Below are 57,671 nucleotides of genomic sequence, written 5' to 3'. Positions count from 1 at the left end.
ATCCGGAATACTCCATTGAGTGCGGGATCCAGGCACTGCGGGATGTGCTGACAAAAGCCGGATGCACCGGGCCGACGGACCTGGATCGGATCAAGCTGGCCCTCCAGGGATACAATTACGGTTCCGCCTACATCGACTGGGCCATGGAACGGGACGGCGGCTACACAAAGGAAAACGCCATTGCCTACTCCGACATGATGTGCGCCCGGCCCGGCTGGAACTATTCCATCTACGGGGACAAGGAGTACGTGGATCATGTCCTGCGCTATTACCAGGTACTGAATACCGGCGGCACTTACCCGGCGAACGGGATGCAGATCCCCCTCTACATCCAGACGGAATACGGAAACATCCCTTACGGCACCGGCTCCATTGCGGACTGCGGCTGCGGGCCTACCGCCTTTGCCATGGTAGCAAGCTACCTGACTGGCAGCACCATTACTCCGGTGGATGCAGTCGCCTGGTGCGGCAATTCCTATTATAAGGCGGGGGAAGGCACCTACTGGTCCTATTTCCAGGCGGCGGCTTCTCATTTCGGATGCGGAAGCGTCACCCAGACCACGGATGCCAATGCGGTGCTGCAGGCGTTATCAGAAGGCCGTCCGGTCATCTCCTCCCAGAGTCCCGGATTATTCACGTCCGGGGGGCATTTTATTGTCCTGCGGGGGCTGACTGCGGACGGGAAGGTGCTGGTAAACGATCCCAATGATAACGACTCCAAGAACTATGTGAACCGTGCATTTGACATGATGACGGAAATCCATGCGACTTCCTCGCAGTATTGGATTTTCGAGAAGAAATAGAGGAGCACTTATGAGCAGATTAAAACTGATCTTGTCCATCCTCCTGATGCTCTTTCTCCTATTGGTCGCCATCTTTCTTCCCTCCAAGCTCCGGGAACAAAAGGAAACACCGGATCCAGAGGCACAGGAAGAGGCCGCCACCCAGGAAGAGACAACACAGCCAGAGGAGCTGACCGAGATGGACTTTTTATCCTTTGAAGAGCTGAGCCAGTTCTTCTCCTCCGCCCAGACTGCATCCCTAAAGGAGCAGTTTCCGCTATATCTTACTCTTATCGGGCGGACAGACATTACATCGGCAGAATATCTGCCGGATGAAACCGGGTATCCGGATACTACCACAGTTGAACTGCATTTTCTCCTGTCCGATGACAGCACCCTTCCAGTGTTCTATGACACCATGACGGGTGCTTTTTCTTTTGGAGAGGAGCGGACGGTGCTGGGGACATCTGGAAAAACCTATGAAAAACCGGTAGTGGATACCCTCCCTTCTGTCTCCAGCAGTGAAGTGGAGCAGCGCCAGGAAGGCGGCTATGCGGATGTGACCGCACCGGAATCACCTGCACCGGATACCGGGACAGAAGAAACGGGAACTACGCAAAGCGGAACTTCCGCAAATGCTGCGGATCCCGCACAGAACACCCAGGACGGAGAGGAGGTGCTGCCATGAGCAATCCGGATGAGCAGCGGACCTCCTTTATCCCGCCAAACTTCATCGAAAAGGGCAAGATCTTAAACGGCACCTTTGACATCCGCAATGCCATTGAAGCCATTATTTTCGCCCTGCTGATCGGGGTGCCGGTGGTCCACCTGCCGTTTTCCCTGACTACCCGCATCATCATCCTGTGCATGACTGCCCTTCCGGCGGCCATGGTATCCCTCATCGGGATCGGAGGAGAGAGCATCACTGCTTTCCTTATGAACGCCCTTCGCTTTTTGAAGAACCGGCGGGTGGTTTACCGCTCTGACGCAATGCCGGAGCCAAAGAGGAAACGGCAGAAGCAGCCTGGCACGAAAGAAGCAAAAAAGCCTGCCAAACGGGAACGGCGGAAGAAAACGAAAAAGGGCTCTTTGGAGGATTCTCCCCCTTTTGAGGGGGCCGGTCAGCAGGACGATGCACCTCCCACGAAAGAGGCGCCCCAGCAGGATCTGTCCGGCTCCCCTTCCCCCACTCCTTCTGGGAAAACGAAACGGAAAAAGAAACGGGAGCCAAAGGTTCGTGAGCATAAATCCTTCGATACCTCCACCCGGCGGGGCATCCGCAGGCAGGCCAGAGAAGATATCCGGCAGTTAGCCTATGAGCAGAAATGCGCAAAGATAGCAAAGCGCCGGGAAGAGCGGGCGGAGAAGGAAAAGCTCCGTGCCAAAAAGAAACAGGCTGCACAGGACGCCCGCCTTGCTGCACGGCAGGCGAAAGCTGCCCGCAAAGCAGAAGCCCGGAAGGCAAGGGAGACGCAGGAAGATAAGGCAGTACCAAAAAGTGCTTTAAAATCCAGTCAGACAGCTTCCCAATCTTCCGCCAGGAAAAAGAAACGGAAGTTACAGACCATAGAGGACTATCTTCCGATTGAAAAGATTGCCCACGGTGTCATTTACACAACGGATGGACGGTATGTAAAAATCCTGGAAGTCGAGCCCATCAACTTCCTCTTACGAAGTGCCAGGGAGCAGATGGGGATCATCTACAGCTTTATCAGCTACCTGAAGATCAGCCCGGTAAAGCTGCAGATCAAGATGATCTCCAAACGGGCGGACATCAACCAGCATCTGGAGAAATCCAGACAGGAGCTGGAAAATGAAACGGATCCCCGGTGCCGGGAGCTGCAGGAGGATTACCTGAAGTTTGTCCGGAACCTAAGTTCCAGGGAGGCCGTTTCCCGGCGGTTCTTCCTTGTTATGGAATATGAACCTTTTAACGTCAACCGGAAGGTGACGGAACGGGAGATCTTAGAGTCTCTTGAAACGACGGCGCAGACAGCCAAGACCTTCCTGTACCAGTGTGGCAATGAGGTGACAGGGCATGAAAATCCGGATGAGTTTACCACGGATGTTTTGTACACCCTCTTAAACCGCTCCCTTTGCGCCACCCATCCCTTACAGGAGCGCATTGCTTCCGTACTAGCACGGTACGCCAAAGAGAACCGGCCCGACGAGGACATCCGCATCAGTGAATTTCTCTCACCGGAAGCCCTGGATTTCAGGCACTCCAGCTATGTGCTGATCAACGGGGTCTACCACTCCTATCTGTACGTACCGTCATCCGGCTACAAAAGCCGGGTGGTGCCGGGGTGGCTGTCTCTTTTGGTAAACGCCGGGGAAGGCATTGACGTGGATTTTTACCTCCACCGGCAGCCAAAGGATAAGATCCAGCAGCGGTTGGGACAACAGATCCGGATCAACCGTTCCAAGATCAAGGACGCCTCGGATACCAATACCGACTATGACGACCTGGATTCCGCCATCCGCTCCGGTTATTTCTTAAAACAGGGGCTGGCGAATAATGAGGACTTCTATTACATGAGCCTTCTCATTACCGTCACAGCCTCTACTTTAGAGGAACTGCAGTGGCGGGTACAGGAGATGAAAAAGCTCCTGATCTCCCAGGACATGGACCTGAGAACCTGCTACTTTCTGCAGGAGCAGGGCTTTTTATCCACGCTGCCCCTGGCATCTCTGGATAAGAAGCTGTATCAGCTTTCCAGGCGGAACGTTTTAACCAGCGGGGCGGCAAGCTGCTATCCTTTTGTCAGCTACTCCATCTGTGATGACAACGGGATTCTATTTGGTGTCAACAAGCACAACAACAGCCTTGTCATTGCGGATATCTTTGATTCCAGGCAGTACAAAAATGCCAACGTGGCGATCCTGGGCTGCTCCGGTGCAGGGAAAACCTTTACCATGCAGCTTTTTGCCACCCGGATGCGGCGCAAGAACATCAAAGTCTTCATCATAGCGCCGCTGAAAGGGCATGAGTTCTACCGGGCCTGCAAGAATATCGGCGGGGAGTTCATCCAGATTTCCCCCGCCAGCCGGAACTGCATCAACATCATGGAGATCCGGAAAACGGATAACTCCGTCAATGAGCTGCTGGACGGTCCTTCCATGGACAACTCGGCACTGGCCGGGAAGATCCAGAAGCTGCATATCTTCTTCAGCCTGCTCATCCCGGACATGACTCATGAGGAGCGGCAGCTTCTCGATGAGGCGCTGATCAAGACCTATGCCAAAAAGGGGATCACCCACAAAAACGAATCCCTGATCGATCCGGCTCATCCGGACCGGTATAAACCCATGCCGATCCTGGAGGATGTCTACGATATCCTGATGGAAAGCGATGACACGAAACGCATGGCCCACATCTTAAACCGGCTGGTCCACGGCTCTGCTTCCTCTTTTAACCAGGAAACCAACGTGGATCTGACCAATAAGTATACGGTGCTCGATATTTCCGAGCTGACCGGGGATCTATTGACAGTGGGCATGTTTACCGTCTTGGATTATGTCTGGGATATCGCAAAGGAGAACCGAACGGAGGAAAAAGCCATCTTCGTGGATGAGGTCTGGCAGCTCATCGGTGCGTCCAGCAACCGCCTGGCTGCGGAATTTGTCCTGGAGATCGCCAAGATCATCCGGGGATACGGCGGTTCTGCCGTCTTTGCAACGCAGGACTTAAACGACTTTTTTGCCCTGGACGACGGCAAGTACGGAAAGGGAATCATAAACAACTGCAAGACTAAACTTGTCCTGAACCTGGAAGACGAAGAGGCGCAGCGGGTGAAACAGATCCTGCATCTCTCGGAAACGGAGGTGATGAACATTACACACTTCCAGCGGGGCAATGGTCTGATATCCACGAATAACAATAACATTACTGTGGAATTTAAGGCATCCGCCCTGGAAAAAGAGCTGATCACCACAGACCGGCAGGAACTTCTGGAGATCCTGGAACGGCACAGACAAAAAGCAGCCGGGTAACGATGCCAAAGCAACCCATGGGGAGTGTCTGATGCAGGGCAGGCACTTCCTTTTTTCATTCCCCTGTACCTTTTGAAAAGGAGGAGACTTATGAAACGAATCAAAACCCACATCCTCCGCCGCTGTTTCGCTTTCCTGATGGCAGCCATCGTCCTTGCGGGGACAGCCATCACAAGCCCCATGACAGCCCATGCGGCGGATGGAACCCTTAATTTCCAGACCGGTGAATTAATCTCTTATGGCGATTACTACACCACAAAGATGTCTGTGGATAACAACGGCACGGCCTACTGTGTCCAGCCCATGAAGAGAACGCCGGCGGCGGGCAGTTATCAGTACGACCTGCTGGGAAAAGACTCTGCGCTCCGCAAAGCGCTCTACTACCTGCCCGGCGGTTACGGCTATGAAGATCAGAACATCGCCGGCACCTATTTAAGCGGCTGGTCTGAAAATGACCGCTACGTAATCGGTCATCTGGTGGCTTCCTATGTGTACAGCAATTACGACGCCGGAAGCGGAGCCTTTTATGGCGCGCCCCAAAGCTACATTGATAAGGCGGTGGAGATCGCCAATGCGATCCAGGGACTGCCTGCGCCGCCGGACTCCTTCCGTGCCTTTATCATTCCGTCTGACAGCAACCAGACCGTAGCGGGATGCTGGTACGAAAAGCCCTACGGCTGGATCGAGATCCAGAAATCCACGGCAAACAGCTCCGTTTCTGACGGGAACGGCAATTACAGCTTAAAAGGCGCTCAGTATGGCATCTATCAGGGCAGCAACCTGGTAGAGACATTGACCACCGATGAGAATGGCTATGCCAAATCCGGAGATCTTGAGGTCGGCAGCTACACGATCAAAGAGCTTTCTCCGTCTCCTGGATACGCCCTGGATACCAATGCCTATGATGTGACCGTTTCTTCCAATGAAACAGCAAAAGCAGAGGTCAAGGAAATCCCCCAGAATAATCCCCTCTCCCTGGTGCTTCAGAAGCTGGATGCAGACTTAAAGGATGCCATTCCCCAGGGCGCTGCCAGCCTGAAGGATGCGGAGTTTACCGTGAAGTTCTACACCACCATCTCCGATACGGATCCGGCTGCAGGCGGCAGTGAGCCTGCCCGCACCTGGGTATTCCGTACAGGAGAAGACGGGGAGATTTCCTTTACGGAGGAATACAAGGTCAGCGGAGATGCGTTCTACTACGCAAGCGACGGCAAAACGCTGTGCGTGCCTCTTGGAACCGTGACCATCCAGGAAACCAAAGCGCCAGCAGGCTACCAGCTCAATGAAACGGTGTTCGTTCTGCCGATTTCCAGCAGCGGTACGGAAGAAACTGTCTCTGCTTACCAGGCGCCGGATGTACCGGATGCTGTCATCCGGGGCGGTGTCAAAGTACAGAAACGAGATCTGGAAACCGGCGGCACCACGCCCCAGGGCGGCGCTACACTGGAAGGCGCTGAGTTTGCCATCACCTCATTAAATGAGAACCCGGTAGTCGTCGATGGAACGACCTATCAGAAGGATGAAGTCGTCCTGACCATCAAGACCGATGCCTCTGGACTGGCATCCACTGCTGCGGACGCTCTGCCTTACGGTAGTTACCGTGTAGATGAAGTGACGCCTCCCACCGGTTATTTAGGGGAAGGCACCCTCTCCGCTGAGTTTACCATCTCTAAGAACGGGGAAATGGTGGACCTGACTGGAGAAGACAGTTCCATCTCAAACCAGATCATCCGGGGCGGTGTCAAAGTGCAGAAACGTGACATCGAAACCGGGAAAGCTGCCGCTCAGGGCGGTGCTACCTTGGAAGGCGCAGAATTTACCATCACCAGCTTAAATGCCAATCCGGTAATCGTGGACGGGGAAACCTACGAAAACGGGGAAATCGTCCTGACGCTTGTGACGGATGAGAAGGGGCTGGCTTCCACGGCGAAAGATGCCCTGCCTTACGGCCATTACCGGGTGGATGAGACAAAAGCACCGGAAGGGTATCTGAACGAGGGCCGTATCTCCCTGGAATTTGACATCACGGAAGACGGCAAGATCGTGGAACTGACCGAAACCGGCTCATCCATTGAAAACCAGGTCATCCGTGGGGATCTGGAGCTTGTTAAAGTCAGTGACGGGGATCTGTCCCGTCTCGCAGGCGTACCGTTTACTATTACTTCTAAAACAACCGGCGAGAGCCATACCATCGTGACCGACCAGAATGGATACGCCAGCACATCCGCAGAGTGGAACAAACATACCTCCAATACCAACCGGGGCGAGACTGCGGAAGACGGTATCTGGTTCGGCACCCCCGAGCCGGATGACTCCAAAGGCGCCCTGATCTATGATACCTATACCATTGAAGAGCAGCGCTGTGAAGCCAATGAAGGCCGAAACCTTCTTACCTTTGATGTAGAAGTGTACCGGGATTCCGTTACCATCGACCTGGGGACGCTGACTAATGACAAGGTGGAGATTGCCACCACTGCACTGGATAAAGAAGGCGGCTCCCATATGGCAAAACCGGATGATAAGGTAACGATTGTGGACACGGTTGAGTATGAAGGGCTGAAAAAAGGTGTGGAGTACCGGGTAGTCGGCACGCTCATGAACAAAGAAACCGGGGAACCTTTTGAGATTGATGGAAAACCGGTCACGGCAGAGACGACCTTTACGGCGAAAAAATCTACCGGCAGCGTGGAAGTAGAATTTACCTTTGACGCTACGGGCCTTGGCGGAACCACCGTGGTCTGCTTCGAGGAACTGTGGCAGGATGACCTGAAAATGGCTGTTCACGCCGATATCGAGGATCAGGACCAGTCCATCTTCTTCCCGGGGATTGGTACTCAGGTGAAAGATTCCGAAACCGGCCTTCAGATGGCTCACGCAGATGAAGAGGTAACACTCATTGATACGGTGTCCTATTCCAACGTACCCGCCGGAGAAGAGCTTACCCTGCAGGGAATCCTGATGGATAAAGAAACCGGGGAAGCATTGGAGATTGACGGGGAAACCGTGACTTCTGAGCTGACCTTTACACCGGAAAGCACGGAAGGGACCGTGGATGTGGAGTTCACTTTCAACGCCACGGAAGCGGCAGGTAAGACACTGGTTGTTTTTGAGTCCCTGTATTATGGGGAGGAAGAAATCGCTTCCCACCAGGATCTCGATTCACCGGAGCAGACGCTGGTTCTGCCTTCTGTCAGCACCACTGCAGCAAATCCGGAGCTTGGAAACCAGACCGGGCTTGCAAAAGCGGAAGCATCCATTACGGATGTGGCGGAATATACGAACCTTATTGCCGGGGAAACCTTCACGATCCGCGGCACGCTGATGGATCAGGAAACCGGCGAAGAGCTGCTGATCGATGAGAAGCCCGTGACGGCTGAAGCAGAATTTACCCCGGAGGAGACTTCCGGAACCACCGAGCTGACCTTTACGTTTAACGCAGAGGCACTGGCCGGAAAAACACTGGTCGTCTTCGAGGAAATCCTTTATAAAGATCAAATCATTGCATCCCACAGGGAAATTTCCTCAGATCCGCAAAGTATCTACTTCCCGCAGATCGGCACCTCTGCCACAGACGGAGAGGACGGGGATCAGGAGATCCTGGCCGACAGTGAAGTGACCATCAAGGATACCGTTTCCTATGAAAACCTGATTCCCGGGGCATCCTATCTCTTAAAGGGTGTGCTGATGGATCAGGAAACCGGTGCAGAACTGCTTCTTGACGGCAAGCCGGTTACGGCAGAAACCGCATTTACACCGGAAGAGCGAAGCGGCTCCGTAGAAGTTCTCTTTACTTTAGACGGCAGCTCCCTTGCAGGGAAATCCCTGGTTGTCTTTGAAACCCTCTACTATGTAGATGCAGACGGGACACAGCGGGAGATCTGCTCACACCGGGATATCGACGATGCGGGACAGACCGTGCATCTTTCTGAAAATCCTCCGGAAGTACCGGAAGAACCGACGGAAACACCTTCCGTTTCTAATCCGGTCAAGACCGGGGATGATGCACCCATCCTTCTTTACCTCGGCATCGGGGCAGGCGCTCTTGTCCTTGCCGGAGCACTGACCGTCCTGTATCTGCACAGACGGAAACAGAAGGATAACCAATAACCCACACATTGACTCTGACAGGCGGTTCCTATTACTGGGCCGCCTGTTTCTATGGAAGGTGACAGATATGGAACGAACCCACTGTACGGCGGATGCCAAACATATCCGCCATTTTCTGGACTGCTGTGAGGGAAACTGGCACCAGTGCGTATATGTGCGCTGCGTTTCCTGCAAAACTCCGGGATATTGCAGACAGCCGGACTTTTTATACCATCCGGATCCGGAGGGGAAACCCTGTATCCTCCCCATGAGGGATGCCAGGCTTCTTTTCGCCCGGCTTCCGGAGCCCACCGAGTGCGCCGGCGCATTGACCATGGAGCAGTTTACCTCCCTGTATCGGCCCTATCTGGAAAAAGAAGGGCTGCTTGAAGCCCCCTGTCTTCCGGAGGCACTGCTGCGTCTCCAGGAGGCAGCCTGCTATGACTGGTAAAGTTGCGTTTTGCGGGGCTTCTACGTATAGGATAAGTAAGAAAACGAAAGGAGGAGCATCACATGAGTTATCTGATTCTGATTATCTGCTGGATCGACAGGGCATTTACCACCCTGATCTTTCTCCCCATGCTGTATATCCTGTACCGGAAGTTCCGCCCCACAAAGCCCTGGACGCCCCGCGCCATGCGGCTCTACCTGGTCTGCAAGGTTCTGGTGATCCTGTTTCTGGTGCGTATCTTCTGCGCCGGATTCCTCTTCACACCAGTCAACTATGAGCGCTTCACGGACAGCGGCCTGTTTCCGCTGATCAAGGCCATCTTTTACTCGGACTGGCCGTAAAAATGGTGAAACGTGCCATTTGGTCCGAATCTGGGACCAGTTTCGGCGCTCATCCTATGGGCATCTGTCACCTTTATCCTTACACTATAAGTAAGCAATACGTAGAGAATGATAAACGTATGTCGTACTTATGTCATACGCATGAAATTGAGGTGAACAGACTATGAAACATAAGAAATCCATCCGCTGTCCATACTGCGGCGGCACTGCTATCCTTCGGGACGCTTCCTTCGTCTATGGGGAGAAGTCCTATGGCGGCAAGGTTTATGTATGCAGCAACTATCCCAAATGTGACGCCTATGTAGGTGTCCATCCCGGAACCCGGATCCCCAAAGGCACGCTGGCAGACCAGGAACTTCGGAAGAAACGGATGCTGGCACATCAGATTTTCGACCAGATCTGGCTGAGGGGAATCTTAAGCCGTCCTGACGCCTATCACTGGATGGCGGACAAGTTCTGCCTCTCCGATGAGCAGGCGCACATCGGGATGTTCGGGAACTATATGTGCGACCAGGTGATCCGGGAGTCCAAAAAACTTCTGGCACACCAGCGGCCCCGCCTCCAGGCGGCAGGCTGAAGGGAGGGAAATGCGATGGTAAAGCCCATGACACCCGCCCAGAAGCAGCTGGCGGAAGATCATATGGATCTGGTCCCAAAGATCATCCGCTCAATGACAAACGGAAGCCCTTTAACCAGCGAGCAGCGGCAGGAACTTTGCCAGATCGGATACCTGGCCCTGTGCCGGGCAGCCGTCTCCTGCGGGGAAGGGCTCCCCTTCACTCCATACGCTGCAGCTGCTATCCGCAATGCCATTTATGACTCCTGGCGTCACGAAATCCGGGGAAAAGATCTTTTCTGCCCGCTGCAGGAAGATCTGCTGGATGCTATGCCGGCCCTGCAGATTGGCCAGGAGCAGGAAGCAATGCCGGATGCAGCGCCCCTGGCACTGAAGGATACGGCGGCAGGTGCTTATCTGGAGACGCTCAAAGCCTCCCAGTGCAGCACCATCCAAAAAGGCATTGAGGCCCTCTGCTTCCAGCTTGAGGGTTACTCGGCCAAGGAACTGTCCGCTCACTACCAGGTGCCTTCCAACCATATCCGGGCCTGGCAGAGCAAAGCCCGCAGATTTTTACAGCAGGATGCAGCGCTGTGCGCTCTGTTATCCTGAACAATAAAGGAGGAACTTTTATGCTTACGCTCTATACCGCTGTCGGCAGTCTTCAGTTTGTAAATGTGAACGGGAAACCGGTCCCCCATGTGATCAACAACCAGAAGGAATACGGGATGTCCAAAGAGGAGCTTCTGGTGTGGAGCTGCCTGGCCTTCCAGATCCTGACTTATCCGGAACTGGAGCGTCTGTTTGAAAAGAACTGTGCAGACTCCGGCCAGTCCATTTCCCTGCCGCTGTCCCATTACCTGAACCGTCTGCTCCTGCGGGGGCTTCTGGTAAAAGGGATGGGGGTAAGCGCCGTGGATGCCCTGTACCGGCTTTTGGGGACGCTGACCATCACGCCCGTTGAGGACCGTTTTCTTCCCCGGCTTGCCAGCGTATTCCTGCTCTACACCAAAAGGCAGGTACGTCTGAAAGATATCCCCCGGCTCCTGCGTAAGACAAAATGTACGCCCACGGAGCGGGAAGTCCTGGCTCTTGCAGGGAAAGCGTCTCTGTCCACGGCAGAGCTGCTGCTCAGTATGGAGCGGGGCGTCCTGATCCGGAAGGAAGAGGATATCCTGGAAAAGCTCTACACCTCGCCGGAAGACACCTGCAGCACCCTTACGGATACCGTGCAGATCACCCACGCCCAGTATCCCATCCTGCAAGCGGTCAGCAACCTGTACCTGAACCAGAAGATCCTGTTCCAGAAGATTTGATCCGAAAGGAGAACCCTATGCCGAAACCATTATTCACCCGGCTGGCTGCCATCTGTGCAGTCGGCCTTTTCTGTGTCCTGTTTGGAGGCGTTTATGCCCTGTCTCAGAAGGATACCATCCTGCTGGTCATGAGCCTGCTTCTTGGAGTGTGCTGCATCATCCGCTTCCTTCTTTTATATCGTACCATCAAGACGGAAGACTACCTGATCCTGGAAGGCACCTGTGTTAAGCGGGAGAAATCGCCCCTCACTCGAAACCAACAGGTGCTTTTCCGTACTGCAGACGGGAAAGAATACCGCTTCAGCCTGGAAAAAAATACCCGGCTTCTGGCTGGCCACAGTTATCGGCTCTATTTTAAGAAAGAACGCACGCTGGAAGAAAATTCAGGAAAAGCGTTTCACGATCCGGCGCTGATTGGTTACGAAGAACTGATAGAAGTAGCTGCAGAAGAATAAAGAATGTCCTGTACAACTGGAATCAATCAGGTGTACAGGACCATTTCTCGTCAGAAACGAAACCGTCTCTTATCTTTTCACAAGATGTATAAATTAATTGCTCGTATAATTTGTCTCAGAGGATCGGGTTCATCCTCAATCTTATCATCTAACTTTTTTTCAAAATTCTTGCAAATTTTTATGTGTGCCTCATAATAATCATCTGACAATTTTCCACCTTCTGTAATAACCAATATTAAATATTCCACAAAATCTCGAAAATGATCTGTAATCCCTAAAATCAGATTAAATAATGAATCCAGTTTAATACACGTATTTGGCACCGCTTGTATATCAGTCGCTAACCCCTTTTGCCATTGTTTGTCATCCCCAACAGGAGCATTATAAAATTGATAATTTCCTTTTCTATCAAATGAATATCTTGCAAAATCAAAACGAGCATCTACACGTTTGAACTCTTCAACTAATTCTACCACTTCTGATAATGCCATTTTTTCTGTAGAATTCATATTTAATTCGCTTAATCTTTCTCGTAATGCATCTAAATAATCCTTAATATTATGATTTTGATTCATTTTAGTCTCCGTATTAGTTATCAAACTTATCGCATAGATACTACTTTTCAGCCATAATTCCACTCCATGCCACACACTAAATAAAACAGGGAACACCATTGTATCTGCCATATTTTGAGGGTTATGGCTATATATAATAGAATATAAGGCTATGACGGCATTTGCCATGTATGCTTTCCCCATTTCAAAATTATCACTAATTCCTTGAAATGGATTTTCTTTATTATTACCTCCCATAGAATCATCGAAACGCCAGTTAAGAAAAGCATATCCATTTGGGTTGTTATAATCTATATCTTTCTCTCCATAAAATATCTGCATACGCAATATCTCCTCAAATTGTAATCCTTTGCTATTCATAATATCAAAAATACACCCTAATTACTATACTATTAGAAAATCCCAGGGGCTCACTCCCCTGGGACATCTACAAACTTGTATCCAACTCCCCACACCGTCTGGATATATTCTTTCTTTGTAACCTTCCGCAACTTCTGGCGGATATTTGCAATGACACAGAATACCGCACTGCTTACATCCACCGGCTCCTCCTTCCAGACTGCCTGGTAAATCTGCTCTTTCGTGAAAACTCTTCCTGGCTGACTGGAGAGATAAACCAGTGTCTGAAATTCATACGTTTCCGTCAACGGAAGCACGCTCCCCTGGTAAGAAACCTGGTGCTTGTCTGGATCTATGCGAAGACCGGAATACTGAAGAACCTCATCACTCTCTGTCGCTGGCTTCTCTGTATCGAATTTTGCCAGGATCTGCTCTGTCACCTTTCCAGCTGGATCCGTGGTACGGAGGATGATTTCAATTTGCCTCATCTCTCACCAGCTTTCAAATGACTACAAATTAACGACATATTATTTCAGTTATCGGCTTATATTCATCATCTACAACTTATTTATTAACTTGGTGTTTTCTAAAAATCCAATAACTCATCGCAGAAAATATAACAGCTCCGGCGCCGTTTACTATCATTGCCATATCTGGCCACCTTATTACCACATTTCCTATACTGTAGGCAGTATAGGACTGGAAAGAGAAATCTGCAATTTTGGATGGGAATAAAGACAATATACGACTCCAAGTATATCCTCCGGTATCTGGTGATAAAAAGGTGGGGATGATTATTAAAAGAAAAGCAATAATAATAACTCCATATGTGTTTTTTAGTAATGCAGACATTAAAAGCGTTATTCCCACTATCCCCAGAGTAAAGAAATATGCTAAAACCAATGCATAAATAACTGCCTCTCCCATTGTTAAATGATATCCCACGGATACTGCAGGATATTTTAATTGGATTGGTAGGGCTGCTCCATCAGCTCCTAGAAGGCCAAGATATACTGCTGAATAAATTAACGTAATTCCCCAGTATACACAGGTCGTAAATAGCCACACTGTAATGATTTTGGCAAAAATCAATTTGCTTTTTCCATATTTCATACATAGTATTAGCGAGTCGCATTTTGATTGATATTCCCCGGAAAAAATCGGTGCGATTCCGATGCAAATAATCATCATAATCAGAACAGGCCATGTCAGTGCATCTAAAATCATGTCCCAGCCTTTGTGATAACCATATTGATATTCCGGTATTTTTTCCACTTCACGCTCCCAATAATCTGCTTCAACAGGCGTAAGCTGGCCTCGCTCTTCTCTTGATTGAATATATTTCTGGTCTCTCTCAAGACGTGCTTGTATAAAATCTTTACCGACATTTTCCTCAAAAACATCCTTTATGTCCGTACTACTGCCGGGTTCCTTATATACATTTGAAATCAAACTCAGTAACTCTCTGTTGGATTGATAAAAAGTTCTATATTTTTCTTCAGACAAGTAATGGTACGCTTCGTTATTGGAATTAGTATCAGGGTTATTAGCGTACTCTAAATACTGATTTACAATTTCATTCACTCTATCCTGTGTTAATTCTTGCCGCTGCTGAGTATCTTTCAAAACTTCAACAGCTTGCATTCCACTTACAGTCTGGCCATTTTGATCTATTGCAGTAATTTGAATAATGCTTGAATAAACACAAAAAATCAAAAATAAACAACATCCTATAACTGATATTTGTGTTAGTCTGCTTTTCCATATCTTTTTCCATTCATATTTAATCATTCCACCCATTAATTTCTGTCACCTACTTCCATCTCATCCGAAAAATACTTTAAATACAAATCCTCCAAAGTTGGTTCAACATTAATAGCCCCCTCAATTGGAGCTTCTAAAGACACAATTCTGGCATCAACATAATTCGCTAATGCATGTGAATTTGCTATACAAAACTGCGCTTCAAATCTTGTCCAGTCTTTATTTGGAATATGGCAGGACCACACCTCTCCTTTCACTTTATCAAGTAGCTCTTCTGGTGTTCCCTGCAAGATAAAGCTTCCTTTTTTCATCACCAGTACCTGATCAGAAATATATTCTATATCCGATACAATATGTGTCGATATAATGATAATTTTATCTTTTGACATTTCAGATATTATATTTCGGAAATACGCACGTTCTTTTGGATCTAACCCTGCAGTCGGTTCATCTAAAATTAAAATTTTAGGATCATTTAACAGAGCTTGAGCAATACCCAATCGTCGCTTCATCCCTCCTGAAAAAGTTCTGATTTTCCTATCTGCCTCTTTCTCTAAATTAACCAGCCTTAATAGTTCTCTTGTTCTTCTCTTTGCATATTTCGGCTGCAAACCTTTAATCGAAGCAATATAGAGCATAAAATCCTGCGCTGTAAAACCTGGCGTATATCCAAACTCCTGCGGTAAATATCCCAATAAATCCCGAAACTGCTCTCCCATCTGTAAATTACTTTCACCGTTTACTTTAACTTCTCCAGATGTAGGTTCAATAATTCCGCAGATCATTTGTAAAAGCGTTGTTTTTCCTGCGCCATTGGCACCTAAAAACCCATATACTCCTTCTGTTAATACCGTATCAATCTGTTTTACCGCAATTTTATTTTTAAATTGTTTAGACAGATGTTCCATAGCTAATTTCATCCAGATTTCCTCCTGTCTTTTTAAAAAGTCTGTGTAACTCTATTATCGTGCCCCCCAAAGCTATTAGCCCTATGCCTAGCCACATATTAAAGTAAGATGCCTGGTATATTCTTATATCCGATATTTTGGAAATTATAATTATACAATTTAAACATACTCCCCAGGTTAAAGAATACAGCGAAATATTCTCCTCCCTGCACCTATTTAAAATTATCATGCATCCAAAACACATAATGATATAAGGCACTAATCCATATAGTATTACCTGCCAAATTATAGTTTTTTTAAATATAGACATTCCTAACGCCATACATACAAAAAAAATTAAATCAAATAATCCGAATGTTATCAAACGAACCATAAGCACTTTGCCAAATGAGTTTTTGGCTGTCATTTGTATTTCTACCATTCCTGGCTGAAATATGTTACATATCTCATTCGCATTAATTAAACATAGCGCAGGACCAGATACTGCGATCAAGGTCCATGTCCAACCGCTAATATCAATTTGTTCAGTGCTAATTACATATAAGATCATGATAGAAATAATAAACTTTAGAAACCATGTTTTCTTTTTAATAAATCGTAACTGGTTTATAAAAAATTCTTTATTACACATCCGTTGTTTTTCTGGATGCAATTTTACTGCTTTAGCCTTCATAATAGTTTCTTCATATTTCCGGATGTCGTATAAAGGCACCTCTATTTTTCCCAGTTCTTTCATTAACCGTTTATCTATCATATTTCATAACTCCAATCTATTTTTCAACGCTTTTTCAGCATTTTTCAATTTATATCGAACAGTGGATGCAGGAATATCTATTATCTGAGAAATATCTTTAATTCTGAGTTCCTGATAATATCTCAAAATAATTATTTCCTTGTCTAAATCATCCAAAGAGTCCAATGCTTCCCATATGCTCATTTGCATTAACTTTTTATCTATGCCGCCATCATCATATTCTTCTTCCACTAATTTCAAATTCACATTTTGGGTTTTACGGATGTAATCCCTGATAGAATTTTTTGCAATAACATATAAATAGTTCTTCAGCCTACCATATTCTTTATATCTATCTATTTCCTTTATGAACTTTAAAAACACATCCTGAGTAATATCTTGAGCCACCTCCCTATTTCTCACATGATAAAAACAATATCTATATATACATTTATAGTTTTCTTGTATTAACGTCTCTATCTCACCCTCATCGAAGATAAGTTTTTTCACAAGCTTTTTTTCAAACACAAAAATTCTCCTAGTTTCATCTATCTTGTTCTCGTTTACTCCCTTTTATAAGGTATAACGTTTGAAAACAAGAAAAAAGCAACTTTTAATCAATTTTTTTATTTTTTGTAGAAAAATCCCAGGGGCTCACTCCCCTGGGACATCTACAAACTTGTATCCAACTCCCCACACCGTCTGGATATATTCTTTCTTTGTAACCTTTCTCACCTTCTGACGGATATTTGCAATAACACAGAACACGGCACTGCTTACATCCACCGGCTCTTCTTTCCAGACTGCCCGATAAATCTGCTCTTTCGTGAACACCCGATTTGGCTGACTGGCGAGATAAACAAGTGTCTGAAATTCATAGGTTTCCGTTAATGGAAGTACGCTCCCCTGGTAGGAAACCTGATGTTGAACAGGATCAATACAAAGACCGGAATACTGAAGTATCTTATCACTCTCTGTCGCCGGCTTCTCTGTATCGAATTTTGCCAGAAGCTGCTCTGTCACCTTTCCAGATGAAGCAGTGGTCCGTAGGATAATTTCGATCTGTTCCATTGCTCACCACCTGTTCAAAACTTGAAAGACATTATTGCGTTTTAATGCTAATCAATTCTTTTATCATTCCCTTTTTGTCCTATATCCCTTCCAATAGACAGCCAAATCCCACTTAACGTTTTGGTTCTTTTGGTATAAAGATTGCCAAGATAATATACACCAGCAAGCCACTTCCATACAACAGAATTAATGCAGCACATACCAAACGCACAAATTTAGGATCAATATTAAAATAGTTTGCAACACCACCGCATACACCTGCGAACCATTTGTTGCTTCTGGAACGATACATTTTACTTGCCATAAAATCTTTTCTCCTTTCCACCATTTCCATGCCACACTAATATAAACACAGTAAGGCAACCACACAACAAGAGAATAAAGATACTTCCGATTAGATTAGCAGTCGTCATTTCATAATAACCAGCGACACCTAACAGAGCTGTAATAGGATAAAAAGATCTTGTCAGGTTGGACATACTCATAAACAGTCCGGCGAAAGAATAAATTTCTGCCAGCAGCAAAGCCAGCCAGTAGCTCTTTTTGGTATAGGACACTAACGCAATAATTGGAGATACCGCTAAAAAGACACCAATGCCCTCTAACAGATAACTCTTAAAAAAGGATAGTACCATTCGCACAGATAGATCGGTATGATGCAAAACCAATTCTACGGAAAAGGTAATTGCAAAAAGCAATAAATAAATCAAAATGCTAATTGCAAAGGTCACAATCATTTTTGCTGCGGTCAATGTAGTTTCATTCACGGGGATCAGCAACAATGATTTCAAGGTGTCGTCTTGTTCCTCCCGGCAAATCATATAACTTCCGAGCATTGCAACGATGGCAGGCAGAACAAACATGGTAGCCCACGGTTGCACCATTGTCATGTACCAGCCTGCGTCACTCAAATAAAACCCATCAACGGTTGTTTCCCGTCCCGCTACCAGCACAATGACCGCAATCAATACAGTTGCAAAGACAGTAAGCAAGATGATACTGGAACGGCGAAGTTTTCTCCATTCCGCCCAAAGCATTTTTCGCATCAAATCACCTCACTTTCTCTTGCGAAGCGAAAAAGCAGCAAACAGCACAGACAGCGCATCCCAAATAAAGATACAGAACAACGCCAGCGGGACATTGATATTCTGTGCGAAAGCAAGTCCCTGAATATTTCCGCTTCTTGTAATGATAACGGAAATGCTGGACACAGGATGCAGGTACATACTGATTGACGTGATAAAAAAGCCGAGAAATACATAAAGCAGTGTCATGCAAACGGGAAAAATATAGCCCTTTTTTGAAGCGGCAAGGGCTAAAATCGGCATAACAGCAAAAGCGGTCAATACGCCAATCTCCAAACACCTTTCTGCCAAAAATCCAACACTCTGCCACTCAAAAGCGACAAATCCGGGCAAAACACTGAATAGAACCGTAGCCACCGCCGAAATCAGCATGAAAACAATGGAATAGATCAACACAACAATAAACTTGCTGAAAAAATATCCCATTTTACTGACAGGGACAATCCAAAGCTGTTTGAGCATATCATAGCGGTTTTCATCGTGCATCAGCACAACACAAAATACGCCCAGCACAAAGGGAAGGATGATAAAGGGTGTATATCCAAAGGCGGCCAGCTTGTAAAACGCTACCGGGTCAATACCGCTCGCCTCAAAATAGTTGTAATAGACAAAAGAGAAAAACGGCATGATAAACGCAGCCAGCAGCATAAACCAAATCATTTTCTTGCGACGCAGTTTCAAAAATTCTGTCTGAACCAAATTAAGCAATTCCCTCACCTCCCGTAATTCTTTTGAAATAGTCCTCCAAAGTATCATTACAAAGCTGGGAACTGATAACGGACACATCGTGCATGACAAGTGCCTTGTTGATTGCTGCCATATCTAAAGAAGTGTCATAAAGGCATAATGTGTGATCATCGTACATATCAAAATCCGACACACGAAATTTTTGTTCCAAAATCAACATAGCTTTCGATATATCGCTCACACGAAGCAGGATATACTTACGATTTTTCTTTTCTAAGGTCTTCATGGTACTTTCTTCTAAAAGCACTCCGTGATCGATAATGCCAATATCATCTGCCAGAAGAGCAATTTCGGAAAGGATATGGCTGGAAATTAAAATTGTTTTTCCGCATTCTGTGCTCAGATGTTTGATAAAGCCCCGCATTTCCGCAATGCCGATGGGATCAAGGCCATTGGTAGGCTCATCCAGAACCAAAAGTTCCGGATCATGCAGAATGGCATTGGCGATGCCGAGCCGTTGTTTCATTCCCAAAGAATACTTGCTGAACAGCTTTTTATCTTTGTATGGTAGCCCTACCACTTCCAAAGCGTTTTTTACAGCATTAGGACCCGCAGTACCACGCAGCCTTGCAAAAATTTCAAGGTTTTCTGTGCCGGTAAGATTCGGATAAAAACCTGGAGTTTCAATAATTGCCCCGATACGCGGATAAATGCTTTTCTCATGACCTTTAATGTTATGTCCGAATACGTCCACCTCACCGACAGTAATAGAGGTAAGTCCCAAAATCATTTTCATAATGGTGGTTTTTCCAGCCCCATTGCGTCCCAACAATCCATAGATACGGCCTTTTTTTACATGAAGATTTACGTCTCTAACGACGGTTTGATCTCCATATATTTTTGTCAGCTGTTTTGTTTCAATCAAATAATCACTCATACATATTTCCTCACTTTCCCTATGGAAATGATGAGATTTATAATCCCAACATCTCTAACCACAAGACCAGTATAAAGCCATAACCTTGCCGTAACCTTGCCGAAATCTTGTTTTAACCTTGCTTTGAACATGGGGAAAGCCCTGCGCGGTCACAGGGCTTTCGGAAGTATGATGGTAAAGGTTGTACCAGCTCCGGGAACACTTTCAGCCGTGATGGTTCCTTTATGGATGCTCACCAGTTCCTTTGCAATGGAGAGGCCCAGTCCGTTCCCTCTAGCAGACCGGGAATGGTCGCATTGATACATCCGTTCAAAGATATGAGGAAGATCAACGGCGGAAATCCCTTTTCCGTTATCGGACACCATGATTTTGGCCTGTTGCTCCGCTTCTGTCACGACTAGAGACACCTGGCTTGCATTGCTGTGCGTCAGGATATTTTGCAGTATGTTATTGAGAATACGGGTGTAAGCGGTGGGATCAACCCTTGTCATGTATTCTGTTTCAGGTATCTCTATCTCATAGGAAAGATTATGGCTTTCCAGCATCGGCACCCAGTCAGCCATAATATTGCGGGAAAGTTCGTTCAGATCGCAAAGCTCAAAATGAAAAATCTGTTCTCCGGCATCCAACTTCACCCATTCAAACAGGGCTGTTACGAAATCTTTCAGATGGTAGGCTTTCTCCGTTGCCACTCGAATATATTCTTCCTGCTCGGCTCCTGTTACCATTTTACTTTCCACTGCCTCCAAATAGCCCACCAGAGAAGCAAGAGGGGTTTTTACATCATGGGAAAGGCTCGTCATAAGCCGTTTATAAGCCTGCTCAGATTGCTTCTGTTGGATAAGCTGGGACTGGCTGTTCATGGCAATCTCATTGATGTCATAACAGATCTGCTTCGTCAGGTCGCTTTCCCGTGCCAGTACACGATGATTCAGGTTCCCCTTCTTTATATCTGTCAGAGCATCTTTAATCAAGGAAAGCTGATTCCGGATGCGGTGAAGTTTTGCCAAAAGATATCCAATCACCAGCAGGGCAACCACTAAAGCCAGCAACAGATAAAGATTCATCTCCATGCTCATGCCTCCTTATTGAACCGATACCCTACGCCCCGGACAGTTTGGATATAAAATGGCTGTTCTGGATTTGGCTCAATTTTCTTCCGTAGTTTGCTGATAAAAGACATGATGTTGCTATCGTCAAAGGCGTATTCCTCTTCCCATACCTGTGTGTAGATCTGCTTTTTGGTAAACACCCGGCCTTTATTGGATGCCAAAAATAGAAGCAGGTCAAATTCCTTGCCAGTCAGCTCTACTGGGAGGTTCTGGACAGTCACCATTCGATTGACTTTATCAATCACCATATCTTTCAGCAGCATAGTGGCGGCTTCGTTTCCGGCTACGGGATTTAAGGTAGTATAGCGCCGGATCAGAGAATTGATGCGGGCCATCAGTTCGTTAATGCCAAAAGGCTTTGTCAGGTAATCGTCTGCCCCTAGCCGCAGGCCGGAAACCTTATCTTCCTCATCGCTTTTGGCAGTCAGCATCAGCACCGGCACATTATTCTTCTCACGGATTTTTTGTAATACCTGAAAGCCATCCATATCCGGCATCATCACATCCAGAATAATCAGAGAACAGGTATCCTTGTTTTCTTCCAGCAGCCGCAGGCCCTCTAGCCCGCCATACGCCACCACCGCAGACAAATTTTCCTGTTCCACGCATTTTTTCATCAAGGTACAAAGTTCTTTATCATCATCTATAATCAAAACAGTATTCATTATAAATCTCCTCCAAATCATCCGGCGTCTATTCCCGATTGTCTTGTTTTGTTTGTCTATGATAGTTATTATATAAAGAAGTTATGGATACATCAACTAACATTTATGCACGAACAAACCGGAAAACAACAGCGTTTATTATTCTCCTGCAGCCACCTGACAATCATAGAACATACTTATAAAAACATCCCAGGAGATCACTCCCCTGGGACATCCACAAATTTGTATCCAACTCCCCACACGGTCTGGATATATTCTTTCTTTGTAACCTTCCGCAGCTTCTGGCGGATATTCCCGATGATACAGAACACTGCGCTGCTTACATCCACCGGATCTTCCTTCCAGACTGCCTGGTAGATCTGCTCTTTGGTAAAGACTCTTCCTGGCTGACTGGCAAGGTACGCCAGGGTGTGAAATTCGTAATTCTCTGTCAGAGAAATTCCTTGCCCCTGATACGATGCCTGGTGGCGGAGTGAGTCAATACAGAGTCCGGAATACTCAAGAACTGGATCTGCCTCCGGCAATGCCTGACCTCCATCCAGTCTTGCCAGGATCTGTTCCTTCACCAGACCGGAACTTTCTGTCGTGCGAAGTACCAGCTCAATCATACCTGTTTCGTACCGCCTTCCCCGCCGTCTGAAATGTTACGGATATCAGCTCCTTTTTCCCGCTTCTGGAAATCTTCACGTCATATCCCACAGATTGCAGATACTGAAGCGCCAGCCACCTGCTTGTTCCCAGCCTTTCATTGTCTGCCTTTCTTTCCGTTTCTCCTGTACCGCCTATTGCTGTGAAGGACAGTGTTTGGTCTTTTCCTGAGAAAAGGACCTGTACCGGATGTATCTCGCATACCAATACATGGAAAAGCGCACAGACGGCTGCCTGTACCTGGCAGGTACACAAAATCTCTTTATCCTCTGCGATTTCCCGAAAATCCATTTTTACGGGAATCTTTTCTTTGCGAAGCTCCGTTTCCATTTCCTCAAAGATCTCCAGGCACATCAACAGGAGATTCTTATGCTGCGTCTCTGTTTTCCACTGGGAAAAAGGTGTCTTATTTAATGTAAGCCAGTTTTCGATCAGATAACTTTTCTCTACTTTCCTGTCATCTTTCTCAGTCTTCATTGTTTATCCCCTCCTCCTGCCTGCATGGATCATTCCGGCTCCCTTTCTTTAAATCCCCATTCCTCAAAATCAGTATCTTCCGTTTCCTGCCTGGAGCCATCTGCTTCTTCAGACACAGCCTCTATTGGCCCGTTAAGCATGGGAGACGATGCTTCCGGCTGTAAATCCAGCTTTTGCGCAGCAACTCTCGGAAGCACATATCCGCAAAAGATCAGGATTGCTGAAAGCGCAAAATACTGCACACAACTGGATAAATAAAGATTCACGATTGCCAGTTCATTTCCGGCTACGGGAACGCCCTGCTCCAACTGCAGGGAAATATTCTTGTGGCAGGCAGCCAATGCCGTTACCGCTGTAACTAGCAGGATCAGTGCGAGGATGTAAAACACTGCAGAAAGCATTTTTCCCTTATGGATGGATCCAGGGGATGAAATCCGTCTCATTACCTTCCCCTCCTTCCATTCCGTGCCTTCGGTGTGTCCGATATCCGGTCCAGAACCTGGAGTTCTCCCCGTTTCAGCCTGCATATCACATCTGCCTGCTTCGCCAGCTCATTCGAGTGTGTAACTACGACCACACACTTATTCATCTTGTGGGCGCTTTCTTTGAGGATCTCCGTAATATCCCGTGCCGTATCCTCATCCAGATTTCCGGTAGGCTCATCGGCAAGAATGACCGGCGCCTCACTGGCCAGAGCCCGTGCAATAGCCACACGCTGCTGCTGTCCGCCGGAGAGTTTCAATACGTTGCGCTTTGCCTCTTCTTTTGTCAGCCCCAGCCGCTCCAGGATGGGAAGCGGCGGCAGCTTGGAGGTGAGGGCTACATTTTCCTTTGGATTCAGATAGTCGATCAGGTTGTATGCCTGGAAAATGAAAGACACATGATTCTTCCGGTGGTCGGAAAGCCCTGTCTTCGCAATATCCTGGTCCTCGAATAAGATCTGCCCGCTGGTCGGGCTGTCCAGGCCGCCGATCAGGGACAAAAGCGTAGTCTTCCCACAACCGGACGGGCCAAGGATCGCATAGAGCTTTCCCTGCTCCATCTGGACATTTATGCCACGCAATACTTTTCTTCGATTATCGTAGGTATACCCTACGTTTTTTACTTCCATGATGCTCATACTGTTTACCTCGTTTCTTTTCTATTTCTTTACTCCATCTGTGACAAGATGGCTTTCGGTTGCATCCGCATGACCGGGATACAAGACACCAGTACCGCTATGATAAGCAATCCCACTCCGGCAGCTGTGACCAGAACAAAATGCTGGGGCGTAACAATGACGTTCTCAGCCGCCTTTCCAAACAGTGTTCCTAGAGTCCCCGCCATTTCCCGGCTTGCCAGATATGCCAGTGGAAATGCTGCTATAGCAACCAGGCAAATCTCCAGCATTTGCTGCAATAGGACTGCGTACTTTTCAATCCCCACTGCCAGCAGGATCCCGATTTCCCGTTTGCGGCTTCGGATAGACATGAAAAGGATCAGGATGATCAGTACCATGCTTACCACGGTAATCATTACAATCAGTGTTGTAACCAAAGTGCTGGTATCCGAGAGAGAGCTGGAAATACGCTCATATACTTCGTTGTTTACCGTGATGTAGTAGGAGTTCCAGTCGATGGAGGTGTTGTTCTGGACTTCCTGAACAATACTCTCCAGCTTCGCCGCGTCAGAAACGAAGAAATCTACGGATGTAATCCCATTCCCTTCGCTTGCCGTATAAGGCGCAGAGATAGCGGACATGGTATCCATATCCACAAAGACATATTCCTCATAATCATAAAAGGTCGAGGGCCTTGCCATCGTTGCCTGTTCGTCATTATCATCCGCAATGACCTCAAACAAACCGGCAATTTCACATTCCACCAGCGGGTCGCCTGGATTCCCGTTTTTAATTTCGAGAGTATCGCCAAGGGACAATCCATATTTCTCAGCCAAGCCTTCATACAAAATGATTCCACTATTACCCTCCGTTACATGGCGGCCTTCTGTTAAACGCAAGGCTCCACTAAGAAACAGCGGAGAATACTCCGAATCAAAGCAGCCTGAACCATAAAAAAGGTCTGCTACATATTCTCGTTCATCTGTCCCTTTCATCAAAGTATCCTGATTATAGAGATTTACGATTGTCCAATGGGAAGTGTTATAGGATTCTACACCGTCAATCGCAGCGATTTCCTCAATCATCTCATCCGTGACAGGCTGCAAGGTATAGCCATTGTTGGCATTAACAGTAAAACTGGCACCTGTCACGCCCCGCAGTTCCTCCGACTGCTCCTCTTGTGCATCTGCAATCGCCATCCCTGACAACACCAGAGTCGTAATAAAGAGAAGCAGGCAGAAAAGCAGCAACGTCTTTTTCCATTTTCGGACGGTATGTAAAACCGCCCGTATTCCTAAATTCGTTTTGTGATTCATATCTCGTCTCCTTTATTCCATCTGGGATAAGATCTGTCTCGGCTTCAAACGCATCGCCGAGATGCTGGATATCAGAACTGCTGTAATCAGCAGAATACCGCCCCCGACAGCAACCAACACAAAATGCTCTGGCTGAACGATTACACTTTCTGATGCCTTGCCAAATAGCGTTCCCAGGACGCCTGCCACCTGCTTGCTGGAGAGGTAAGCCAGCGGAAAGGCCACCACCGCAATCAGCAGCGTTTCCAGCACATATTGGAGAATCACTGCAGGTTTGGCAATCCCCACTGCCAACAGGATGCCGGTTTCTCTCTTTCGGCTGCGGGTGGACATTGACAGGATGAGGATAATCAGCACCATACTCACTACAGTAATAACAACGATCAGTGTAGTGATCAAAGTTTCCGTGTCAGAAAGGGAACTGGAGATATTCTGATACACTTCATCATTGGCTGTAATAATAAAATTGTTCCAGTTAATTGAAGAAATGTTCTTTACTTCCTCAATCACGTTGTTTAGTTCAACGGCATCCGAAACATAAAAATCTGCTTCCCGTATTTTGCTACCATCTTCATAGTTTACTGCCATCTCTTTCATGGCGTTAATGCTGCAAAAAGCATAATCGGTGTAGTCCCACATGGTAGAATCGTCAAGCATATTGGCCTCATCATCTTTGTCAGCTACAATGTCAAAAAAGCCTATGATTTCCATTTCGATGACCGGATCCTCACCGTAAGGATCAATTCTTCCTTCTAATGTATCTCCGATTTCAAGGTCATTTACCTCAGCACGTTCCCGGTTGATGATAAGTCCATTAGCCACATCCTCCGTAATGTGGGAGCCCTCCACCAGTTTAAACCGTCCTGATACAAATAAATCATTATACTCTGTATTGACAGAACCATAGGTATAGAAATCGTGAACTTTACCATTGGTAATCAGCTTTTCTTTTCCCTGCTGTTCACTATTCCAATCACAAAATGAATGAACAGGGCAACTGGTACTCTGCACCTTCTGATCCTGATACAGTGTAGGCATGGAAACAATTGAGGCATCATATCCAGAAATCCCGTCTATTGAAGAAATCTCTTGAAGCATTTCATCCGTAATAAATTCCTGCGTACTATAAGAACCATAGGTTCCACTTGTCCATCCACCTGTAGACAGATTTCTCTCCACAGTAAAGCTGGCTCCGGTTGTTCCACGCATTTCCTCGGTCTGCTTCTCCTGAGCATCAGCAATCGCCAGTCCAGATAATACAAGCGTCGTAATGGACAACAGTAAGCAGAACAAAAGTAATGACTTTTTCCATTTCCGAGCCGTATATAAAAAGGCCCGTATTCCTAAATTCATCCTGTACCTCCTCGTATAATAAGTTTGTAAGCAAGAAAAACAGCTTACAGACTTATTCTTTTTTGGTATAGATGGTAAGGACTTCTAAGAGGTACTCCCCTCATCCTGATTCCCATCTATACAGTTGATAGTTACATTTCCATATAGGTAGATCCTGTGGTATGATATCAGGCAGAGTCTGATGTCCGAAGGCACTGCTCAACCTCCTTTCAGCCGGCTTTGTCCGCGACTGCTTCGAAAGCATTCAGCCTGGCTCATACGGCACATTCCGCTGACACAGAAGTTTCATCCCCAGCCGTTAGCCCCAGCAAGAATGGCTGACTGGGTGCATGCTCATTACGCGAGGGTTCGGTCACCGTATGCAGCGCAGGATAAACCTTTTGCTTCAGACTTCACAAATCCTTATCGGAATGGAGGTGATATCATGGTAAAGATCAACTATATGTCCACCTTGTTTGTTGGTATTGATGTAAGCTCAAAAACCAATTCTGTCTACGCCATGGACTTTGAGGAAAACAAATATCTCTCAACATCCTTTGGCAATAATCAGCCGGGGGCTGATGAGCTTGTAAATAGGATCGCCGCATGTATGCAGAAGCATAAAAATCTGGATACGCTTCTTATCGTCCTGGAATCTACTTCTGTGTACAGCGTCCATATTTCAAACTTCCTGGCTTCCAGCGAGGTCCTCATGCCCTACAAGCCTTACGTCTTCTGTGTAAACCCAAAGACCACTGCGAACTACCGCAAGTCCTATATCGGAATGGAAAAAACCGATCCCACAGATGCCTATCTCATTGCGGACTTTGGAAGGGTAGGCCGTACCAAAAAGCTGGAACCATGGCGCGGCGGGCAGTTTATTGCCCTGAAACGTTTGACAAGGCACCGTATGCACCTTTCTGAGTGCATCACCAGAGAGAAGACCTACATGGTCTCGAATCTTTATCTGAAGTTCAGCGAGCTTCAGCTCCTGGAAGGGGATGACAAGCCCTTTGGCAATCTCTATGGGGCCACTTCCTCAGCCGTCCTGACGGAATTCCTGTCTCCGCAGGAAATCATCGATATGCCGGAAGAGGATCTGCTTGCCTTCCTTGCACAAAAGAGCAGGAACCGCATCTCTGACCTATCCAAAACTTCCGAGCTTTTGCGGAAGGCGGCCAGAGATTCCTACCGCTTGGACAAGTGCATGTACGAACCACTGAACATCTCACTGGCAAGCTCGTTTAACTGCATCCAGGCCTATCAGAAAGAAATCAGGCTGATCGAGCAGGCGATTGACAAATGCATCAAGGGAATGAACACAAACGCCCTGATCATCCTTCAATCCATACCCGGAATCGGTCCGGTATGGGCATCCGGGATCCTGTCAGAAATCGGCGATATCACAGCGTTTCATTCGTCCGATGCTCTTGCCAAATATGCCGGCCTTTACTGGCCTAAAGGGGATTCCGGGGATTTCATTTCTGAGGATAACCAAATGTCGAAAGCCGGGAATCCCTATCTTCGCTACTATCTTGGCGAAGCGGCAAACAGCGTCAGGAAGCACATCCCTGAATATGCTGACTTCTATGCCAGAAAATATGCTGAGGTATCCAAACATCAGCACAAAAGAGCACTCGCGCTTACATCTCGTAAATTCGTACGACTCGTTTTTGGATTGCTGGCCAAAAACCAACTGTACACCGGCGAAAAGCTGGACGCCGAATATAATATTGAACCGAACTGACATTCGGTTTTTTGAAATACATACCGAAGGTCTATTAAAGTTACCCTTTTTCTGAAAAACACATCAAAATCATCTTCAAAAAGTTCTTGACATATCACCAGAATGCTTTACTCCATCTGGGATAAGATCTGTCTTGGCTTCAAACGCATCGTTGGAATCCCAGACAGCAGCACTGCCATGATCAGCAGGATACCCCCTGCAATAGTCACCGACATAAAATGCTCTGGCGTGACAATCACATTTTCTGCCGTTTTCCCAAACAGCGTTCCCAGAGTGCCAGCCACCTGCCGACTGCATACATAAGCCAAAGGGAAGGCTGGTACAGCAATCAGCAACGTTTCCAGCAGATACTGCAAGACAACTGCAGGCTTTGCAATTCCCACTGCCAATAAAATTCCAGTCTCTCTTTTACGGCTTCTGACAGACATGAAAAGGATAAGCGTGATCAGTACCATACTCACAACCGTAATCACGACAATCAGCGTGGTAATCAAGGTGCCGGTGTCAGAGAGTGCGCTGGAAATGTTCTGGTATACCTCATCATTGGACGTGATAGTATAGTTATTCCAGTTAATGGAGGATATGTTCTGCACGTCTTTGATCACATTATCTAACTGGGCGGCATCCGTAACATAGAAATAGGCTTCGGAAATCCCATCACCGTCCTCTCCCCAGCCCTTTATCAATCCTTCCGCAGCCTCCATGCTACAGAATACATAGCTGGAATAATCGTAATAAGAGGAGTCATCATACATATTCACTTGGTCCTCTTTATCAGCCACCACATCAAAGATGCCTACGATTTCCATATCCACTGCAGGCGTGTTGTTCTCCGGGTAATAGATTCCAGTCAGTGTATCTCCAACCTTCAATCCATTCCACTCCGCCAGCTCTTTGCTGATCATGATGCCATTTGACATGTCATCTGTGATATGGGTTCCTTCCACCAGTTCAAACCGCCCGGACAAGAACAACTCATGATACTGTGAGTTGTAGGAACCATAGTTATAAAAACCGTAATTTTCGTGTTCCAGAGATTCCCCGTCGGCATTAAAGATCTGTGGCAATGTAATCAGGGAAGCGTCATATCCCTGGATGCCGTCCACCGAGGCAATCTCCCGGATCATGTCCTCGGTCATAAATTCCTGTGTGCTGTAAGAACCGCCGCTTCCGCTTGACCAGCCCCCTGTAGATATATCCCTCTGGACGGTAAAGCTGGCTCCGGTGGTTCCCCGGACTTCCTCTGTCTGCTCTTCCTGTGCGTCTGCAATAGCAAGCCCTGACAATACCAGGGTACTGATTGATAAAATCAGGCAGAATACCAACAGCGTCTTTTTCCATTTCCGGGCCGTGTATAAAAGCGCCCGTAATCCTAAGTTCATATCGCCTGCACCTCCTTAACTCATCTGCGACAAGATACTCTTGGGTTTCATCTTCATAATGGGATAGGCCGCCAGTGCAGTAGAGGCCACACACAGTACCATGCCAAATCCCCAGACCATTGCGTAATCTCTCCCGGAGACTGCCACCTCAATCTCGGAAAGGTTCAAATCCTCGGCGGGTTCTTCCGCAGCTTCGTTTTCCCCTGTCAAATCCACCGTTTCATAGGTTTCGCTTGTTACCTGAGAGAGCAGGCTGCTCCCGATCTGATGGGAAATGACGGTGCTGGTGCCAAAGGAGATTACAAGGGCGATGGCCGCCACAAGAACCACCTCCAGCAGATACTGCAACAAAACCGAGCCTTTTGAGATTCCCATCGCCAGATAGATACCGGTTTCATGGATGCGTCCCCGGAGGCGCAGCGTCAGGAATAGTGCCAGCACCAGGAAGCAGATCACAGATACCACCGCAATGGCAATAAACACGATATTCTGCAGGCCTTCCAAGGACTCCTTTGCGTTCTGGTAGTCGTTGTCATAGCGTGTGAGCGTACAGTCCTCCCATGCTACACCCGGAATATCCTTTACCTCATCCATGATGCGCTCAAGCTCATCCGGATTATCCACATAAAAATCCCCATACTGTACACTTGCTCCGTCTTCTGTTCCATAGAGCAGGCTGGCGGCTGTGGACAGGTCTGTAAATACAATATTGTCGTAGAGATCATAGGACGGTGCAATGCCGATAGAGTCCTGTTCTTTGGTATTGGTAAAGATCCCGGCCACCGTTACCGGAATGGTACGATTCTTCCCCTCCACATCCTTCAGCAGCATCGTATCCCCTACACTCAGCCCGTTTCTCTGTGCAAATTTCTCATGGATCAACACCTGGTTTCCGCCCTCCGTGGTAATCGGTTCGCCCTGTGTCAGTTCAAACCCGCCTTCCGTAAAGTAGCTGTCATCCTGGGAGTTTGAATTGGCCACGATCTTTCCAGCGTGTTCATAGCCTTCCGGTATCTGAGCAGCTTCTTCCGTATTGATTGCAAGAGGATTCCCCTGTGCATCACAATATTCAGCGTAGGAGTAAGAGCGGAGCGTGTACCTGCCGCTCAGTCCGTCAATCCCCAGGATCTGCTCCCGTACCTCCTCTGTGATCCCGCCCTCCAGCTGTTTTCCATTGATTGTGAAGTATCCCAGAAGAGCCTTTTTGATGTTGGCATTAGCCGTTTCTGTGGCAGACTGGATGGAAAAGCAGGTCAGCATCAGCGTTGCCATGACCAGAAGGAACGCAAGCAGCGTAAAAGTCTTTCCTTTCTTCCGTATGGAATAGAGAAAAGCCCGTTTACACAAATTCATTTTTCTTTCACCTCATTTCTTATGTTGTTCTGTTGTCCATGTGTAAGTGAACATTCTAAGGATACATAAGGAAGGTGGAGTTCAGGTGGAGTTGAGATGTTCTTTTGGTGGAGTTGTTTCTAAAAGAAAAAACTGGAGGTTTTCGCAAAGGAAGACCTCCAGACTATTATGTATAGGATAATACTGACTGGATAAGAGTTGTACCTTCTCCAATCTCAGATTTTCTCGCTTGCCAACTTATAAATTACCTGTTCCAGAATCATACCTACATTCTTTGCCAAAGCCATTCTATATCAGGAAATAGCAAATGCAGAATGAAGCCTGCAACAACAAAGACTCCTATAAGGAGAATGATATAACATAATATTTTTACTAATTTCTTAACTTTTGCTTTGCCGTTCTCTACATCTAAATAAATAGAGTTCACTTTCTCATCGGTAAAACTTTTCTCTCTGACATCCTGAACATCTATATCTTTCACTAATTCATCTAATGTCATATCGAAATAGTCACTTAGCATGACGAGCCGTTGGAAATCCGGATAAGATTGACCGGTTTCCCTTAGTTAAAAATATCAATCCGATTTTTAATCAATTTTTCCGATAAAGCGATAATATATCTCGATTTCTTGTGTCTTTTCGCCATTATCATCTATTTCCGGCGCATGGATTAGGATTTTCTCAATCATGGTATTGAGCAGTGTAGCGGTCAGTTCCTTAGGTACTGCATTTTCTTTGATGAGTTCCACCCATTTCTCTGCGCCTATCATTTCTTGTTCCATTTTTCGTATTTCTTCACTTAGGCTTGCTGTCTGTTCTTCCAGCTCTATCTGTTCCTGCTGATATTTACTGGATAACATGACGAAATTACGCTCTGTTATCTTTCCGCTGGCTCTGTCCTCGTACATTTTAAGGAATAAGCGGTCAACTTCTTTTTGTCGGCTCTCTGCCTTTTTCAGTGCCGTTTCTGCTTTTTTCTTTGTCTGCAATCTCTGTGCGTTTCCAGCTTTCTGTATCTTCTTCAAGACCATTTCCTCGTCCTGCTGTACGGCTCTCGCCCAGAATTGAAGTCTTTCCAGTACCGCTTGATACAGCACGTCATAGCGGATATAGTGCATAGAACAGTAACCTTTGCCAAACTGCCCGTAAAAACTGCAAGCGTAATAGCTGTAAGGCGTTTTGTTGGCGGTATTCGTCCCAAACCTCATAGACCAGCCACAGTCAGCGCATTTGACAAGTCCGGCGAATATCTGTGTTTCCTTGTTCTTTCTCTGTCGGCGTCTGGACTTGATAAGCTCCTGCACACGGTAGAACACGTCCTTGTCAATGATCGCTTCATGGGTATTCTCCACTCTGAACCATTCACTTTCCGGCTTGCGGACTTTCTTCTTGTTCTTGAAAGAGATAGTAGACTGTTTGTTATGCACGCTGTTTCCTATGTAGACTTCGTTTTTCAGTATCGTCTTGACCTGTGCTATTGTCCATGTGTAACGCTTGCTCTCCGGCGCATTTGCGAAGATATGTGCGAATGTTCCGTATCTCTGGTAGTTTATCCAAGAGGGAGTGGGTACTTTTTCTTCAATCAGCGTCTTTGTGATTTTCGCCCCGCCGTTGCCCTGATAGGCAAGTGAAAATATCTTCTCCACAATCCACCTTGTTTCATCATCTGGGATAATCTTCCCTTTGATTTCCGGGTGCTTCTTGTAGCCAATCGGAGCATATGCCCCATAGTGTGCGCCCTCTGCAAATTTTGTCTTAAAGGCAGATTTTACTTTACGGCTGGTATCTCGTGCCACCCACTCATTGATGATGTTCTTAAACGGTGCAATTTCGCTCTCGCCTTTTTCACTGTCCACGCCGTCGTCAACCGCTATGTAGCGGACATTATGGCTGGGGAAGTACAGTTCCGTGTACTGCCCCGTCATAATGTAATTTCTGCCAAGACGGGAGAGGTCTTTTGTAACTACACAGTTGATTTTTCCGGCTTCAATATCTGCAATCATGCGCTGAAAATCCGGTCTGTCAAAGTTTGTTCCCGACCACCCGTCATCTATGTACTCGTCAATAACGTTCAAATGGTGTTCTCTGGCATAGGAGCGGAGCATACTTCTCTGTGTCGTGATACTGGAGCTTTCCCCCTGTAATTCATCATCACGGCTCAGCCTAAGATAAAGTGCAGTATTGTAAATCTGTTGTTTCATTGTCAGTTATCCTCCTCTATAACCAACCCATGTTTACAATACCTGCTTGCAGATAAAGTATAACACGGGCATTTTTCCTCATTCAATATATTTTTCATCTCTGCCCCTTTTTCTCACGCTGTTGTCTGCTTTGCTTTTTCCAGAAGAACATCTGTCCACAGTTCGTCAATCGTTTTCCCTTGCTCTGAAAAATGTTCTTTTATGATAATTCGTGTCTTTCCATAAGCCAGACGCTTCTTGACTGTCGCATTTCCCGTATCTTCTTTTTCTGTCATTTTATCAATAACACATCACCTCTTTTCGTTTTGGACTGTTGAAGCAGTCAGACGGCGATTGTCAACGCCCACAGGACTTGCACCTCTGCATGGTTCTCATGTAGCCGTACCCATTGCGTGCGACGTTTCTAGCGTTCAGGCTGTGGCTGTACGGGAGTATCATTATCAGACAACACAGGTCATGGCTAAGAGAAGTGACAAACTCTCTTTTATGGACGCTGGCATGGTATCGCTCGCTTTGCCGGAAAAAGGTCATGGCGTACCAGCCCGTTACGGCTCGCTGGCTGTCTAACGTATCTGACTGCTGTATTCACTTGTCAAAGAACAGTTGAAAGAAGAAAACCTCTTTACGCTTAACACTCGCTATGCAGAGGGAAGATTGATACCCAAAATTGAAAACAATCTTTTCTTTTTCCGCTATTAGTACGAATGACAGATAAGATACAGGCAATCCTCGACCGGATTTCCTCTTTCCGCTCCATATAGGGAATGGAAAGTGTCTTTTGCTTCCAGATTTCAGAAGTTTTTTCTTTTCGTACCATACAGGGGCAGAAGTGGTGTTCTGCCAAGTAAAAGCGAAAAAATCTTTCTTCACTTAACAGCTACCCAGCGACTGCGGTTACTGCCAACTTTCAAACATTTTCCTCTCTCTATCATCAATACAAATGAGAGATATATTTCTGGCAATTTCTAATGAATTTTCTTCTTTTCACTTCCTATCGGTACAGCAACTATCCGTCTGCTAACCTCATAATCGTTAATTTTCTTCTTTCACCTCATATCTGTACGGAAGAAGCGGTTTTGTTGCGTGAAATCAAAAAATACCGTCATTTTCTGATGAAACGGCGGTATCTATCCTGTCCTCTGGCTTTGATTTTTCCAGTAGTAACAAATGTTTATGTTTTTCCTTTAGTACCGTATTATCCAGCATATCACGGAGTATGGTGGTATTATTCTGTTTGTCCAGTTCTTCCACCATTTTCAGTGTCGGAGCGACTTGTCTGTGTAGCCAATTCAACGCCTTTTGCAGAGTGAACGGCTCTGGCTGTGTAGTCAGCCTTATTTTTTCCCTATGCTCCCCAATGAACCACGCCCAGTCAGCATTTAATTTCCACTTGCTCTTAGGCTTGCCGTTCTCACGGTCAACAAAGCGGACATAATGATTGATGATAGAAAAGGCGGTGCGCTCCACATCATAATAGGTCAGCATATCCGCAACGGCATGATAGGCTCGTTCATTCTTCAGACGTATCTCGAAACGGTTCTTGATTTCTGTCGTTTCCATGTCTGTACCGTTCTTGTGGTACTGTTCATGGTCTTTTTCATATAGACAGAAATACAGTTCGCTTTTTGTAGACCCGATATAGAGGGTATTTCCTGTGCTCTCTGGAATATCATCACCATTTTTCTGTGTGCCTTTGTAGCCTTTCTCCCCACGGAAACGGGAAACAGCTTCGCCACGTTCCCATTTTTCAATCAGTTTTGGTATATTTAAGATACCCACACGGTCATTGACCGCAAGGTCAAGACGCTTCACCACACCGCCGGCAGTCAGACAGTCCAGCATAAAATCATACCAGCTTCGCTCCTGCGCCAGCAGATAGCTTTCCATTTGACGACAGCCTTTTCCTTTCATTTCCATAAGAACACCCAACACTTCATTGTGGGAAACCATGACCTGAATATCACCCAAGAGATAACTTTCCTCATAGCCGTATTTCCCATAGTCCTCATGGAGAAAATATTTCTCTTTAAGGTGCATAACACTCTGTATTACTGTCAATGCGTCCGTAGTAGGGAAACGCACTCTGAAATAATCAATGAGCAGGAACAGCGGTTCTTCTGGATTGAAGCGTTCTATCTGTTTCTTTAGTTCCTCTTTTAAGGCTTCTGTGAGCTGTGTCTTGCCGTTTTCAATGCGGTTATAGTATTCACGGCTGATACTGCAGGCAACCGCCAGCCTTGACTGTGATACGCCATAGCGTTCACGCTTTTCTTTCAGTTCCTGTATAAAATCATTATTCATAAATCACTCGTCCTTTCGTTTCGTTGCATGAAAAAAGGACAGTCAATATGAAATCAACTGTCCTCAGATATGCAGTATTCCATTTATATGGTAAAGCAGGCGCATTTTAAATCACACTTTGGAAATGCTGTTACAGCGCATAAACAAAGGATTTTTACGCCTTGCGGAATATAGTTTCCAGTTACTTGTGCCCCCCTTGTTAGATAACGGGGGCTTTATGGCTCGCTAACGCTCGCCTCACCGTCAGAGTGAACCAGCCGTTTGCCAGCAAAGCTGGCATGGCTTGATGTCTTACGACCGCCACCACGTCTGGATCACTCCGGCGGTGTAGCCTTTTATAAAACTATTTTATCTTGATTTCAAACTTCAAGATTGCCTTTAGCATGGCGGTGTGAATATCTCCTTTCCATTCTTCGTCTACCCTCATGCTGACCTTTCCACTATCGTGATAAAACGGACGCAGACAGAGCTTTGATATATAACCGTCATAAAAATCTAGAATTTCTTGAATTGCCGTTTTATCACCATTGGACGCTCTGCAAATCAGTTCAAAAGACGGATAACCATAATCTTTTGACGTTGCTCAGCTCCTTTCTTTCATAAGTTTTTCCAGTTTTCTCAAACCACAATTTCGTGTATATCCTACCGCAGAACGGGATATATGATACAACTCGGATATTTCTCTATCGCTCATATCTCTGAAATAGTAGAGAAGAATAAACGCTCTCTGCCTTTCTGATAATCCACTTAAGGCTGTACTGATTTTTTCATCAGTAACACGGAAAATAAAATGCTGTACACGAAATACCGTCATATTGCAAGAATAGGTATCAAGTGTACCTTGCTCATACAATGGTGATGTGCTTATTTCAGAAAACAAAATTTCATGTTTTGAATATCTGGCTAGCTGTTTCCGTTTCTGTTTCAATGTACCTTTTATTGTTCTCATCATCAAAGCATTGAATTGTAATCTAACCACCTTTTTGAAAGAGGATGACGTCATAGTATTACCAACTCTCTGAAAATAATTTACTATTTTTATCGAATGGATTTGTTAAAGAAATTCATCAAATAAGCTCAACTGAATATTTTTATTTTTTTCTTCAAATTTACTTAAATATTCAAAGATAATTTTGTTATCATGTACTATCCCGTTATCTTCACATAATTGATGAAAAAGTTTCATCAATGGTTCATTATTTGGACTGTTTATCTGATACTGCATACCATAAGTTTGTACATATTTATCTTTCAAATACGGAAATAATCTGTCTAACTGACTATAAAAATATTCTCTATTTCCCTCACGAAGCGTTAGTCCCATTCCAAAGCAGATAACACCATAAACTTTTGCTTCAATACAATAATTTAAAATCCCTTTAATATTTTCTTCCGTATCATTGATAAAAGGAAGAATAGGGCAAAGCCAGACAACTGTGGGAATACCAGCATCATGTAGTTTTTTTAGAGCTTCAACTCTTTCTTTTGTTGTGCTGACATTTGGTTCAATTTTTTTGCATAAATCCTCATCATAAGTCGTTAATGTCATTTGTACTATACATTTTGTTTTGCCATTGATAGCCTTTAATAAATCTAAATCCTTTAATACACGATTAGATTTTGTTATCAGAGTAAAACCAAAACCGTACTTATATGCTAACGCTAATGCTTTTCTGACACTACTAAATTCATCTTCAAGAAGGATATAAGGGTCTGTCATAGAACCCGTACTCAGCATACATTTTAATCGTTTCCTTTTTAAAGCATTTTCTAAAAGGACAATAGCATTTTCTTTGACTTCAACATCTTCAAAAGCATGTTCCATGTGGTAACATTTGCTTCTTGAGTCACAATATATACAGCCGTGAGTACAACCTCGATATAGGTTCATTCCATTTGATGAAGATAAAATCCCTTTCACCTTTTTTAAGTGCATAAACTATACCTTTATAATTGAAATTTCTTTTTCAAAAAAGTTTCATTCAAAAGATGATTAGTCACAAAATCACCATTATAAAATACCGCCCAATTATTGAAAATGCAAGGAACATTTTTAGCTTTTTCTAAAGTATCTACAGCAATTAGATTTAATGGTATATTATTTTTATTACAGTATTCCTGTACTTGTTCAATGCACTTAGGAATATATGGACACTGTAATCCATAATAGATTGTCAGCTCCTTTTGGTCTATTGTCATTTTTTTTGCGTTTTCAGAAAAACAAGGCTTATTCCCATCAAAAGACAATGATAATAACTCATAATCATTCCCAGCCGTATCTGCCACTTCAAAACCATATTTCAGAAAAAACTTCTTATCAGATAAAAAAGGCTTTTTCTTTTTTGAGCTGAGAACGCATACACCTGATTTCCCAGTTTCCTTTGCGTCATGAATACAATATTCAAGTAAAGATTTTGCATATCCTTTTCCCTTAAAAGAGCCAGATACCCAAAGGCAGTAAATATACAGATAGTTTTCTCCAGAAACAGGAACCCATGCTGTTTCTATCGGAGCATATTCAATAAATACTTTTCCTTTTTTATCAAGTTTACGGAAAACATGACCTTCTTCAATTCGTTCCTTAAGCCATTGTTTTTTTACTGATACTCCAACTTGATGTTTTTTATCCGAAATTGCACAACATATATGTTCTGTGTCCAGATTATCCAGCGTTAAGTTCATAAATGTTTCATTCATAAATAGTTCACCCCTTAATACTTTTTCATCTGTATTATATCACAATAACCTTGACAACATATGTCATGGTTTATTTTGTTCGCATATTTTTTTTGCTTCATTGTAGACAATTTTTTTTAAATACTTTGGTTCTATGATACAAACCTTTGAACCAAAAGAAAGCAGATAACCAATCAGCCATTCATCTATAGGCATTGTAGCGGAAATTATAAAATCACCATTATCGTCTTGATTGATTTCATCAACTTCAAATTCATCATAAATCCGATAAGCCATTTCTTGAGGAAAACGCAGTATAACATTTTCACAATTTGCTTTCATTTCCTTTTTTTCTTCCTGTGGAAAATCCATAGGATTAAAAATTTTTTCCATATTCCTTGCTTGTATAATACGTGTCAATTTAAAGATACGGAAATCGGACTTATTCATACAAAAGGCTTTTATATACCAGCTTTTCGCTTTATACACCATTTTGAGTGGACAGATAACTCTTTCAATCACTTCTCCACGAGTATTCACATAAACAATACAAAGCATTTTGCGTGATATGATTGCTTCCTTTACCTTTTGAAACATAGCATTATCTTGCGATTTATTCCCCCAGCGTGAAAAATCAACCTCAAGCCAGTTTTCACTTTTTGTATTAAAAATCGCTGATAGTTTTGACAATGTATCACTGTTATGATTATCCACAATAGATACACTTTTTAATGCCGTTATTATATCTTCTTTTTCTTTATCAGATAAAAGCAACCTATCTAAAACAAAACTATCTGCTATCTGTATGCCACCGTTTCTTCCCGTTGTCACATATATAGGCACACCCGCACTACTAATAATATCAATATCCCTATAAATTGTTCTTACTGATACTTCTAATTTTTCTGCCAACTCTGGAGCGGTAGATTTTCCGTTTTCCATTAAATGATAAATAATTCTAAATAATCTACTCTCTTTCATATAGGCACTCACTCCCTTGTTTCTCATGTTATCATATAAACATGACATTTATATGTCAAGATTTACGGTAATTTTAGAGGCTTATTGTATTTCTAAATCCAATAAGCCTCTATTCATAGGTTTGTTTTTTCCTAATTTGAATATCAATAGTTTAGCAAGCAGGTATTTCATGGATTGTTTCTAATATCCTTTTGTTTGGGAAACTCCTGCTTCCCATTTGGAAATGGTCTGCCTCGAAACTTGGAGTTCCATACCTAACTGTTCTTGAGACAGCCCCTTCTTCTTTCTGATAGATAAAAGTTTTTCATTGAATTTCATTTCTTCAAAAATCCTCCTTGTGTTCGGTGTCCAAATTATATATTGAGAAGCTGTATAAGGGCAAGCAATAACTGTTGGCAATTTGTCAACTGCGCTTACCATAAGGTTTTATCTGATTGTAAACCCATTAAAGCACCCAACACATCCAGATGTAAACCGTCGGTTTGTTGTAACCAAACTATCATAACAACTGAAAAACTGACATTCTATTTATTTTGATTTTCCACAATATCTCCTCTGCTAATATGAGGACTATTATGAGATATGCTGTGATTTCTAATTTTCTCAAACCATATCGGTAGACTGGCTGATAAAAGAAAACTTTTCCCTTGCTGTACTTGGAAATGTATATGTGGTTCACTTGTATTTCCGCTATTACCGCAACGAGCTATCTGCTGTCCTCGATAAACTTTATCTCCTACTTTCACACAAAAGCTGTCCTTTTTTATATGAGCTATGGTGCTGTATTCATGCTCTGAATGTTGAATGATTATATAATTCCCCCGCACATCAGAAGCATGGCAGTCAACCTCCTCTTTCTCAGGAATTGGTGTATCTTCAAAAAGATTTTTTATTTCTATGACAATGCCATCCGCAGCTGCTAAGACAGTTTTCCCGTAACAAAAATAATCTGTCACATTTTTCCCATTGCCTGAAAAGGTTGAACCATTCTTTTGGATATAGAAGTCATAAGCATACCTCTGATTGCAAATACTCCATGAATGTGAGGTTTCTTTATTATTCCCGCCATTAGCGACAGTCCAACATTCTAAAAAGGGAAGACTATAATGAACCTCCGGCATATAAGTATCTACATTAGGTAATCGAAACATATTTCGTATATAAATGAACGGTATTCCAATCAGCATACCTAAGTTCTGTAATAAAAATTTTAATTCATTTATCGTTTCATCTGTACTTTCTGTTCGTAAAACAATAATCAATGACAAAATAAAATCTATTATTGCAAGCAGAAAAAATAAATAGAATAATTTCAGAATTGGAATATCAAAAACACTTCCGGCAATACCAATCAAGCCTAACCAATATAGTTTTTTTATGATTTTAACGACAGTTTCTATGCCAATCTTATTTTTTTGCATATAAAATCCCTTAACAATTTTCAGAATAATCAAGAGTTTCTTTTATTTGCTGCACACTTCAGCTACTGATTTTCTTGATTATATCATGACCGGTCATACTATAACAATCTGAAAAGCGCTGTAAACCGCACGCCATTTTCCGTGTTCTCCATACTATAGGAAATCCCGTGGTGGTCCAGGATCGTTTTTGTGATATACAGCCCCAGACCGCTTCCCCCGCTGTTCCGGTTCCGGGATTTGTCCACCCGGTAGAATGGTGTAAAGAGCTGCTCTAAATCCTCCTGTTCAATGTGTATCCCGCTGTTCTCCACAGACAGAACGCCATCCTGCAAGGTCACAGTGACTACGGCTCCACGGGGCGAATAGGCAACCGCATTATCCAGCACATTGGCGAACACCTTTTCCATAAGCCGTGCGTCTCCCTCATAATGAAAATCCGGCTGGATATCCTGGCGCAGCTCCATTTCCTTATCCTCTATCCGTCCCATGACTTTGCGACAGGCTTTCTGCAGCATCCGGCTGATATCCAGGTCCGTGCGTTCCAACTTGAAATCGCTGCCGCCCATCCTGGCTGCGGATAGGATGTCTTTAACGATCCGCTCCATGTCATTGACGGTTTTCATACAGTGCCGCAGGTAAGTGTCCCGGTCTTTGTATTCCCCAACCTGGTAGATCATTCCCTCCAGTTCCCCCTTGATAATGGCTATGGGCGTCTTCAGTTCATGGGAAACAGCGGTAAAGAAGTCAATCCTCTGTTTTTCCTGTTCACGCTCCCGTTCAATATCTTTCTGCAGCTGCTCGTTTGCGTCCTGAAGGCTGACAAGTGCATTGTTCAGGCGCTCCGACATCTCATTTAAGCTATCCGCAAGCACGCCGATCTCATCCCTTTGCTTTACCTCACACTTCCAGGTCATATCCAGGCTAGTCATGCGCTTTGCCACACTGCAGATATGGATCAGCGGCCTGGAGAAATACCTGGAGCAGACCAGCGCCGCAAGAACAGAAATCAGCAGGATCACCACCGCAATCAGCGGGATGAGTTTTAAAAGGATTTCATAGGACTGAGATACCGCAACCAGGGAAATTTCCGCAGAAACCTGATATGTCTGCCATCCTTCCTGAAAAGTGGCAGAACAGCTCATGGTTCTGTCTGCTTCTTCCAAATTTTCCGGATCTGCATAATTTACAGAGAACACATCGTTTCCATCTGTGTCGGTGATCCGCACCGTGGCATTATTTTTCATAGAAAATGCCAGAATCTCCTCTGAGCCTGCCTCCCAGCCGCTCCGTTCCAGTGTCTCTATCAGTCTGTAAAAGTCGGAAGTCGCCTGGCTTTCCAGTTCCGTCTGATAATTTTTCGGCAGGAAGACCATAACCATAGCATAAATGATGATACAGCAGGCCAGCAGCAATGCCAGCATACTCAGAAAGGTCTTCGCCTGGATACTTTCACTGATTTTCTTTTTCAATTCTATATCCCACTCCTCTGATAGTTTCAATATAATCCACGCCCAGTTTCTTACGGATATTTTTGATATGCGTATTCACGATCTTCTGATCGCCATAATACTCATATCCCCATACGCTGTCCAGAAGGCTCTCCCTGGAAAACACTTTTCCCGGATTTTCCAAAAGCAGCTTCAGGATCTCAAACTCCCGGCTGGTGAGGGATACCTCATCCGTTCCTACCAGCACCTCATAATTTTCCCCATCCAGTGTGATCTCTTTATACCGGATCACAGAAGGTTCCTCCTCGGTTCCCTGTTCCGTCCGACGCAGCACCGCCTCAATCCTGCGCAGTACAAGAGGCATGGAAAAGGGCTTGATAATATAGTCATCCGCCAGGACATCAAAGCCCTTCATCTGGCTGGCGTCATCATCCCGTGCCGTCAACATGATGATCGGCGTCCGGCTTTCTTTCCGCAGGATCTCGCAGACTGCAAACCCGTCAATCTTCGGCAGCATCAGGTCCAGCAGCACCAGGTCCGGATTGCATCTCCGGAATGTCTCAATCCCTTCCAGACCGTCACCGGCGCCATATACCGTATATCCTGCATCCTCCAGGAACGCCCGGACAATGTTCTGGATGGAAATTTCATCTTCTATAATCAAAATCGTCTTTGCCATAACAGCACCTCCGCTATTTGGACAACAGTGTATCATACAAAGATGGAGTTTTGGTGGAGTTCCCCGATTTTTCATACGGATTTTAAACTTTTCATAGTTTTCTATTTTCTACGGAAAAATCCCAGGAGATTACTCCCCTGGGACATCTACAAACTTGTATCCGACTCCCCACACAGTCTGGATATATTCTTTTGTTGTTACCTCCCGCAGCTTCTGGCGGATATTCTTGATGATACAGAACACCGCACTGCTTACATCCACCGGCTCCTCTTTCCAGACTGCCTGATATATCTGTTCTTTTGTGTAGACTCTTCCTGGCTGACTGGCGAGATAAACAAACGTCTGAAATTCATACGTTTCCGTCAGAGGAAGCACCTTTCCTTGGTAGGAAACCTGATGTTGGATCGGATCAATGCAGAGACCGGAATATTGAAATACATTCTCTTTTTCTGGCATTCCAGCAGCGAATTTTGCCAGAATCTTCTCTGTCACTTTTCCAGATGAGGCAGTAGTGCGGAGGATGATTTCGATTTGATCCATTTCTTATTACCTTTTTCTTGCCATACCATTATGCTACTGTTGAAGCTTAATTGTGTCCACGATTGCCATTCTGCTGATTTGACGGATGGGGCGTCTAATCGCAATCGCCGCAGACGCAAGGCAGAGAAACACGATCAAAAGAAGGGAACCCACAGGGATTTGCCATGCAGTTCCCCATTTATCTGCAATCAAAAACTGGAACATCAGCCTGTTCAGCGGCAGCCCCAGGACGCATCCGACAATACAGCCAAGTATCGCATAGGTAAAGGCTTCCGCCGCAATCATCTTGTAAAGCTGATTTGCCCCCATTCCGATAGAACGCATAATGCCGTACTGCCTTGTTCTGGACGCTACACTGGCGTTCATGCTGTTAAAAATGTTAAACACCGTGATAAGTGCAATAATGATGAGGAAACCATAAATAAACACCGCGCCTGTATAGTAGGAGCTTTGGGACTCGGAATTGGTAATTCTCTTGTCTGAAACAGTGCTGTCGGATGGGATCATGCTCCGTATTGTGGAAACAGTATCATCCCCGCCAGCAGAAGAAAATTGAACATCAATCGTCGTATAGCCCAAATCACCAACCAAAGCGGTAAATGTCTGTTCCGAGCAGATCATATATCCGCTGCTGCCTGCACCGTTCACCGCACTGGCCGTGGATGTTGCCAGTATTCCGGCAATCGTTACCTGCTTATCGCCAGAAGTTGTATGAAGGACTATGCTATCTCCAACATTCCAGTTTGCACCATCTTGATAAGTGACCAGAACACGATCTGTATTTTCAATAGCAGGCGTGATACTGCCCTCATTCAATTCTTCTTTCGCCCACCCGAATTGGTTATCATCGTAGGAAATGAGCGTGATGGTTCCTTCTCCCACATCAGAGGAAACAGAAAGGCCAGCCATTTCCATACGGCCAAAAACTTTGTCAACACCTTCCGTTTCGCTGATTTGTTCCACCAGCGACTTGTCCAGAGGCGTATTTCCCATTGTAACAGATACATCCGCTGCCGATGGAGAGAGTGCAGGCATTCCCTGATTGAGAAAGACTACCATTACCTGAAACGACAGGAACATCATAATACTGATAGCAAACGAGCAGGTCATAAGGAATACATTCTTTTTGCCGGACAGTGCATGGAAAATTCCCATGCTGGTTTCAATGTGGAACAGCTTTGTATTTGCAGCCCTCTTATTCTGCGTAAGCTGTGAACTGCCGCTGATTGCAGTTACTGGAGATACTTTAGAAGCCTTTTTTGCCGGGGACAGGGATGCCAGCAGTACAATCAGAAAACCGATCACCGCGCCAGCAATCAGACCGCTTACACTGAACTGAAAAAGCGGTATTTCTGAAAAGCGTTCCCCGCTGATGGATTTCAGCAAGAGGCAGGCACACCATGTAATGATCTGTCCGGCAACCAGCCCAATCGGTACGCCTTTTATACTTTGGCGCAGCCCTTGAAGAATGACGAAGTGCTTTACCTGTGCTTTGGATGCCCCCAAGCACCGCAAAAGTCCATAGAACTGAACCCGTTCCAGAACATTTGTGTTAAAGCTGGCAGCAATCATTACTGCACCGGCAATCAGCACCAAAAGGACAAGAAAGCCTGCGACGATGTATAGGGACTGCATTGTGCTGTTCTTGCTTTGTCCCATCAATCCGAGGAGCGCCGTATTCTCGCTTACCTGACTGTCTGAAAGGCCATATTGTGCTTTTATTTCATTCATGGCCTTTTGAATGTTTACGCCATCTTTGAACTGGACGCGGAAAGTGGTTCCGCTTTGGGCATTTTCATCCGCAATCTGGCGAAAACCGTCCTCGGTCAATACCATGCCATATACATCCGCTTTAAGCAGACTTCCCATATCGGCAAGGACGCCGGTAATGCGGTATTCCCGGGTGGAACCATCCGGCACTGTAACGGTCACGGTGTCGCTAACTGCAAGGCCCAACTGTTCCAAAGCCGATTGATTCAATAATGCTTCATCGGGCTGGGTGGGATATGAGCCACTTTCCATATCCATTTCTGTCAAAGTGGAAAAGGTGTCCTCATTCGCGCCTGCAAAACTGACCGCTTTGGAGCCAATACTGCCGGCACTTCCCTGATAGACCCATCCGCAGAGGGAAACATCTACCCGCGCCTTTACGAGTTCTGCCGTCTGTTCATCAATGTCGGTCAAGCTGATATGGTATTCACCATTCGTCTTGATAAAATAATTTTTCTGTGCGCGCAGCGCCATATCTGCCATGCTGAAAATAGCAGTTACCAGCAGCACAGAAAGGACAATGCAGAGAACCGAAATTCGATTGTTCCTGCGGTGTACCTTTTCATATTGCGGCACCAATCCAAGATAGCTTTTCAACGCGACGACACCCCCAAATCCTTCAGCACGCCATCGCTCATACGGAACACACGGTCTGCCGCACTGGCGTGGTTTTTGTTGTGGGTAATCATCAAAATGGTCTGTTGATACCTGTCCGACATGGTTTGCAGCAAAGCCAGAACTTCCTGACTGTTTTTACTGTCCAGATTTCCGGTCGGTTCATCTGCCATAATCAGGGCGGGGCGAGTAACCAATGCCCGGCCAATCGCCACGCGCTGCTGCTGGCCGCCGGAAAGCTGGCTGGGAAGGTGTTTCCGGCGTTCACTCAACCCAAGCACCTGCAACAATTCATTGACGAACTTTTGATTTGGCTTTTTATAGTCAAGCAGCAGCGGAAATGTGATGTTCTGTTCCACATTCAGCTCCGGGATCAGATTGAATGACTGGAAAATAAATCCGATATGCTGCCGCCGGAACACAGTTAATTTCTTCTCCGGCATAGAAAAAATGTCCTGTCCATCAATCCACACCTTGCCGGAAGTGGCGCTGTCCAAAGCGCCAACCACATTCAGCAAGGTACTTTTGCCGGAACCCGACTCACCAATGATGGCGATAAACTCGCCTTTACGGACAGAAAATGATACATGGTTCAAAGCGTGAACTTCTGTTTCGCCTGTGCCATAGGTTTTGCACAGGTCTTGTACTTCAAGAATATTCATATTCAAGACCTCCTTACAGACACATCATACCCCCTATGACTTACTTCCAAGTGACATCTATCTTACTCATCTGTAAGGTTGAAAAAATTCAATGTAAACGTGGTTCCTGCGCCTAAACTGCTGGTTACAGAAATGGTTCCGCCGTGAGCTTCTACAATAGATTTAGCCAGCGGCAGCCCCAAACCAATGCCATGAACATCCGATGAAAAACGACTGCGGTAAAACCGTTTGAAAATGTTATACAGATCTTCCGGGTGTATTCCTTTTCCATCATCGGAAATTTCAATCTGTGTCATTAAAGGGGACTGGCTCCATTTTACTCCGATATGGCCGCCGTTCTCTGTATGCTCCAAGGCGTTTTTTACAATATTGCCAATGGCTTCCGATACCCATAGGGCGTCGCATGATAAAACAACATCTTCTTTACCGGAAAGCGTAATTGTTTTATGCTCCCGTTCCGCCCAGGTTTCAAAGCGTTCCAAAACATCCTGCATGAGAACGGAAAGATTTTCCGGGGTCTTTTCCATCTGGATAATTCCTGCGTCCAGCCGCGCCAGTTTCAGCAAGGTGTAAATCACATCTTCCATCCGTTTGATCTCTCTTTGAGATTTTTCGGTGAAGCTGCTCACGGTTGTGGCATCATCTTTATGGCTCTCTATAATCTCATGGTACATTTTCAGGGCAGACAGCGGTGTTTTAATCTGATGTGATACATCCGAAATAATGTCCTGCAAAAATTCTTTGGTCTGCCGCTGGTTCTCGGCATGAGCAGAGAGGATCGTCGCCATTTCATTGATGGCATGAAAAAGGCTGTACCAGTCACCAGCCTGTGAACATTCGATGCGGGATGTGGTATTGCCATCCAGAAATTGGCGGATGGTATTTTCGGCGTTACTGAACGCCTTGTGCTGGCGGCGAAGATAGAGAAACAGCGATAAGTAGATTGCCCCAAACAGGAAAACCAACAGCAGAAATACAGAAAACATTGTCTGATTTCGGTATATCTGGACAGCAGGCAGAAAACGCATGGAAGTCGTTTCATCATACCCAATAGAAGCTAAAGCCGCCCTGCCGCGTTCTATGTCATTCTCGTTTGGCTGCGAAGTAAAAGCGGAGATTGACAGCTCTTTTTCATTGTTTAACAAATGGCCTGCAACACCATAATCATGGAGCAATAATTCCTGCTGAAAATTTTTTGCCAGAAGTGTGGCAATCCCCCCAGCCAGAAGAAAGGAGATGAGGCAGACAGCGGTAATGGCGATTAACAGTGTCTTTGTTTCTTTCCCTAATTTGCCCATAAATCCTTCCTCACTCAACAACCCACTTATATCCAATTCCACGTTCGGTCAGCAGATATTTGGGCGCATTTGGCGTATCTTCAATTTTGTTTCGTAACCGCCGGATATAAACGGATAAAGTATTATCGTCTACAAAATTCCCATTGCCATCCCACATACGGTCTAAAATCATTTCCCGTGGCATGAGATGATTTGGATTTTGCATGAACAGGCACAGAAGTTTGTATTCTACCAGAGGCAGGTCAACCGGCTCGCCGTTTTTCCAGACAAGCCTTTCAGTGGTATCTACACGAATACCATTTGCCTCCAAGATTGCCTCTGCTTTTGAAAATTGCAGAGAGCGCCGAAGAAGTGCTTTAATTCTGGAAAGCAGCTCATTGAGCTTAAAGGGCTTTGTGATATAATCGTCGCCGCCCATGTCAAGGCCCTTCACAATGCTGATCTCCTGATCGGACGCAGTTAAAAATATAATCGGGATCGTTGAACTGCTCCGTACCTCTTTACAGACATCAAATCCTGTGCCATCCGGCAAAGTGACATCCAATAGCAGCAAATCGTAATGATTGCTCCGAAACAGTGACAGAGCTTCTTTGACGGTTCTCGCATTGTCTACGGCATATCCGCTACTCTCCAAAGTATATTGCAAGCCATCAATCAGGCTTAAGTCATCTTCTACATATAGAATTTTTTCCATTGAACAGCCTCCCTCGTTTTTATTATATTTTACATATTATATCACAAATCATTATTTGCTTTCCTTACTGATTTGTAAGATTAAATTCGCCAATGTTCTATATATTGTTTTTATACGTTTATCGAATACTATATATTGTTCTGCTATAATTTTGTATTTGAATTTCGCGTCATCCCGAAATGGGTGTCTGAGCCATTCACCCAAGGTACATGCTGATAACTTAGAATATGAGCATACCTTCATACTGAATAATCCCAGGGGCTCACTCCCCTGGGACATCCACAAATTTGTATCCGACTCCCCACACGGTCTGGATATATTCTTTCTTTGTAACCTTTCTCAGCTTCTGGCGGATATTTCCAATGACACAGAATACTGCGCTGTTTACATCCACCGGCTCCTCTTTCCAGACTGCCTGATAGATCTGTTCTTTCGTATAGACTCTGCCCGGCTGACTGGCAAGGTACGCCAGGGTGTGAAATTCGTAATTCTCTGTCAGAGAAATTTCCTGCCCCTGATAAGATGCCTGGTGGCGAAGTGAGTCAATACAGAGTCCGGAATATTCAAGGATCGGATCAGCATCCGGCAATGCCTGACCTCCATCCAGCCTTGCCAGGATCTGTTCCTTCACCAGACCGGAACTTTCTGTCGTGCGAAGTACCAGTTCAATCATGCCTGTTTCGTACCGCCTTTCCCGCTACCTGAAATGTTACGGATATCAGTTCCTTTTTCCCGCTTCTGGAGATCTTCACGTCATACCCGATGGAGTCCAGATAAGCCACCGCCAGTTTCCGACACTCTAAGGCAGCCTGTGCCAGTTCTTTCGCCTGCAGGCCATCTTCCTGATCTGCAGTCTCCGCAATACAGGTAAGGCAGTTTTCTCTGCCGGATAAAGTGACCTTCATCCGGCCCCGGTTCCAGATCAGGGTATAGAAAAGGGAACACACTGCTGCGGGCATCTGTGCCGTGCATAAAATATCCCTGTCATCCCACACTTCCTTCAGATCCATTTTTACTGCAATGTGTTCTGTTCGCAGCTTCTGTTCCAGTTCCTCATAGATTTCCAGGCAAACCAGCAGCGTATTCTTCCGGAAAAAGTGTGTTTCCCACTGATAAAAGGGCGTCTTATTCAGTACCAGCCAGTTCTGAAAATAGTATGGAAGAGCCGACATTCTTTCTTTATCCATGCTTCATCCCCCGCAATCCGCTTCACTTATTTCCCATACGCAGTTCTCCACGTTTCAGACGGAATACCACATCCGCCTCTTTTGCAAGTGCCTCTGAATGGGTAACGACTACCACGCATTTGTTCATCTTGTGGGCGCTTTCCTTCAGAATTTCCGTAATGCCCCGTGCCGTATCCTCATCCAAATTTCCGGTAGGCTCATCGGCAAGAATGACCGGCGCCTCACTGGCCAGAGCCCGTGCGATAGCCACACGTTGTTGCTGACCGCCGGAGAGCTTCAGTACGTTGCGCTTTGCCTCTTCTTTTGTCAGGCCCAGGCGCTCCAGGATGGGAAGCGGCGGCAGCTTGGAGGTGAGCGCTACATTTTCCTTTGGATTCAAATAGTCAATCAGGTTGTATGCCTGGAAAATGAAAGACACATGATTCTTCCGGTGGTCGGAAAGCCCTGTCTTCGCAATATCCTGATCCTCGAATAAGATCTGCCCGCTGGTCGGGCTGTCCAGACCGCCGATCAGGGACAAAAGCGTAGTCTTCCCACAGCCGGACGGGCCAAGGATTGCATAGAGCTTTCCCTGCTCCATCTGGACATTTATACCACGCAATACTTTTCTTCGGTTGTCATAGGTATACCCTACGTTTTTTACTTCCATGATGCTCATACTGTTTACCTCGTTTCTTTTCTATTTCTTTACTCCATCTGTGACAAAATGGCCTTCGGTTTCATCCGCATGACCGGGATACACGACACCAGTACCGCTATGATAAGCAAGCCCGCTCCGGCAACTCCAACCAGAACAAAATGGTGGGGCGTAACAATGACGTTCTCAGCCGCCTTTCCAAACAGTGTGCCTAAAGTTCCCGCCATTTCCCGGCTTATTCTGCGCGTATTCACTTTTCTTATTGAACATACTTGTCCTCCATTTCAATTCAGGGGTTGACGGGTGAATTGAAATGGGGACGGTGGAGAACGACACCCCACGGAAAACCGCAGGATGCGACAAAAAACGCCTTTCTGGTCATACGCCAGCCAGACGCTATCTGGTGTGTTTTGCTGCTTACCTACATGGTATAGTTCATCTTCTTGGGTATAAGTCCCCGTTGCCGGGGATGAGCTTTTTTTGGCAGGTAAATTCCTGCCGGATTATGTCGAAGCTGTTCTCGCTTCACGGCGACTCCCTCCTAAAGCCGCCGTAATCTTTAGCGTATGGTCGTCATTCCTTCGAAGGGTACAAAAGAGCGGCGGCCCTGAATTTCTTCAAAGCCGCCGCAGTACTCTGAAAATCCATTATGAGCGCACAAAGTTACCTGCCCTGCAACGGTTTTTTTCTTTTCCCGTCTGGCGGGGCAGATTAAATACATATTTATTTTGCTTGCGCCTCAATCAACCCTTTTGCATTTCCAGTAAATAACACACCATAAAGATAGACCTGCCAAAGTAACAATTCCTTTGTTCCATAGCCAAATATTATTTTGATCTCCGGCAAATCGGATAAACAAGTAGACATATTCTACCCCCGGAAACCTTAACAGGCTTCGCGTCAATAAGATTATCAGCCATATAACCCCACAAACTAATGTTGCAGTATGTTCTTGCCTACATATAATCCCTAACAAGGCACACAACGACGATAAAAAGAATGTTGGTGGAAAATACAGCACGATCAATTCCCATATTGGCATTTCGTATCGCATAATTGACGCGCCTGCCATGCTAAAAGCCGCGAATAAACTGGATATTGCAAAAGCGATTATGTAACGTAACAATACCCATTTGAAAAGAGATTTGCTTTGTGCGGCAATTATATCAAAATTACTGTCTGCTCTTGTCTTTCCCCATTCACCAACAACGATTGTTACAAAAAACGGAAATATCACTTCAAAGCTGACCGGGTAAAAATCAAGCAGATCTCCGGCTATGATGGAAAGAACAATCATAGCAACCGTAAAGGCCGCTGATACGATAAAGAAATTTATCCCGAAAATTTTTACTTCGCTTTCAATTCGCGCTTTCATTCTGACCTCCAAAACTTGTGTTTCAAAAACAGCAGGCTGCCAAACACAAGACTGCTTCCTACAAGGAAAAATCCATTTGCAATAACGTTTCCCATATCAACAAACGGCCACCTCGGATGCACCCATATCAAACGAACCAAATCACCGGAAGTAATCAAGTAAAATGGCATTGCCTCTGCCGAGCCTACATAGGTGGCATTAAACCCAAACAATATTGCGGCCAGAATATAGAATAAGCGAATGTCAATCATCCCCGGTAAGGCAATCGAGCAAAAGCTGACAAATAAACTCGTTGGAACTAAAGAAACAAAGATTGCTTTTACCAACGGGACAATACATTCAATCAAGGAAATTCTAAACGGAGCAGCAATAAAATAGATCGTCGTGTTAAGCAAAAGAAAAATACACTGTATTGTGAAAACATATAGAAAGCCACTCAACAGCTTTCCCAACACATATTGCCATTTTCGTAAGGCCGATGACATCAGCAAAGATTTCATTCCTGTCTTAGTATCTATCGGAATACGTCCTGCTAATAAAAACATCAGACCGAACAATAAAACAAGGCTGTCGAGGCTCACGATCCGATAAACAAAATATGCTGGCTCATTCAAAAACTCCAACCGGGCTAAATTCCCGGCAGAGGGGAAATTGTCAAGTAAAGAAAGTGCCGTCGCTACAAGAAGTACACCCCATGTAACCAGACGCTTGAACTGCATTTTATATTCATAATGGAGAACAGAAAACATTTTACGCATGGGCTTTCCCTCCCATACAATACACATAAGCATCTTCTAAAGTCGCCGTGACAGGTGTGGCCTGTAAGAAAAGTCCGCTTTCGTCCATAATTCGCGCAGTCAATCCGTGGCTCTCGTATGTTGTCGATAATACTACAGATTTCTTTTGAAGCTCGATAAGCTGGTTTTCATTTTCTAAATGTAGGATTTTCACCTTATCCTTTACCCGTTCCAATAGGGCGGCAGATGTACCAGCATAAAATAGATGCCCTTTCCGCAGAACAGCAAGTTCTTCGCATAGCTGGTGAATATCTTCGACAATATGTGTAGAAAGCAAAACGGTGCGGCCCTCTCTTGCATATCTTGATAATAGGCCGCGGAACCTCACCCGTTCTTCTGGATCAAGACCGGCTGTCGGTTCGTCAACAACAAGAATTTGAGGATTGCCAATTAGCGCCTGTGCGATGCCAACCCTCCGTTTCATACCGCCGGAAAGCTGCCCTATTTTGCGCTCGGAAAATTCCAACATTTCCACTTGCTCCAACACGTTGCTGACAGCCTTTTTGTTATGAATGCCTTTGAGTTCTGCCATATAATTTACAAAGTCAAATACGGAGAGCGCAGGGTACATGGCAAGTTCCTGTGGTAAATACCCTACCCTTGCTCTGACCTCATTTCCCTGTTTCACGGTATCAAAACCGCAAATGCGGATTGTGCCTGCTGATGGGGTTAATACCGTAACCAATGCCTTCATCAGCGTAGTTTTTCCGGCACCATTGTGTCCCAACAGGCCAAAAACACCGCTGCCAACATGAAAGCTGACATCATCAAGAGCGGTCACGCCGTTCTTGTATTTTTTAGTAATGTGACTAATCTCAATGTTTGTATTCATACGTTCCTCCATTTAACTACATTCGTAGATTTATAGGTTTTAATGATGCGGGTTACTCATTGTAACCCGCACCATATTCTGTACCAGTATGATAGGCCGGATAAGGATAGAAATGTTCTCTGCTGAATTGTATGGAAAAAGCAACCGTAAGTATCAGAGAAACGGCCAGCATAACCGTTATCATCCTGTCCCTGATCTTTGATGTTCTTGTGGTGATCCGTTTAATTCTGCGTTTTGTCAACACAAAACTGAGTGCGCCAATCCCTTTACCGGGTTTTGTAGCTTGAACCGTAGACAGTTCCAGCAGCCGGATAATGGCCGCAGCATATTCTGTTTCTGTGACTTTTCCTTGCGAAAATTTTAAGGCATTGCAATCGCAATCCGTTTCACAATGTAGTGAAAAATCTCCTTTAGCAATCCACGCAAAAGGGTTGAGCCAGTTTAATATGCAAACATAATCATAGATACGCTCCAAAAGAATATGTTTCCGCTTAATATGGGTCAACTCATGGATAAAAACAGCGGATAGTTCGCCATCGGTCAGCTTCTCTATAACTGTTTTGCTCATAATAATTGCTGGGCGGATTGCGCCGGTAACGCAAATGGGGTTATCCAAAGTCCCCCAATATAGTGCAGGCACTTTTTTTAAGCCGACAATTTCCGCACATTGTAAGCAAAGAGCATTTAGACGCTCGGTGCTACATATCTGGTATTCTTTCAATGCACGCTTTGCCATTATAGAGCGTATCGTATCATAGACGAAAAGAATACCACACCCACACACCCATACCCAACAGGCAATATAAAATCCATTTAACCATTCCTGTGTTTCTGGTGATATGAGAAATACATCCGGTGAAAGAAATGGAACGCAAAAAAGGATCATACCGCAAAGCGGAAACCATAGAGGCAGCGTACAACGCAGGATGTGATTGATAAAAAGAGATAAAACACAAAATATACCGCCAATAGCAGATACAAAAATAATCGCATTGAAAATGTTACCGAGCATCTGCATTTGTTTTCTCCTGTTGGTCGATCAAACTCTTTAGCTCATTCAATTCCTCAGGTGAAAGATTGCCGCTTTTGACAAATCCCATTACCATCTTAGACAGGGAACCATCATATACGCGGCTTAGAAAGCTGCGGCTTTCCGCAAGCTGGCAATCACTTTCTGATACTGCTGGATAATATAAATATCCCTTTCCTTGACGTTTTGTAGTTAATGCTCCTTTTTTTACCAAACGGGCAAGATATGTTTGAATAGTCGTCTTGCTCCAACCTGTTTCTTTTAGCCTATCTAATATTTCGGGAAGTGTTTGTGGAGAATTACTCCAAACAATCTTCATTACTCGCCACTCTGACTCTGAAATAGAAAGTTGCTGCTCCATAAGGTGCCTCCTTTGATTGATGCTGTGTAGTTTATTCTATTATAACATTGGAACTACATGGTGTCAATCATTGCAATGGGGGCTTTCTTAAAATTTACAATAAGCAGGGGCTGTAAAACAGCCCCCACTTAAAACCTATTGATAAATCAGTTCTATCACTTTAATTAGCCTCAACATAAAACGGCCTGCATCTACAGGCCGTCCTTGTTGATGGTATTCTGTTCAGTCTTTACGCCGGATCACGGGAACCTGTTTTTCCTTTTTGCCTTCTGTCCGCTGTTCCAGAGCAAATACCTTATTGCTGGCAAGCTCAGAAACCTACTATAAATAGTTTTATTCCATTTGACACATACTATATCTTGTGCTACTATAATCTTGTATTTGAGTTTTTGTGTCATCCCGAAATGGGAGTCTGGGCCATTCACCCAGGACACATGCTGTTTAAGTTGGAAAATCGTGTCATTATAATGCCGTTTTTTACGGCACTGTAGTGGCACTTTTTTTATTTTCACTATTATTTATTTTAACGCCCAAAGTGGCAGAAAGGAGAATTTCTATGTCAGCAATCATCTTTTTACCAGGGAGGCCGACCTCGGATCCCCAGATCATGCAGGCAAAGAACAGCAACACGACCTATACGACTCTGGACATCCCCTGCCCCCAGCGGGGAGCGGACGGAAACAAGGAGAACGTATTTTATTCCTGCTATTTCAATTCTTATCTGGCTGACCGCCTGATGAAAGCAGGTGTAAAAAAAGGCACCGGACTGATTATCATTGGAGATCTGGAGCTGCATCCCTTCGTTCATCAGAAGGGGAAAAACCAGGGAAAACCGAACTCCGGCCCCAGCGTGGTTGTCAAAGACTGGCAGTTTGCGCCCTTGACTTATGACGATGAAAACGGGACCAATCCCGGTGTACTCGGAGGCGTTCCTCAGAACGGCTACGGACAGCCCGGAGGAGCTCCTGTTCCCAATCAGCAGGGCGGATACCCGACACCTGCACAGGGAGGCTACCCACAGGCATCCGGTACTCCTGTCGGCAATTATGCACCTGCAGGCGCCGCACCACAGAACCAAAATGGATATGCACGGGGAGGACAGGGAAGAACAAATGCCCCACAGGGGAACGTACCACAAAACGGTTACAGACAGCCCCAGAACGGCTATGCTCCGAATCCTGGTAGCGCACCGAATTACGCACAGGGCAATCCGAACCAGCAGCCTTCCGGCGGCTATGCTCCTGGAAACGGGGCAGCTCCGGGAACACAGGGCGGCTATCCGGGAGATGGATTTACCCAGGTTACAGAACAGCAGGCAGAGACACTTCCCTTTGTCGCTTGATGCTGACGCACCAAAAATTTCATAAGGAACAATCCATGTAGAGAATTGCACCCGGAGACTACTCCGTACAGGCAGTTCTTTTTTTGTGTCCGCACAGGATCCAGGAGAGCGCCGATCATCGGCTCTCCTGGGTGTGGCACAGCAAGTTTAGAAAGAAAGGAAGAATGTACATGAAAGCAAAGAAAACCAGAACGATCAAAAAGATCTTACAGATCACTGTACTGTGCCTGTTTGCGGCGGCATTTCTGCTTCCAAAGGGAAGCCAGTCCTATCTGATGACTGGTATCGCTGCTGCGGGAGTCCTTGTTTCCCTGGCGCTCCTTATCATCCCTCCGATTGCTTCCGGGCTCCGGAAATTGCGGATTCCGGCTGGGAGGGCAATGGATACAGGAAACGGGAACTCGGATCTGGAAACCATCCTGATCCGGCAGATCAGCTACCAGATCACAGACACACTTCAGTCTGCTTTTCCGGAAGCTACCTGGGAGTTTGCAGAACCCCTGCGTCTTTCCCACCTGCTGGATGGCGATGCGATCCGCTTATCTACCAGGAACACCGGTAATCATAACTTTGCGGAAGTGTCTATGGATGAGTACGGAAACCTGCATCTTCAGATGCTGACTGTCTCTGCGTTGAAACGGAAAGGCGACAAATCCGCATCCCCGGATACGCCAAAGGTTGATCCTGCGTCCTGGTACTCCCTGATTGGGAAACCATTCCTTGTGGAAATGATCGGGAATTTACAGGCAAAAGGACACCAGAAGCTGTTCATCGGAGAACAGGGGGACGTTTATATCCTCAATGGGAAGGAGCCGGAAGTAAAAGGCAAGCTGGAGCATTTCCCGCCGAAAGCCTACTGGCCTGCACTCCTGCAGGTGTTTGCTGATGATGAACTGGAAGCGGCAGAGACGGAAAACGCAGTAGAGATCACCTGGGCATAAGGAGGAAAAGCAACGATGGCAAGTGGAAAATTAGTGGAAAGCTGGACCTTCCAGCGCACGCTCCCGGAACCTTTCAAAGACTATACGGATGACGCCGTGTTTAAGAATATCGCATCCAAATACTGTACCCAGCCGCAGAAGAGAAGCACCCTCCATGCGGCTACACTGCAGGCCGTCCTGACCTACATGGAACTGGAGGAGTCCGCAGGCGGGAAGTCGGCAGAGGAACTGGGCGCAATCGGAAGCCAGACCAATACCTATACGGTGGCAGAATATCCCAGCCGTACCGGAGAACTTCATGTGGTGGTCTATAACCCTGCAAACGGGAAATTTATTGCCGGGAAGTACACGGTGCCGCCGGATACAGAAAATACACCGGAGAAATATGTATTCAAAGATTCCGAGAATACAGGAACTGCTTTGTTATTCGCTCTGATGCCTACGTTTCTTTCCGATGAGGAGTTCAATGAGAAATACCAGCAGTTAAAAGAATACCGTGCAGCCGGTTATCCGGACATGGACGAGGCGGCAGAAACGGCGGCTGTCCTTTGTGACAATGCTTACCGCCGGATCCGATACAGTGATACGCTCGCAACGGGAGGAATCCGCACGGATATTGCTGCCAATGGTGTCATCCCGCTTTTGAAGCCGCTGGCTCTTCAAACGGGAACCTA

At 45.6% G+C, this 57,671-nt stretch carries 63 protein-coding genes (2 of these 63 cut by a window edge); 14 read left to right on the top strand and 49 right to left on the bottom strand.

All coding sequences use genetic code 11. The features are described from left to right. The 10 genes from B5G33_RS03370 to B5G33_RS03325 all read left to right on the top strand — a co-directional run. Positions 1-803 carry the 3' end of a lysozyme family protein gene (locus tag B5G33_RS03370; RefSeq protein ID WP_087416741.1) on the top strand. 994 nt of this gene lie to the left of the window's left edge, so only the last 803 of its 1,797 coding nucleotides appear in the window; its start codon lies off the left edge, out of view; it ends in the stop codon at positions 801-803. A 10-nt stretch (positions 804-813) separates the two neighbouring features. Further along, positions 814-1,470 (top strand): DUF5038 domain-containing protein, encoded by a 657-nt coding sequence (locus tag B5G33_RS03365; protein WP_158229576.1) that lies wholly within the window; start codon positions 814-816, stop codon positions 1,468-1,470. Next, positions 1,467-4,775: a VirB4 family type IV secretion system protein gene (locus tag B5G33_RS03360; RefSeq protein WP_087416739.1), complete on the top strand. Its 3,309-nt coding sequence runs from the start codon at positions 1,467-1,469 to the stop codon at positions 4,773-4,775. Before B5G33_RS03365 ends, B5G33_RS03360 begins: the two co-directional genes overlap by 4 nt. A 90-nt stretch (positions 4,776-4,865) precedes the next feature. After that, positions 4,866-8,882, top strand: coding sequence for a VaFE repeat-containing surface-anchored protein (locus B5G33_RS03355; RefSeq protein ID WP_087416738.1), 4,017 nt, complete (start codon positions 4,866-4,868; stop codon positions 8,880-8,882). A gap of 67 nt (positions 8,883-8,949) precedes the next feature. After that, the gene (locus B5G33_RS03350; RefSeq protein ID WP_087416737.1) at positions 8,950-9,312 is read left to right on the top strand and encodes a hypothetical protein; all 363 of its coding nucleotides are present in this window, start codon (positions 8,950-8,952) and stop codon (positions 9,310-9,312) included. A gap of 62 nt (positions 9,313-9,374) precedes the next feature. Next, positions 9,375-9,653: a hypothetical protein gene (locus B5G33_RS03345; protein WP_087416736.1), complete on the top strand. Its 279-nt coding sequence runs from the start codon at positions 9,375-9,377 to the stop codon at positions 9,651-9,653. 163 nt (positions 9,654-9,816) lie between these two features. Next, positions 9,817-10,230 (top strand): DUF3268 family zinc-finger domain-containing protein, encoded by a 414-nt coding sequence (locus B5G33_RS03340; protein WP_087416735.1) that lies wholly within the window; start codon positions 9,817-9,819, stop codon positions 10,228-10,230. Positions 10,231-10,245: 15 nt separating this feature from the next. Then, positions 10,246-10,821 (top strand): sigma-70 family RNA polymerase sigma factor, encoded by a 576-nt coding sequence (locus tag B5G33_RS03335; RefSeq protein WP_087416734.1) that lies wholly within the window; start codon positions 10,246-10,248, stop codon positions 10,819-10,821. Between the two features lie 20 nt (positions 10,822-10,841). Further along, on the top strand, positions 10,842-11,525 hold the full coding sequence (locus B5G33_RS03330; protein ID WP_087416733.1) for a hypothetical protein: 684 nt from the start codon (positions 10,842-10,844) through the stop codon (positions 11,523-11,525). Positions 11,526-11,542: 17 nt separating this feature from the next. Further along, complete coding sequence (locus B5G33_RS03325) at positions 11,543-11,980, top strand: hypothetical protein (RefSeq protein WP_087416732.1); 438 nt, start codon at positions 11,543-11,545, stop codon at positions 11,978-11,980. A 77-nt stretch (positions 11,981-12,057) separates the two neighbouring features. Here B5G33_RS03325 and B5G33_RS03320 read toward each other — a convergent pair whose 3' ends face one another. The 19 genes from B5G33_RS03320 to B5G33_RS03230 all read right to left on the bottom strand — a co-directional run bounded on the left by B5G33_RS03320 (position 12,058) and on the right by B5G33_RS03230 (position 26,749). Beyond that, positions 12,058-12,876 (bottom strand): hypothetical protein, encoded by an 819-nt coding sequence (locus tag B5G33_RS03320; RefSeq protein ID WP_087416731.1) that lies wholly within the window; start codon positions 12,874-12,876, stop codon positions 12,058-12,060. An 89-nt stretch (positions 12,877-12,965) separates the two neighbouring features. Further along, positions 12,966-13,382 (bottom strand): winged helix-turn-helix domain-containing protein, encoded by a 417-nt coding sequence (locus B5G33_RS03315; protein ID WP_087416730.1) that lies wholly within the window; start codon positions 13,380-13,382, stop codon positions 12,966-12,968. Positions 13,383-13,458: 76 nt separating this feature from the next. Then, positions 13,459-14,694 (bottom strand): ABC transporter permease, encoded by a 1,236-nt coding sequence (locus B5G33_RS03310; RefSeq protein ID WP_087416729.1) that lies wholly within the window; start codon positions 14,692-14,694, stop codon positions 13,459-13,461. Next, entirely contained in the window at positions 14,694-15,578 is an 885-nt protein-coding gene (locus tag B5G33_RS03305) for an ABC transporter ATP-binding protein (protein WP_087416728.1), read from the bottom strand. The genes B5G33_RS03310 and B5G33_RS03305 overlap by 1 nt, the downstream gene beginning before the upstream one ends. After that, the gene (locus B5G33_RS03300) at positions 15,550-16,320 is read right to left on the bottom strand and encodes a hypothetical protein (protein ID WP_087416727.1); all 771 of its coding nucleotides are present in this window, start codon (positions 16,318-16,320) and stop codon (positions 15,550-15,552) included. Before B5G33_RS03300 ends, B5G33_RS03305 begins: the two co-directional genes overlap by 29 nt. A 3-nt stretch (positions 16,321-16,323) precedes the next feature. Then, positions 16,324-16,827, bottom strand: coding sequence for an RNA polymerase sigma factor (locus tag B5G33_RS03295; protein ID WP_157949571.1), 504 nt, complete (start codon positions 16,825-16,827; stop codon positions 16,324-16,326). 126 nt (positions 16,828-16,953) lie between these two features. Continuing rightward, positions 16,954-17,370, bottom strand: a complete 417-nt coding sequence (locus tag B5G33_RS03290) for a winged helix-turn-helix domain-containing protein (protein ID WP_087416725.1) — start codon at positions 17,368-17,370, stop codon at positions 16,954-16,956. Between the two features lie 112 nt (positions 17,371-17,482). Continuing rightward, positions 17,483-17,674, bottom strand: coding sequence for a PspC domain-containing protein (locus B5G33_RS03285; RefSeq protein ID WP_087416724.1), 192 nt, complete (start codon positions 17,672-17,674; stop codon positions 17,483-17,485). Beyond that, positions 17,664-18,407, bottom strand: a complete 744-nt coding sequence (locus B5G33_RS03280) for an ABC transporter permease (protein WP_330396629.1) — start codon at positions 18,405-18,407, stop codon at positions 17,664-17,666. The genes B5G33_RS03285 and B5G33_RS03280 overlap by 11 nt, the downstream gene beginning before the upstream one ends. Before the next feature lie 18 nt (positions 18,408-18,425). Then, positions 18,426-19,172 (bottom strand): ABC transporter permease, encoded by a 747-nt coding sequence (locus tag B5G33_RS03275; protein WP_330396628.1) that lies wholly within the window; start codon positions 19,170-19,172, stop codon positions 18,426-18,428. Further along, complete coding sequence (locus tag B5G33_RS03270) at positions 19,156-20,079, bottom strand: ABC transporter ATP-binding protein (RefSeq protein ID WP_087416721.1); 924 nt, start codon at positions 20,077-20,079, stop codon at positions 19,156-19,158. Before B5G33_RS03270 ends, B5G33_RS03275 begins: the two co-directional genes overlap by 17 nt. Before the next feature lie 149 nt (positions 20,080-20,228). Continuing rightward, positions 20,229-21,152 (bottom strand): sensor histidine kinase, encoded by a 924-nt coding sequence (locus B5G33_RS03265; protein ID WP_087416720.1) that lies wholly within the window; start codon positions 21,150-21,152, stop codon positions 20,229-20,231. 2 nt (positions 21,153-21,154) lie between these two features. Beyond that, complete coding sequence (locus tag B5G33_RS03260) at positions 21,155-21,856, bottom strand: response regulator transcription factor (RefSeq protein ID WP_087416719.1); 702 nt, start codon at positions 21,854-21,856, stop codon at positions 21,155-21,157. Positions 21,857-22,053: 197 nt separating this feature from the next. Beyond that, positions 22,054-22,464: a winged helix-turn-helix domain-containing protein gene (locus B5G33_RS03255; protein ID WP_087416718.1), complete on the bottom strand. Its 411-nt coding sequence runs from the start codon at positions 22,462-22,464 to the stop codon at positions 22,054-22,056. Next, complete coding sequence (locus B5G33_RS03250) at positions 22,457-22,981, bottom strand: hypothetical protein (RefSeq protein ID WP_087416717.1); 525 nt, start codon at positions 22,979-22,981, stop codon at positions 22,457-22,459. The genes B5G33_RS03255 and B5G33_RS03250 overlap by 8 nt, the downstream gene beginning before the upstream one ends. 29 nt (positions 22,982-23,010) lie before the next feature. Beyond that, positions 23,011-23,424, bottom strand: a complete 414-nt coding sequence (locus tag B5G33_RS03245) for a hypothetical protein (RefSeq protein WP_087317316.1) — start codon at positions 23,422-23,424, stop codon at positions 23,011-23,013. Next, positions 23,424-24,101 (bottom strand): ABC transporter ATP-binding protein, encoded by a 678-nt coding sequence (locus B5G33_RS03240; protein WP_087162298.1) that lies wholly within the window; start codon positions 24,099-24,101, stop codon positions 23,424-23,426. The genes B5G33_RS03245 and B5G33_RS03240 overlap by 1 nt, the downstream gene beginning before the upstream one ends. Positions 24,102-24,130: 29 nt before the next feature. Continuing rightward, entirely contained in the window at positions 24,131-25,396 is a 1,266-nt protein-coding gene (locus B5G33_RS03235) for an ABC transporter permease (RefSeq protein WP_087416716.1), read from the bottom strand. 12 nt (positions 25,397-25,408) lie between these two features. Continuing rightward, positions 25,409-26,749 carry an ABC transporter permease gene (locus tag B5G33_RS03230; RefSeq protein ID WP_087416715.1) on the bottom strand — a complete coding sequence of 447 codons (1,341 nt, stop codon included), beginning with the start codon at positions 26,747-26,749 and terminating at the stop codon, positions 25,409-25,411. Between the two features lie 424 nt (positions 26,750-27,173). Between B5G33_RS03230 and B5G33_RS03225 the strand changes: the two genes are divergently transcribed. Continuing rightward, entirely contained in the window at positions 27,174-28,475 is a 1,302-nt protein-coding gene (locus tag B5G33_RS03225) for an IS110 family transposase (protein ID WP_087308839.1), read from the top strand. A gap of 107 nt (positions 28,476-28,582) precedes the next feature. Here the strand turns inward: B5G33_RS03225 and B5G33_RS03220 are convergent, their stop codons facing one another. From B5G33_RS03220 to B5G33_RS03080, 30 genes are all read right to left on the bottom strand, one after another. Then, on the bottom strand, positions 28,583-29,857 hold the full coding sequence (locus tag B5G33_RS03220) for an ABC transporter permease (protein ID WP_087416714.1): 1,275 nt from the start codon (positions 29,855-29,857) through the stop codon (positions 28,583-28,585). Between the two features lie 15 nt (positions 29,858-29,872). Continuing rightward, on the bottom strand, positions 29,873-31,210 hold the full coding sequence (locus B5G33_RS03215) for an ABC transporter permease (protein WP_087416713.1): 1,338 nt from the start codon (positions 31,208-31,210) through the stop codon (positions 29,873-29,875). A 265-nt stretch (positions 31,211-31,475) separates the two neighbouring features. Continuing rightward, positions 31,476-31,709, bottom strand: a complete 234-nt coding sequence (locus B5G33_RS21850) for a hypothetical protein (RefSeq protein ID WP_015573184.1) — start codon at positions 31,707-31,709, stop codon at positions 31,476-31,478. Between the two features lie 87 nt (positions 31,710-31,796). Then, entirely contained in the window at positions 31,797-33,410 is a 1,614-nt protein-coding gene (locus B5G33_RS03205) for a recombinase family protein (RefSeq protein ID WP_087416712.1), read from the bottom strand. Positions 33,411-33,523: 113 nt separating this feature from the next. Then, positions 33,524-33,685: a hypothetical protein gene (locus tag B5G33_RS22555; RefSeq protein ID WP_164475145.1), complete on the bottom strand. Its 162-nt coding sequence runs from the start codon at positions 33,683-33,685 to the stop codon at positions 33,524-33,526. 814 nt (positions 33,686-34,499) lie between these two features. After that, a complete protein-coding gene (locus tag B5G33_RS03190; protein WP_087255194.1) occupies positions 34,500-35,711 on the bottom strand; it encodes a replication initiation factor domain-containing protein in 1,212 nt (403 codons plus the stop codon). A 343-nt stretch (positions 35,712-36,054) separates the two neighbouring features. After that, positions 36,055-36,255 carry a helix-turn-helix domain-containing protein gene (locus tag B5G33_RS03185; RefSeq protein WP_435753512.1) on the bottom strand — a complete coding sequence of 67 codons (201 nt, stop codon included), beginning with the start codon at positions 36,253-36,255 and terminating at the stop codon, positions 36,055-36,057. 39 nt (positions 36,256-36,294) lie between these two features. Beyond that, the gene (locus tag B5G33_RS03180) at positions 36,295-36,663 is read right to left on the bottom strand and encodes a sigma-70 family RNA polymerase sigma factor (RefSeq protein ID WP_242974478.1); all 369 of its coding nucleotides are present in this window, start codon (positions 36,661-36,663) and stop codon (positions 36,295-36,297) included. Positions 36,664-36,765: 102 nt separating this feature from the next. Further along, positions 36,766-37,647: an SPL family radical SAM protein gene (locus B5G33_RS03175; RefSeq protein WP_087416708.1), complete on the bottom strand. Its 882-nt coding sequence runs from the start codon at positions 37,645-37,647 to the stop codon at positions 36,766-36,768. Between the two features lie 11 nt (positions 37,648-37,658). After that, on the bottom strand, positions 37,659-38,408 hold the full coding sequence (locus B5G33_RS03170) for a GNAT family N-acetyltransferase (protein WP_087416707.1): 750 nt from the start codon (positions 38,406-38,408) through the stop codon (positions 37,659-37,661). A 63-nt stretch (positions 38,409-38,471) separates the two neighbouring features. After that, complete coding sequence (locus tag B5G33_RS03165) at positions 38,472-39,368, bottom strand: helix-turn-helix transcriptional regulator (RefSeq protein ID WP_204247330.1); 897 nt, start codon at positions 39,366-39,368, stop codon at positions 38,472-38,474. Positions 39,369-39,548: 180 nt separating this feature from the next. Next, the gene (locus B5G33_RS03160) at positions 39,549-39,686 is read right to left on the bottom strand and encodes a helix-turn-helix transcriptional regulator (protein WP_087416705.1); all 138 of its coding nucleotides are present in this window, start codon (positions 39,684-39,686) and stop codon (positions 39,549-39,551) included. Between the two features lie 206 nt (positions 39,687-39,892). Further along, entirely contained in the window at positions 39,893-40,822 is a 930-nt protein-coding gene (locus B5G33_RS03155; protein ID WP_242974476.1) for a M23 family metallopeptidase, read from the bottom strand. A gap of 65 nt (positions 40,823-40,887) precedes the next feature. Next, the gene (locus B5G33_RS03150; protein WP_204247329.1) at positions 40,888-42,258 is read right to left on the bottom strand and encodes a sensor histidine kinase; all 1,371 of its coding nucleotides are present in this window, start codon (positions 42,256-42,258) and stop codon (positions 40,888-40,890) included. After that, on the bottom strand, positions 42,239-42,916 hold the full coding sequence (locus B5G33_RS03145; protein ID WP_087416703.1) for a response regulator transcription factor: 678 nt from the start codon (positions 42,914-42,916) through the stop codon (positions 42,239-42,241). Before B5G33_RS03145 ends, B5G33_RS03150 begins: the two co-directional genes overlap by 20 nt. 129 nt (positions 42,917-43,045) lie before the next feature. Continuing rightward, the gene (locus B5G33_RS03140) at positions 43,046-43,456 is read right to left on the bottom strand and encodes a winged helix-turn-helix domain-containing protein (protein WP_087416702.1); all 411 of its coding nucleotides are present in this window, start codon (positions 43,454-43,456) and stop codon (positions 43,046-43,048) included. A gap of 33 nt (positions 43,457-43,489) precedes the next feature. Next, complete coding sequence (locus tag B5G33_RS03135; RefSeq protein WP_087416701.1) at positions 43,490-45,823, bottom strand: ABC transporter permease; 2,334 nt, start codon at positions 45,821-45,823, stop codon at positions 43,490-43,492. Then, entirely contained in the window at positions 45,820-46,503 is a 684-nt protein-coding gene (locus B5G33_RS03130; protein ID WP_072853001.1) for an ABC transporter ATP-binding protein, read from the bottom strand. The genes B5G33_RS03135 and B5G33_RS03130 overlap by 4 nt, the downstream gene beginning before the upstream one ends. 62 nt (positions 46,504-46,565) lie before the next feature. After that, complete coding sequence (locus tag B5G33_RS03125; RefSeq protein ID WP_087416700.1) at positions 46,566-47,801, bottom strand: sensor histidine kinase; 1,236 nt, start codon at positions 47,799-47,801, stop codon at positions 46,566-46,568. A gap of 10 nt (positions 47,802-47,811) precedes the next feature. Continuing rightward, positions 47,812-48,495, bottom strand: a complete 684-nt coding sequence (locus B5G33_RS03120) for a response regulator transcription factor (protein WP_087416699.1) — start codon at positions 48,493-48,495, stop codon at positions 47,812-47,814. A gap of 262 nt (positions 48,496-48,757) precedes the next feature. Continuing rightward, positions 48,758-49,168, bottom strand: a complete 411-nt coding sequence (locus tag B5G33_RS03115; protein ID WP_087416698.1) for a winged helix-turn-helix domain-containing protein — start codon at positions 49,166-49,168, stop codon at positions 48,758-48,760. Next, positions 49,161-49,682, bottom strand: coding sequence for a hypothetical protein (locus B5G33_RS03110; RefSeq protein ID WP_087416697.1), 522 nt, complete (start codon positions 49,680-49,682; stop codon positions 49,161-49,163). Before B5G33_RS03110 ends, B5G33_RS03115 begins: the two co-directional genes overlap by 8 nt. A gap of 22 nt (positions 49,683-49,704) precedes the next feature. After that, positions 49,705-50,340 (bottom strand): ABC transporter ATP-binding protein, encoded by a 636-nt coding sequence (locus B5G33_RS03105; RefSeq protein ID WP_087416696.1) that lies wholly within the window; start codon positions 50,338-50,340, stop codon positions 49,705-49,707. 29 nt (positions 50,341-50,369) lie between these two features. Beyond that, complete coding sequence (locus B5G33_RS21025; protein ID WP_242974474.1) at positions 50,370-50,546, bottom strand: hypothetical protein; 177 nt, start codon at positions 50,544-50,546, stop codon at positions 50,370-50,372. 332 nt (positions 50,547-50,878) lie between these two features. Further along, on the bottom strand, positions 50,879-51,040 hold the full coding sequence (locus B5G33_RS21310) for a hypothetical protein (protein ID WP_158229575.1): 162 nt from the start codon (positions 51,038-51,040) through the stop codon (positions 50,879-50,881). A gap of 18 nt (positions 51,041-51,058) precedes the next feature. Then, entirely contained in the window at positions 51,059-51,694 is a 636-nt protein-coding gene (locus tag B5G33_RS03100; RefSeq protein ID WP_087416695.1) for a hypothetical protein, read from the bottom strand. After that, on the bottom strand, positions 51,691-52,452 hold the full coding sequence (locus tag B5G33_RS03095) for a hypothetical protein (RefSeq protein ID WP_087416694.1): 762 nt from the start codon (positions 52,450-52,452) through the stop codon (positions 51,691-51,693). The genes B5G33_RS03100 and B5G33_RS03095 overlap by 4 nt, the downstream gene beginning before the upstream one ends. Next, entirely contained in the window at positions 52,445-53,323 is an 879-nt protein-coding gene (locus B5G33_RS03090) for an ABC transporter ATP-binding protein (RefSeq protein WP_158229574.1), read from the bottom strand. Before B5G33_RS03090 ends, B5G33_RS03095 begins: the two co-directional genes overlap by 8 nt. 52 nt (positions 53,324-53,375) lie before the next feature. Then, complete coding sequence (locus B5G33_RS03085; RefSeq protein ID WP_087416692.1) at positions 53,376-54,341, bottom strand: M56 family metallopeptidase; 966 nt, start codon at positions 54,339-54,341, stop codon at positions 53,376-53,378. Then, positions 54,325-54,714: a BlaI/MecI/CopY family transcriptional regulator gene (locus tag B5G33_RS03080; RefSeq protein WP_087416691.1), complete on the bottom strand. Its 390-nt coding sequence runs from the start codon at positions 54,712-54,714 to the stop codon at positions 54,325-54,327. The genes B5G33_RS03085 and B5G33_RS03080 overlap by 17 nt, the downstream gene beginning before the upstream one ends. Before the next feature lie 556 nt (positions 54,715-55,270). Here B5G33_RS03080 and B5G33_RS03070 point away from each other — a divergent pair. The 3 genes from B5G33_RS03070 to B5G33_RS03060 form a co-directional block, all read left to right on the top strand. Continuing rightward, a complete protein-coding gene (locus B5G33_RS03070) occupies positions 55,271-56,056 on the top strand; it encodes a single-stranded DNA-binding protein (protein WP_087416763.1) in 786 nt (261 codons plus the stop codon). A gap of 170 nt (positions 56,057-56,226) precedes the next feature. Beyond that, complete coding sequence (locus B5G33_RS03065; protein WP_242974471.1) at positions 56,227-56,997, top strand: hypothetical protein; 771 nt, start codon at positions 56,227-56,229, stop codon at positions 56,995-56,997. A gap of 15 nt (positions 56,998-57,012) precedes the next feature. Next, positions 57,013-57,671, top strand: the 5' portion of a protein-coding gene (locus B5G33_RS03060; RefSeq protein ID WP_087416689.1) for an AAA family ATPase. The gene runs 1,156 nt beyond the window's last position; 659 of the gene's 1,815 nt are visible here — the first part of the coding sequence; it begins with the start codon at positions 57,013-57,015; its stop codon lies beyond the right edge, outside the window.

The sequence above is a fragment of the Blautia sp. An81 genome, assembly GCF_002161285.1.
GTDB classification, from domain to species: domain Bacteria; phylum Bacillota; class Clostridia; order Lachnospirales; family Lachnospiraceae; genus Blautia; species Blautia ornithocaccae.
The sequence above is the reverse complement of the archived record's forward strand: the minus strand, read 5'-3'. Positions and strand labels throughout refer to the sequence as shown.

Excerpts from the sequence above, each read along its gene's own strand:
- B5G33_RS03365 (WP_158229576.1), top strand. The coding sequence starts at position 814 with ATGAGCAGATTAAAACTGATCTTGTCCATCCTCCTGATGCTCTTTCTC.
- B5G33_RS03360 (WP_087416739.1), top strand. The coding sequence starts at position 1,467 with ATGAGCAATCCGGATGAGCAGCGGACCTCCTTTATCCCGCCAAACTTC.
- B5G33_RS03355 (WP_087416738.1), top strand. The coding sequence starts at position 4,866 with ATGAAACGAATCAAAACCCACATCCTCCGCCGCTGTTTCGCTTTCCTG.
- B5G33_RS03350 (WP_087416737.1), top strand. The coding sequence starts at position 8,950 with ATGGAACGAACCCACTGTACGGCGGATGCCAAACATATCCGCCATTTT.
- B5G33_RS03345 (WP_087416736.1), top strand. The coding sequence starts at position 9,375 with ATGAGTTATCTGATTCTGATTATCTGCTGGATCGACAGGGCATTTACC.
- B5G33_RS03340 (WP_087416735.1), top strand. The coding sequence starts at position 9,817 with ATGAAACATAAGAAATCCATCCGCTGTCCATACTGCGGCGGCACTGCT.
- B5G33_RS03335 (WP_087416734.1), top strand. The coding sequence starts at position 10,246 with ATGGTAAAGCCCATGACACCCGCCCAGAAGCAGCTGGCGGAAGATCAT.
- B5G33_RS03330 (WP_087416733.1), top strand. The coding sequence starts at position 10,842 with ATGCTTACGCTCTATACCGCTGTCGGCAGTCTTCAGTTTGTAAATGTG.
- B5G33_RS03325 (WP_087416732.1), top strand. The coding sequence starts at position 11,543 with ATGCCGAAACCATTATTCACCCGGCTGGCTGCCATCTGTGCAGTCGGC.
- B5G33_RS03320 (WP_087416731.1), bottom strand. The coding sequence starts at position 12,876 with ATGCAGATATTTTATGGAGAGAAAGATATAGATTATAACAACCCAAAT.
- B5G33_RS03315 (WP_087416730.1), bottom strand. The coding sequence starts at position 13,382 with ATGAGGCAAATTGAAATCATCCTCCGTACCACGGATCCAGCTGGAAAG.
- B5G33_RS03310 (WP_087416729.1), bottom strand. The coding sequence starts at position 14,694 with ATGGGTGGAATGATTAAATATGAATGGAAAAAGATATGGAAAAGCAGA.
- B5G33_RS03305 (WP_087416728.1), bottom strand. The coding sequence starts at position 15,578 with ATGAAATTAGCTATGGAACATCTGTCTAAACAATTTAAAAATAAAATT.
- B5G33_RS03300 (WP_087416727.1), bottom strand. The coding sequence starts at position 16,320 with ATGATAGATAAACGGTTAATGAAAGAACTGGGAAAAATAGAGGTGCCT.
- B5G33_RS03290 (WP_087416725.1), bottom strand. The coding sequence starts at position 17,370 with ATGGAACAGATCGAAATTATCCTACGGACCACTGCTTCATCTGGAAAG.
- B5G33_RS03285 (WP_087416724.1), bottom strand. The coding sequence starts at position 17,674 with ATGGCAAGTAAAATGTATCGTTCCAGAAGCAACAAATGGTTCGCAGGT.
- B5G33_RS03280 (WP_330396629.1), bottom strand. The coding sequence starts at position 18,407 with ATGCTTTGGGCGGAATGGAGAAAACTTCGCCGTTCCAGTATCATCTTG.
- B5G33_RS03270 (WP_087416721.1), bottom strand. The coding sequence starts at position 20,079 with ATGAGTGATTATTTGATTGAAACAAAACAGCTGACAAAAATATATGGA.
- B5G33_RS03265 (WP_087416720.1), bottom strand. The coding sequence starts at position 21,152 with ATGGAGATGAATCTTTATCTGTTGCTGGCTTTAGTGGTTGCCCTGCTG.
- B5G33_RS03260 (WP_087416719.1), bottom strand. The coding sequence starts at position 21,856 with ATGAATACTGTTTTGATTATAGATGATGATAAAGAACTTTGTACCTTG.
- B5G33_RS03255 (WP_087416718.1), bottom strand. The coding sequence starts at position 22,464 with ATGATTGAGCTGGTACTTCGCACGACAGAAAGTTCCGGTCTGGTGAAG.
- B5G33_RS03250 (WP_087416717.1), bottom strand. The coding sequence starts at position 22,981 with ATGAAGACTGAGAAAGATGACAGGAAAGTAGAGAAAAGTTATCTGATC.
- B5G33_RS03245 (WP_087317316.1), bottom strand. The coding sequence starts at position 23,424 with ATGAGACGGATTTCATCCCCTGGATCCATCCATAAGGGAAAAATGCTT.
- B5G33_RS03240 (WP_087162298.1), bottom strand. The coding sequence starts at position 24,101 with ATGAGCATCATGGAAGTAAAAAACGTAGGGTATACCTACGATAATCGA.
- B5G33_RS03235 (WP_087416716.1), bottom strand. The coding sequence starts at position 25,396 with ATGAATCACAAAACGAATTTAGGAATACGGGCGGTTTTACATACCGTC.
- B5G33_RS03230 (WP_087416715.1), bottom strand. The coding sequence starts at position 26,749 with ATGAATTTAGGAATACGGGCCTTTTTATATACGGCTCGGAAATGGAAA.
- B5G33_RS03225 (WP_087308839.1), top strand. The coding sequence starts at position 27,174 with ATGGTAAAGATCAACTATATGTCCACCTTGTTTGTTGGTATTGATGTA.
- B5G33_RS03220 (WP_087416714.1), bottom strand. The coding sequence starts at position 29,857 with ATGAACTTAGGATTACGGGCGCTTTTATACACGGCCCGGAAATGGAAA.
- B5G33_RS03215 (WP_087416713.1), bottom strand. The coding sequence starts at position 31,210 with ATGAATTTGTGTAAACGGGCTTTTCTCTATTCCATACGGAAGAAAGGA.
- B5G33_RS21850 (WP_015573184.1), bottom strand. The coding sequence starts at position 31,709 with ATGACATTAGATGAATTAGTGAAAGATATAGATGTTCAGGATGTCAGA.
- B5G33_RS03205 (WP_087416712.1), bottom strand. The coding sequence starts at position 33,410 with ATGAAACAACAGATTTACAATACTGCACTTTATCTTAGGCTGAGCCGT.
- B5G33_RS22555 (WP_164475145.1), bottom strand. The coding sequence starts at position 33,685 with ATGACAGAAAAAGAAGATACGGGAAATGCGACAGTCAAGAAGCGTCTG.
- B5G33_RS03190 (WP_087255194.1), bottom strand. The coding sequence starts at position 35,711 with ATGAATAATGATTTTATACAGGAACTGAAAGAAAAGCGTGAACGCTAT.
- B5G33_RS03180 (WP_242974478.1), bottom strand. The coding sequence starts at position 36,663 with ATGATGAGAACAATAAAAGGTACATTGAAACAGAAACGGAAACAGCTA.
- B5G33_RS03175 (WP_087416708.1), bottom strand. The coding sequence starts at position 37,647 with ATGCACTTAAAAAAGGTGAAAGGGATTTTATCTTCATCAAATGGAATG.
- B5G33_RS03170 (WP_087416707.1), bottom strand. The coding sequence starts at position 38,408 with ATGAATGAAACATTTATGAACTTAACGCTGGATAATCTGGACACAGAA.
- B5G33_RS03165 (WP_204247330.1), bottom strand. The coding sequence starts at position 39,368 with ATGAAAGAGAGTAGATTATTTAGAATTATTTATCATTTAATGGAAAAC.
- B5G33_RS03160 (WP_087416705.1), bottom strand. The coding sequence starts at position 39,686 with ATGAAATTCAATGAAAAACTTTTATCTATCAGAAAGAAGAAGGGGCTG.
- B5G33_RS03145 (WP_087416703.1), bottom strand. The coding sequence starts at position 42,916 with ATGGCAAAGACGATTTTGATTATAGAAGATGAAATTTCCATCCAGAAC.
- B5G33_RS03140 (WP_087416702.1), bottom strand. The coding sequence starts at position 43,456 with ATGGATCAAATCGAAATCATCCTCCGCACTACTGCCTCATCTGGAAAA.
- B5G33_RS03130 (WP_072853001.1), bottom strand. The coding sequence starts at position 46,503 with ATGAATATTCTTGAAGTACAAGACCTGTGCAAAACCTATGGCACAGGC.
- B5G33_RS03125 (WP_087416700.1), bottom strand. The coding sequence starts at position 47,801 with ATGGGCAAATTAGGGAAAGAAACAAAGACACTGTTAATCGCCATTACC.
- B5G33_RS03120 (WP_087416699.1), bottom strand. The coding sequence starts at position 48,495 with ATGGAAAAAATTCTATATGTAGAAGATGACTTAAGCCTGATTGATGGC.
- B5G33_RS03115 (WP_087416698.1), bottom strand. The coding sequence starts at position 49,168 with ATGATTGAACTGGTACTTCGCACGACAGAAAGTTCCGGTCTGGTGAAG.
- B5G33_RS03110 (WP_087416697.1), bottom strand. The coding sequence starts at position 49,682 with ATGGATAAAGAAAGAATGTCGGCTCTTCCATACTATTTTCAGAACTGG.
- B5G33_RS03105 (WP_087416696.1), bottom strand. The coding sequence starts at position 50,340 with ATGAGCATCATGGAAGTAAAAAACGTAGGGTATACCTATGACAACCGA.
- B5G33_RS21025 (WP_242974474.1), bottom strand. The coding sequence starts at position 50,546 with ATGGCGGGAACTTTAGGCACACTGTTTGGAAAGGCGGCTGAGAACGTC.
- B5G33_RS21310 (WP_158229575.1), bottom strand. The coding sequence starts at position 51,040 with ATGTATTTAATCTGCCCCGCCAGACGGGAAAAGAAAAAAACCGTTGCA.
- B5G33_RS03100 (WP_087416695.1), bottom strand. The coding sequence starts at position 51,694 with ATGAAAGCGCGAATTGAAAGCGAAGTAAAAATTTTCGGGATAAATTTC.
- B5G33_RS03095 (WP_087416694.1), bottom strand. The coding sequence starts at position 52,452 with ATGCGTAAAATGTTTTCTGTTCTCCATTATGAATATAAAATGCAGTTC.
- B5G33_RS03090 (WP_158229574.1), bottom strand. The coding sequence starts at position 53,323 with ATGAATACAAACATTGAGATTAGTCACATTACTAAAAAATACAAGAAC.
- B5G33_RS03085 (WP_087416692.1), bottom strand. The coding sequence starts at position 54,341 with ATGCAGATGCTCGGTAACATTTTCAATGCGATTATTTTTGTATCTGCT.
- B5G33_RS03080 (WP_087416691.1), bottom strand. The coding sequence starts at position 54,714 with ATGGAGCAGCAACTTTCTATTTCAGAGTCAGAGTGGCGAGTAATGAAG.
- B5G33_RS03070 (WP_087416763.1), top strand. The coding sequence starts at position 55,271 with ATGTCAGCAATCATCTTTTTACCAGGGAGGCCGACCTCGGATCCCCAG.
- B5G33_RS03065 (WP_242974471.1), top strand. The coding sequence starts at position 56,227 with ATGAAAGCAAAGAAAACCAGAACGATCAAAAAGATCTTACAGATCACT.